Annotated in this window: 43 protein-coding genes and 1 tRNA gene (2 of these 44 cut by a window edge); 26 read left to right on the top strand and 18 right to left on the bottom strand. The window is 58.5% G+C overall.

Going from position 1 to position 57,671, the window contains the following annotated elements; genetic code table 11:
- On the bottom strand, positions 1-676 hold the 5' portion of the coding sequence (gene dprA / locus ACSSVV_RS10050; RefSeq protein WP_023011935.1) for a DNA-processing protein DprA. The gene continues 542 nt to the left of window position 1, outside the view; the window shows 676 of its 1,218 coding nt (coding positions 1-676); its start codon is at positions 674-676; its stop codon lies off the left edge, out of view.
- Between the two features lie 33 nt (positions 677-709).
- On the bottom strand, positions 710-1,726 hold the full coding sequence (locus ACSSVV_RS10045) for a LysM peptidoglycan-binding domain-containing protein (RefSeq protein ID WP_014420023.1): 1,017 nt from the start codon (positions 1,724-1,726) through the stop codon (positions 710-712).
- A 464-nt stretch (positions 1,727-2,190) separates the two neighbouring features.
- On the opposite strand from ACSSVV_RS10045, the gene def reads away from it, so the two are divergent.
- The 6 genes from def to glyS all read left to right on the top strand — a co-directional run bounded on the left by def (position 2,191) and on the right by glyS (position 9,658).
- Positions 2,191-2,697, top strand: coding sequence for a peptide deformylase (gene def, locus ACSSVV_RS10040; RefSeq protein WP_198324811.1), 507 nt, complete (start codon positions 2,191-2,193; stop codon positions 2,695-2,697).
- 80 nt (positions 2,698-2,777) lie between these two features.
- Positions 2,778-3,713, top strand: a complete 936-nt coding sequence (fmt, locus tag ACSSVV_RS10035; RefSeq protein ID WP_454106188.1) for a methionyl-tRNA formyltransferase — start codon at positions 2,778-2,780, stop codon at positions 3,711-3,713.
- 2 nt (positions 3,714-3,715) lie between these two features.
- Positions 3,716-5,017 (top strand): 16S rRNA (cytosine(967)-C(5))-methyltransferase RsmB, encoded by a 1,302-nt coding sequence (gene rsmB, locus ACSSVV_RS10030; protein ID WP_023011931.1) that lies wholly within the window; start codon positions 3,716-3,718, stop codon positions 5,015-5,017.
- Positions 5,014-6,417, top strand: coding sequence for a Trk system potassium transporter TrkA (trkA, locus tag ACSSVV_RS10025; protein WP_022992650.1), 1,404 nt, complete (start codon positions 5,014-5,016; stop codon positions 6,415-6,417). The genes rsmB and trkA overlap by 4 nt, the downstream gene beginning before the upstream one ends.
- Positions 6,418-6,551: 134 nt before the next feature.
- Entirely contained in the window at positions 6,552-7,574 is a 1,023-nt protein-coding gene (gene glyQ / locus ACSSVV_RS10020) for a glycine--tRNA ligase subunit alpha (RefSeq protein WP_454106187.1), read from the top strand.
- 2 nt (positions 7,575-7,576) lie between these two features.
- Positions 7,577-9,658, top strand: coding sequence for a glycine--tRNA ligase subunit beta (gene glyS, locus ACSSVV_RS10015; RefSeq protein WP_454106186.1), 2,082 nt, complete (start codon positions 7,577-7,579; stop codon positions 9,656-9,658).
- A gap of 57 nt (positions 9,659-9,715) precedes the next feature.
- Here glyS and ACSSVV_RS10010 read toward each other — a convergent pair whose 3' ends face one another.
- A complete protein-coding gene (locus ACSSVV_RS10010) occupies positions 9,716-11,161 on the bottom strand; it encodes a TrkH family potassium uptake protein (RefSeq protein WP_206854258.1) in 1,446 nt (481 codons plus the stop codon).
- A gap of 223 nt (positions 11,162-11,384) precedes the next feature.
- On the opposite strand from ACSSVV_RS10010, the gene ACSSVV_RS10005 reads away from it, so the two are divergent.
- The 5 genes from ACSSVV_RS10005 to ACSSVV_RS09985 all read left to right on the top strand — a co-directional run bounded on the left by ACSSVV_RS10005 (position 11,385) and on the right by ACSSVV_RS09985 (position 15,895).
- A tRNA-Pro gene (locus ACSSVV_RS10005) sits at positions 11,385-11,461 on the top strand.
- 128 nt (positions 11,462-11,589) lie between these two features.
- Entirely contained in the window at positions 11,590-11,910 is a 321-nt protein-coding gene (locus ACSSVV_RS10000) for a nucleotide pyrophosphohydrolase (RefSeq protein WP_141066713.1), read from the top strand.
- A gap of 11 nt (positions 11,911-11,921) precedes the next feature.
- Positions 11,922-14,117: a DNA/RNA helicase domain-containing protein gene (locus tag ACSSVV_RS09995; protein ID WP_454106185.1), complete on the top strand. Its 2,196-nt coding sequence runs from the start codon at positions 11,922-11,924 to the stop codon at positions 14,115-14,117.
- Between the two features lie 150 nt (positions 14,118-14,267).
- Positions 14,268-15,407, top strand: coding sequence for a helix-turn-helix domain-containing protein (locus ACSSVV_RS09990; RefSeq protein ID WP_454106184.1), 1,140 nt, complete (start codon positions 14,268-14,270; stop codon positions 15,405-15,407).
- Complete coding sequence (locus ACSSVV_RS09985; RefSeq protein ID WP_454106183.1) at positions 15,404-15,895, top strand: DUF4411 family protein; 492 nt, start codon at positions 15,404-15,406, stop codon at positions 15,893-15,895. The genes ACSSVV_RS09990 and ACSSVV_RS09985 overlap by 4 nt, the downstream gene beginning before the upstream one ends.
- 42 nt (positions 15,896-15,937) lie before the next feature.
- On the opposite strand, the gene ACSSVV_RS09980 is transcribed toward ACSSVV_RS09985, so the two are convergent.
- Positions 15,938-16,456 carry a lipocalin family protein gene (locus ACSSVV_RS09980; RefSeq protein WP_454106182.1) on the bottom strand — a complete coding sequence of 173 codons (519 nt, stop codon included), beginning with the start codon at positions 16,454-16,456 and terminating at the stop codon, positions 15,938-15,940.
- A 129-nt stretch (positions 16,457-16,585) separates the two neighbouring features.
- Here ACSSVV_RS09980 and ACSSVV_RS09975 point away from each other — a divergent pair, with 129 nt between their 5' ends.
- Positions 16,586-16,957: a VOC family protein gene (locus tag ACSSVV_RS09975; protein ID WP_011783601.1), complete on the top strand. Its 372-nt coding sequence runs from the start codon at positions 16,586-16,588 to the stop codon at positions 16,955-16,957.
- Positions 16,958-17,000: 43 nt separating this feature from the next.
- Here ACSSVV_RS09975 and ACSSVV_RS09970 read toward each other — a convergent pair whose 3' ends face one another.
- From ACSSVV_RS09970 to ACSSVV_RS09945, 6 genes are all read right to left on the bottom strand, one after another.
- Positions 17,001-18,122 (bottom strand): ABC transporter permease, encoded by a 1,122-nt coding sequence (locus ACSSVV_RS09970; RefSeq protein WP_454106181.1) that lies wholly within the window; start codon positions 18,120-18,122, stop codon positions 17,001-17,003.
- Position 18,123: 1 nt separating this feature from the next.
- A complete protein-coding gene (gene rbbA, locus ACSSVV_RS09965; protein ID WP_454106180.1) occupies positions 18,124-20,853 on the bottom strand; it encodes a ribosome-associated ATPase/putative transporter RbbA in 2,730 nt (909 codons plus the stop codon).
- Positions 20,846-21,844: an HlyD family secretion protein gene (locus ACSSVV_RS09960; RefSeq protein WP_023011927.1), complete on the bottom strand. Its 999-nt coding sequence runs from the start codon at positions 21,842-21,844 to the stop codon at positions 20,846-20,848. The genes rbbA and ACSSVV_RS09960 overlap by 8 nt, the downstream gene beginning before the upstream one ends.
- Before the next feature lie 121 nt (positions 21,845-21,965).
- Positions 21,966-22,358, bottom strand: coding sequence for a globin domain-containing protein (locus ACSSVV_RS09955; RefSeq protein ID WP_011783597.1), 393 nt, complete (start codon positions 22,356-22,358; stop codon positions 21,966-21,968).
- Positions 22,359-22,487: 129 nt separating this feature from the next.
- Positions 22,488-24,740: an ATP-dependent DNA helicase gene (locus tag ACSSVV_RS09950; RefSeq protein WP_023011926.1), complete on the bottom strand. Its 2,253-nt coding sequence runs from the start codon at positions 24,738-24,740 to the stop codon at positions 22,488-22,490.
- Complete coding sequence (locus tag ACSSVV_RS09945) at positions 24,737-26,437, bottom strand: VRR-NUC domain-containing protein (RefSeq protein WP_454106179.1); 1,701 nt, start codon at positions 26,435-26,437, stop codon at positions 24,737-24,739. Before ACSSVV_RS09945 ends, ACSSVV_RS09950 begins: the two co-directional genes overlap by 4 nt.
- 156 nt (positions 26,438-26,593) lie before the next feature.
- Here ACSSVV_RS09945 and ACSSVV_RS09940 point away from each other — a divergent pair, with 156 nt between their 5' ends.
- The 5 genes from ACSSVV_RS09940 (at position 26,594) to recD (ending at position 37,034) form a co-directional block, all read left to right on the top strand.
- Positions 26,594-27,061, top strand: a complete 468-nt coding sequence (locus ACSSVV_RS09940; RefSeq protein ID WP_023011924.1) for a hypothetical protein — start codon at positions 26,594-26,596, stop codon at positions 27,059-27,061.
- Positions 27,062-27,085: 24 nt separating this feature from the next.
- Complete coding sequence (locus tag ACSSVV_RS09935; protein WP_152525378.1) at positions 27,086-27,307, top strand: hypothetical protein; 222 nt, start codon at positions 27,086-27,088, stop codon at positions 27,305-27,307.
- 162 nt (positions 27,308-27,469) lie between these two features.
- Positions 27,470-31,063 carry an exodeoxyribonuclease V subunit gamma gene (gene recC, locus ACSSVV_RS09930; RefSeq protein ID WP_023011922.1) on the top strand — a complete coding sequence of 1,198 codons (3,594 nt, stop codon included), beginning with the start codon at positions 27,470-27,472 and terminating at the stop codon, positions 31,061-31,063.
- On the top strand, positions 31,060-34,785 hold the full coding sequence (gene recB, locus ACSSVV_RS09925) for an exodeoxyribonuclease V subunit beta (protein WP_454106178.1): 3,726 nt from the start codon (positions 31,060-31,062) through the stop codon (positions 34,783-34,785). The genes recC and recB overlap by 4 nt, the downstream gene beginning before the upstream one ends.
- Positions 34,782-37,034, top strand: a complete 2,253-nt coding sequence (gene recD / locus ACSSVV_RS09920; protein WP_454106177.1) for an exodeoxyribonuclease V subunit alpha — start codon at positions 34,782-34,784, stop codon at positions 37,032-37,034. Before recB ends, recD begins: the two co-directional genes overlap by 4 nt.
- A 9-nt stretch (positions 37,035-37,043) precedes the next feature.
- Here recD and ACSSVV_RS09915 read toward each other — a convergent pair whose 3' ends face one another.
- The gene (locus ACSSVV_RS09915; protein ID WP_454106176.1) at positions 37,044-38,837 is read right to left on the bottom strand and encodes an ABCB family ABC transporter ATP-binding protein/permease; all 1,794 of its coding nucleotides are present in this window, start codon (positions 38,835-38,837) and stop codon (positions 37,044-37,046) included.
- A gap of 226 nt (positions 38,838-39,063) precedes the next feature.
- Between ACSSVV_RS09915 and ACSSVV_RS09910 the strand changes: the two genes are divergently transcribed.
- The 3 genes from ACSSVV_RS09910 to ACSSVV_RS09900 all read left to right on the top strand — a co-directional run bounded on the left by ACSSVV_RS09910 (position 39,064) and on the right by ACSSVV_RS09900 (position 43,077).
- Positions 39,064-40,836, top strand: coding sequence for an ABC transporter transmembrane domain-containing protein (locus ACSSVV_RS09910; protein ID WP_454106175.1), 1,773 nt, complete (start codon positions 39,064-39,066; stop codon positions 40,834-40,836).
- An 88-nt stretch (positions 40,837-40,924) separates the two neighbouring features.
- Positions 40,925-42,202, top strand: coding sequence for an aspartate aminotransferase family protein (locus ACSSVV_RS09905; protein WP_113879387.1), 1,278 nt, complete (start codon positions 40,925-40,927; stop codon positions 42,200-42,202).
- A 107-nt stretch (positions 42,203-42,309) separates the two neighbouring features.
- Positions 42,310-43,077, top strand: coding sequence for a VC0807 family protein (locus tag ACSSVV_RS09900; protein ID WP_011783587.1), 768 nt, complete (start codon positions 42,310-42,312; stop codon positions 43,075-43,077).
- 100 nt (positions 43,078-43,177) lie between these two features.
- Here the strand turns inward: ACSSVV_RS09900 and gyrB are convergent, their stop codons facing one another.
- The 5 genes from gyrB to dnaA form a co-directional block, all read right to left on the bottom strand.
- Entirely contained in the window at positions 43,178-45,592 is a 2,415-nt protein-coding gene (gene gyrB, locus ACSSVV_RS09895) for a DNA topoisomerase (ATP-hydrolyzing) subunit B (RefSeq protein ID WP_014420000.1), read from the bottom strand.
- Between the two features lie 71 nt (positions 45,593-45,663).
- Positions 45,664-46,785 carry a DNA replication/repair protein RecF gene (recF, locus tag ACSSVV_RS09890; protein ID WP_454106174.1) on the bottom strand — a complete coding sequence of 374 codons (1,122 nt, stop codon included), beginning with the start codon at positions 46,783-46,785 and terminating at the stop codon, positions 45,664-45,666.
- A gap of 103 nt (positions 46,786-46,888) precedes the next feature.
- Positions 46,889-48,160 (bottom strand): ABC1 kinase family protein, encoded by a 1,272-nt coding sequence (locus tag ACSSVV_RS09885; protein WP_454106173.1) that lies wholly within the window; start codon positions 48,158-48,160, stop codon positions 46,889-46,891.
- 18 nt (positions 48,161-48,178) lie between these two features.
- Positions 48,179-49,282 carry a DNA polymerase III subunit beta gene (gene dnaN / locus ACSSVV_RS09880; protein WP_454106172.1) on the bottom strand — a complete coding sequence of 368 codons (1,104 nt, stop codon included), beginning with the start codon at positions 49,280-49,282 and terminating at the stop codon, positions 48,179-48,181.
- A gap of 60 nt (positions 49,283-49,342) precedes the next feature.
- Positions 49,343-50,806, bottom strand: coding sequence for a chromosomal replication initiator protein DnaA (dnaA, locus tag ACSSVV_RS09875; protein WP_011783582.1), 1,464 nt, complete (start codon positions 50,804-50,806; stop codon positions 49,343-49,345).
- 643 nt (positions 50,807-51,449) lie between these two features.
- Between dnaA and rpmH the strand changes: the two genes are divergently transcribed.
- The 6 genes from rpmH (at position 51,450) to ACSSVV_RS09845 (ending at position 56,803) form a co-directional block, all read left to right on the top strand.
- Positions 51,450-51,584, top strand: coding sequence for a 50S ribosomal protein L34 (gene rpmH / locus ACSSVV_RS09870; protein ID WP_008940054.1), 135 nt, complete (start codon positions 51,450-51,452; stop codon positions 51,582-51,584).
- Positions 51,585-51,599: 15 nt separating this feature from the next.
- Positions 51,600-51,998 (top strand): ribonuclease P protein component, encoded by a 399-nt coding sequence (rnpA, locus tag ACSSVV_RS09865; RefSeq protein ID WP_113879383.1) that lies wholly within the window; start codon positions 51,600-51,602, stop codon positions 51,996-51,998.
- Positions 51,998-52,291, top strand: coding sequence for a membrane protein insertion efficiency factor YidD (gene yidD / locus ACSSVV_RS09860; RefSeq protein WP_011787297.1), 294 nt, complete (start codon positions 51,998-52,000; stop codon positions 52,289-52,291). Before rnpA ends, yidD begins: the two co-directional genes overlap by 1 nt.
- A 4-nt stretch (positions 52,292-52,295) precedes the next feature.
- On the top strand, positions 52,296-53,999 hold the full coding sequence (gene yidC / locus ACSSVV_RS09855) for a membrane protein insertase YidC (protein WP_113879382.1): 1,704 nt from the start codon (positions 52,296-52,298) through the stop codon (positions 53,997-53,999).
- 72 nt (positions 54,000-54,071) lie between these two features.
- Positions 54,072-55,442 (top strand): tRNA uridine-5-carboxymethylaminomethyl(34) synthesis GTPase MnmE, encoded by a 1,371-nt coding sequence (gene mnmE, locus ACSSVV_RS09850; RefSeq protein ID WP_454106171.1) that lies wholly within the window; start codon positions 54,072-54,074, stop codon positions 55,440-55,442.
- 170 nt (positions 55,443-55,612) lie between these two features.
- Positions 55,613-56,803 (top strand): site-specific integrase, encoded by a 1,191-nt coding sequence (locus ACSSVV_RS09845; RefSeq protein WP_104417152.1) that lies wholly within the window; start codon positions 55,613-55,615, stop codon positions 56,801-56,803.
- Positions 56,804-56,848: 45 nt separating this feature from the next.
- On the opposite strand, the gene ACSSVV_RS09840 is transcribed toward ACSSVV_RS09845, so the two are convergent.
- Both ACSSVV_RS09840 and ACSSVV_RS09835 read right to left on the bottom strand, forming a co-directional pair.
- Positions 56,849-57,193, bottom strand: coding sequence for a helix-turn-helix transcriptional regulator (locus ACSSVV_RS09840; protein WP_104417153.1), 345 nt, complete (start codon positions 57,191-57,193; stop codon positions 56,849-56,851).
- 60 nt (positions 57,194-57,253) lie between these two features.
- Positions 57,254-57,671, bottom strand: partial view of a DUF927 domain-containing protein gene (locus ACSSVV_RS09835; protein ID WP_454106170.1) — the 3' end only. 1,259 nt of this gene lie beyond the right edge of the window; the window shows 418 of its 1,677 coding nt (coding positions 1,260-1,677); its start codon lies beyond the right edge, outside the window; it ends in the stop codon at positions 57,254-57,256.

Here is a 57,671-nt window from a genome sequence, read left to right as displayed (position 1 = left end):
TCAAGCCGTTCTCAATGATGCGATGGGCCAGGTTACGATGTTGGGCCGGATACAACCGGTCGAGACCACAACCCACCACCGCCAGTGTCGGATAGCCAGCATCCAGGGCGCCGGCGTGGGCTGCGCCATCTATTCCCAGGGCCAGACCACTGGTGATCAGCAGCCCCCGCCGGCTGAGTTCGGCAGAAAACTGGCGGGCATGGTCCAGCCCCGCCCGGGTGGCGTTGCGACTGCCGACCACGCCCAGTTGGTCCCGTTGCAATAACTCAACGTTACCCAGGGTATAGAGCACCAGAGGGGCATTGTGGATATGGCGCAGGCATTCCGGGTAGGGCGACTGGCCCTGTCCGAGCACGCCAATACCCCGTTCCCGACATTGGCGATAGATATCCAGTGCCCGGGCAATGACGCCCTGGCTGAGATCCCCCGCCTGCCAGGCGACAATGGCCTCCACGGCATCGCCGCCAAGCCCCATGGCGCGAAGCGTGGCAGCATTCAGGGGCAGGATGTCGGTGAGCGTATCAACAGAACCCAGAATCCGCTCCCTGAGGGGGATTCCGAACCGGGGCAGCAGTGACAGCAGCAGCCACTGGCCTGCCGGTGTTTGCAGAAATTCCTGATCTGACATTTTCTCTTCCTTGAAAACAACAATGGCCGGGCATTCCGGCCCGGCCATGTCTTATTCCATCAACTCATCAAACGCGCGGCCTCAGGGATTGGTGACCTTGTCACCTACCGAGAGGGGCCGCGTTGCCTGCAGCACCAGACCGTAGCTCATTTTCTCATAGGCCTGGAACACCATCAGCAGGCCAGCCCGCTCAGACGGCAATTCAATGGTTTCGCCAGTGACCGGATCACGAACCATGTTGCCCGCCTTCAGCACTGCCAGCACATTACCGGCCGCCAGGCCTTCGCGCTCACCACGGTTAATGGCGACCACATCGTACTGACCGATCTGGCTGACACCGCCATCGACAGAAATCATCTTGCCTTCGATCTCACTATCCGGCGAGCTGGGCACGAAGCTGGTGGTCAGCCGGCGATCTTCATTCACCAGTAGCCGGTCGCCAATACGCACTTCCTCACTGGATTTGGTAATGCCTACGGTCAGCACATCACCGTTTTCGGCATTAACGTTGCCGCGGGCAATGCTCCGGGCTTCCAGGCCAAGGAACTCGCCAGTGTCCGGATCCACAAATTCCTTACTGCGACGGAAAATACCCACGCGATCGGCCGGCTTCTCGCCGCGAGCGTAAATACGGTCACCGGCGCCGGTGATGATGCGGCCGTCCTCACCCTCAAGCACATAGGGCGCACCGTTGATTTCCTCCGGGCTGACAATACGGGTTTCGGTCAGGAAACTGGCGATGGCATCCAGGGGGATGGCCGGTATTGGTGTGTCGATGGCCTCGGAACGAACCTGGGGCGAGAGCTTCACCACATCGCTGGTCGCGACCTTGGTAATCCGGGGCTTGCCATCGATGTACACCAGTGCCAGGCGGTCACCGGGATAGATCAGGTGGGGGTTGGCAACCTGCGGGTTCACGTGCCAGATTTCCGGCCAGTACCACGGGTTGTTCAGGAATCGCGCTGAAATGTCCCAGAGGGTGTCCCCTTTGACGACAGTGTAACGCTCAGGATGATCAGACCTCAGCTCCGGCTGTGCCTGGGCCCAGGAGGTAAACAGCAGCGCAGAGGCTGCCAGAGCGTACAACAGTTTCCTCATTGTTTATGTCCTTGATCGCGTGCCTTGAATCTTTGCGTTCGGTAATGTCGCCGCAGAATCCCCGCAGCATATTACGTTGTTATTCCCGTTACTATAGAAGAAGTCCCGGAATTTGTGATGTTATCTTTTGTTCTTCGAGTGATTTCTGCAGCCATCGAAGCGCATTCGTGAAAGATTTTAACTATTAACTGATCAGTTTGTACTCAATCGGCGAATTATTGGATAATAGGCACCGTCAGGCGGACGTTATTACCTTGAACCTGGGAACTCTGCCAGCATTAACGGTTCATACTGTCGGAATCTCTGGATTCATCATAGGCAGACCAAGAAAATTTGCGCAGTACGCTGTCGCATTTCGGCAATCGGTTTCACAGCGTTACAAATGGTAAAATTCTGCGCTGGGCAGCCCGTCAAACAGGCTGACATTAGAGATTGCCCGATACACACAGGCCAGAAGCAAGAGCATTATGATTCGAGAAATTCTTGAGTATCCGGACCCACGACTTCGCACCATCGCCAAGCCGGTGGAGGAAGTGACCGATGACATCCGTACGCTGATCGACGACATGTTCGAGACCATGTACGATGCCCGCGGCATTGGCCTGGCCGCGACCCAGGTGGATGTGCACAAGCAGATCATCGTAATGGATCTGTCCGAAGATAAAACCGAGCCGCGGGTGTTCATCAACCCGAAAGTGGAAGTGCTGGATGGCGAGCTCGAAGCCATGCAGGAAGGCTGCCTGTCGGTACCGGGGTTCTATGAAGATGTGAAGCGCATCGAGCACTGCCGGATTACCGCCAAGGATCGCGACGGCAAGGAGTTTGTCCTGGAGGCTGAAGGCCTGCTGGCAGTTTGCATCCAGCATGAAATGGACCACCTGAATGGCAAGCTGTTTGTCGATTACCTGAGCCAGCTCAAACGTAATCGCATTCGCAAGAAGCTGGAAAAGCTGCACAAGCAGAGCGCCTGAGGCGCTGCCAGCATAGACCGAATTCAGGACCGGGTTACGACCCGGTTTTTTCGTATCAACGACACAGAGAAGCAACCAACGTGCGCATTGTGTTTGCCGGCACGCCGGATTTCGCCGCCACCGCCCTGAAAACCCTGCTGAATGCCGGTTACGACATCGTCGGCGTTTACACTCAGCCCGATCGCCCCGCCGGCCGCGGCCGCAAACTGATGCCCAGCCCGGTCAAGCAGGTCGCACTGGATACTGGTATTCCCGTGTATCAGCCGGTCAGTCTGAAGCCAGAAGAGGCCCAACAGGAACTGGCGTCACTGCAACCGGATGTGATGATCGTGGCAGCCTATGGCCTGATTCTGCCCAAGGCAGTGCTGAACATACCAACCCATGGCTGCCTGAACATTCACGCCTCCCTGCTGCCGCGATGGCGTGGCGCCGCCCCTATCCAGCGGGCGATTGCCGCCGGCGATGCCGAAACCGGCATCACCATCATGCAGATGGACGAGGGCCTGGATACCGGCGACATGTTGCTGAAACTGGACACCCCCATCAGTGCCGACGATACCGGCGGCAGCCTGCATGACCGGCTGGCCGAGATGGGCGGCAAGGCTATTGTGCAGGCCATGGAGCGGCTGGCCAAGGGCGCTTTGACCGGCGAAGTCCAGAATGAGGCAGAGGCCAACTACGCCCATAAGCTGTCGAAGGAAGAAGGCCACATCGACTGGAGCCGAAGCGCGCAGGAGATCGAACGACGGATTCGCGCGTTCAACCCCTGGCCCGGTACCTTTACCGATCTCGGCGAGCAACGTATCCGTATTCATCAGGCCAGCGCCCTGAAGCAGGGCAGCGACAAGGGTCCCGGCACCGTGATTGCCCGGGGGCGGGACGGTGTAGACGTTGCCTGCGGCACCGGCACGCTCAGAATCACCTCCGTGCAGTTACCAGGCAGCAAGGCCCAGAGCATCAATGACCTGATCAATGGTGGCAAGCAGGTGCTGCTGCCCGGCCAGGAGCTGAACTGACCATGGCTTACCAGCCCCTGCCATTCCGCGCCATTGCCGCCAACGTATTGCTGGCGGTGGAACAGGGCCAGTCGTTATCCCAATGCCTGCCACCCGCCCTGAACCAGTTACCCCCGGAACAACGGCCACAACTGCAAGCTATCTGTTACGGTACCTGCCGCTGGTTTCACCGGCTTGAGAGCGAGCTGAACCAACGCCTGAAAAAGCCCCTGCGCAAGCCGGACCGGATCATTCACCATCTGATGCTGGTGGCCCTGTTCCAGTTACGTTACAGCGAACAGGCCACCTACGCGGTACTGAACGAAACCGTGGAGGCTTGCCGGGCACTGGACAAGCCCCACCTGACCGGTCTGGTCAACGGAGTACTGCGGGCCGCCGAACGGGAAGGGGCGCCAGCGCCGAAAGACGATAGTGGCCGCTTCAGTCATCCGGTGTGGATGGTGGAGAAGCTTCGCCACAACTGGCCGGACGATTGGCAGGCCATCCTTGAAGCCAACAACCAGCAGGCGCCCATGACCCTGCGGGTCAATGCCCTGCGCTTCAAACGCGACGAGTACCTGAACCTGCTGTCGGAAGCCGGCATCGAGGCCCACGCCACGCGCTTTGCCCCCAGCGGCATCCAGCTCCAACGGCCGGTGCCGGTGGACCGACTGCCCTGGTTCGAGGACGGCGCGGTCAGTGTTCAGGATGAAGCCGCCCAATTGTGTACGACTCTAATGGATCTGCAGCCCGGCCAGCGGGTACTGGATGCCTGCGCCGCGCCCGGAGGCAAGACCTGCGCCATTCTCGAAGCCTGTGGCGCACTGGACGAAGTGGTGGCCATCGACGAATCCGCCGAGCGCCTGCCCCGGGTTCAGGAAAACCTGGACCGGCTCGACCTGCACGCCACCCTGACCCAGGCCGATGCCGCCGATATCGACAGCTGGTGGGACGGCACGCCCTTCGACCGCATCCTGCTGGACGTGCCCTGCAGTGCTACCGGCGTGATTCGCCGGCACCCGGACATCAAACTGCTGCGCCGGGAATCCGATATTGTGCCACTGGCCAGTATTCAGCTTGGCCTGCTGGAGGCCATGTGGTCTATCCTGAAGCCCGGTGGGCGACTGGTGTATGCCACCTGTTCGGTGTTTCCACAGGAGAACCACCGTATAATCCAGCGGTTCCTGAAGCAGCAGAATCAGGCAACGCTGAAATGTATCGAATCAGACTGGGGCCGAGACATGAACACCGGGCGTCAGCTGTTCCCAGAACCGGACAGCCATGACGGCTTTTTCTACGCCGTGCTGGAGAAACCTGAACCATGAAAATCCTGATTCTCGGCGCCGGCCAGGTCGGCGGCACCCTGGCGGAAAACCTGGCAAACGAAGCCAACGACATCACCGTGGTGGACAACGACAGTGTTCGACTCCGGGAACTGCAGGACCGACTGGACATCCGCACCATGCATGGCCGGGCCTCCTACCCTACGGTACTGAGGCAGGCCGGGGCCGAAGATGCCGACATGATCATCGCGGTAACCAACAGCGATGAAACCAACATGGTGGCGTGCCAGGTCTCCAAGCTGCTGTACAAGACCCCCACTACCATCTGCCGGGTGCGTGCCGGCGCCTATCTGGCCAAGCCAGAACTGTTCTACAACCGGGATACGGTCAAGGACCTGGACAGCCTGAGGGGCTTCCCCCTGGACGTTCTGATCAGTCCGGAACATCTGGTGACCCAGCACATTACCCGGCTGATTGAATACCCCGGTGCCCTGCAGGTACTGGAGTTCTCCAAGGGCCTGACCCGACTGGTCGCCATTCGCGCCACCGAGGGCGGCCCGCTGGTGGGGCACGAACTGTCCTACCTGCGCACCCACATGCCCAAGATTGATACCCGGGTGGCGGCGATTTTCCGCAAGGACCGGGCCATCATGCCCCAGGGCGATACCGTGATCGAAGACGGCGACGAGGTGTTCTTTATCGCCGCCGCCGACCATATCCGCTCGGTGATGAGCGAACTGCAGCCGCTGGAAAAACCCTACAAACGCATCTTCATTTGCGGCGGTGGCAACATCGGCTATCGGCTGGCCAACACCCTGGAAGACCGCTACCAGGTGAAACTGCTGGAACGGGACCATGAACGCTGCGTGATGCTGTCCGAGCGCCTGCGCAAGACCGTGGTACTGGAAGGTAACGCAGCCAACAAGGACATCCTGCTGGAAGAGAACATCGAGAATACCGATGTGTTCTGCGCCGTCACCAACGACGACGAAGCCAACATCATGGCCTCGTTGCTGGCCAAGCGACTGGGTGCCCGCAAGGTCCTGACCCTGATCAACAACCCCGATTACGTGGACCTGATCCAGGGCGGCGATATCGACGTGGCCATCTCACCCCAGCAGACCACCATCGGCAGCCTGCTTACCCACGTGCGCCGGGGTGATGTGGTGAACGTGCACGCCCTGCGCCGGGGCGCGGCCGAAGCCATTGAGGCCATCGCCCACGGCGACCACCGTTCCTCCAAGGTGGTTGGCAAACGCCTGGACGAAATCAATCTGCCAAGCGGCACCACCATCGGTGCCATTGTCCGGCACAACGAAGTGCTCATCGCCCACGACCACCTTCGGGTGCAACCAGACGACCACGTGATCCTGTTCCTGGTGGACAAGTCGCGCATACGGGACGTCGAGAAACTGTTCCAGGTGGGCCTCACGTTCTTCTGATTGATCTCAGGCAAAACAACACCCTGGCTGGCACTTAGAAATGCAGCGCCGGCCAGCGTATAATGCGCGTTTTCAAATTTTCGGAGTGCCCCGGAACCGGGGCCCACACACAGACTGACCAGCAGGCAAACGTCGTGACAGACAAGGCAACCAACAACTCCGCGCCGGATATCAAGACCTTCCAGGGTCTGATCCTGGCATTGCAGAATTTCTGGGCGCAGCACGGCTGCGTGGTTCTCCAGCCCCTGGACATGGAAGTGGGCGCCGGTACTTTCCACCCGGCCACGTTCCTGCGATCCATCGGCCCGGAAACCTGGAACTCCGCCTACGTTCAGCCCAGCCGCCGCCCCACCGACGGCCGCTACGGCGAAAACCCCAACCGCCTGCAGCATTACTACCAGTTCCAGGTAGTGCTTAAACCGTCACCGGACAACATCCAGGAGCTGTACCTGGATTCCCTGCGTGCCCTGGGCCTGGACCCGTTGGTGCACGACATCCGCTTTGTCGAAGACAACTGGGAATCGCCGACCCTGGGCGCCTGGGGCCTGGGCTGGGAAATCTGGCTGAACGGCATGGAAGTGACCCAGTTCACTTACTTCCAGCAGGTAGGCGGCCTGGAATGCTATCCTGTCACCGGCGAGCTGACCTACGGCCTTGAGCGTATCGCCATGTACCTGCAGGGTGTGGACAGCGTGTATGACCTGGTCTGGACCAACGGCCCGGATGGCGTGGTTACCTACGGCGATGTGTTCCATCAGCAAGAGGTGGAGATGTCCACCTACAACTTCGAACATGCCGACACCCAGTTCCTGTTCCACAGCTTCGATGTCTATGAGCGGGAAAGCGCCCGCCTGATCGACGCCGGCCTGCCACTGCCGGCCTATGAGCAGGTGCTCAAGGCCTCCCACACATTCAACCTGCTGGACGCCCGCCACGCCATCTCCGTGACCGAGCGCCAGCGTTTCATCCTGCGTGTACGTACCCTGGCTCGCTCCGTGGCCCAGGCCTACTTCGAGAGCCGTCGCAAGCTGGGCTTCCCGCTGGCCCCGGAACACCTCCGCAAGGAAGTGCTGGCCGCCGCTGAAGCCGCCGACGCCAAGGCCAGTAAAAAGGGCAAGAAAGCCAACAAGGCACCGCAGGAACAGGGGAACGCATAATCATGGCAACTCAGGATTTTCTGGTCGAACTGGGCACCGAGGAACTGCCTCCGAAAGCTCTCAAGCCACTGTCTGACGCCTTCACCCGGGGCATTGTCAAAGGCCTGGAAGAAGCCGGCGTGGCCTTTGGCGCGGTGGAAAGCTTTGCAGCACCCCGTCGTCTGGCGGTACGGATCCGGGACCTGGCCGATGCCCAGCCGGACAAATCGGTCGAAAAGCGCGGCCCGGCCGTGAAAGCAGCGTTTGATGATTCCGGTAACCCGACCCGGGCGTTGACCGGCTTCGCCACCTCCCTCGGGATTACCCCGGATCAGCTCGACACCATGGAGACCGACAAGGGTGCCTGGCTGGTGTACCGTACCGTTGAGAAGGGCAAGCCCACCGTAGAACTGATGCCGGATCTGGTCGAGAAATCCCTGGCCGCCCTGCCCATTCCCAAGCGTATGCGCTGGGGTGCCTGGAAGACCGAATTCGTGCGCCCGGTACACTGGCTGATTCTGTTGTACGGCAACAAGGTGATTGAAGCACCGGTGATGAACCTCAAGCCCGGCAACAAGACCCGTGGCCACCGGTTCCACTGCCCGAAAGAGCTGATTGTGCCCACCCCGGCCGACTACGAAGTGGTGCTCAAGCAGGAAGGCTACGTGCTGGCAGACTTCGCCGAGCGTCGTGAGCAGATCCGCGCCGGCGTGGCCGCGCTGGCGGAGAAAGAAGCCGGCGGCAAGGCCGTGATCGACGAAGACCTGCTGGACGAAGTAACTGCCTTGAACGAATGGCCGGTACCCTTGATGGGGCGCTTCGAGGAGCGCTTCCTGAATGTACCCGCCGAAGCCCTGATCTCCTCCATGAAGGAACATCAGAAGTACTTCCACGTGGTGGATGCCGGCGGGAAGATGCTGCCGCTGTTTATCACCGTGGCCAACCTGGAGAGTAAAGACCCGGCCCAGGTGATTTCCGGTAACGAGAAAGTGATTCGCCCGCGCCTGTCCGACGCCGCCTTCTTCTACGACACCGACCGCAAGACCAGACTGGAAGACCGCATCGAGGCACTCAAGCCCATCGTGTTCCAGGACAAGCTGGGCAGCATCTACGACAAATCTGTACGGGTAGCAGCCCTGGCCAAAAAGATTGCCGAAGCCATCAACAGCGACCCGGCCCTGGCCGAGCGTGCTGCCATGCTGGCCAAGACCGATCTGGTCACCGAAATGGTGCTGGAGTTCACCGACCTTCAGGGCATTATGGGTCAGTACTACGCCGCCAACGACGGCGAACATGCCGATGTCGCCAAGGCCCTGAACGAGCAGTACATGCCGCGCTTTGCCGGCGACGACCTGCCCACCACCCTGACCGGTTGTGCGGTGGCCATTGCTGACCGCATCGATTCCCTAGTCGGCCTGTTCGGCATCAACCAGCCGCCGTCCGGTACCCGGGACCCGTTCGCTCTGCGCCGTGCTTCTCTCGGTGTGCTGCGCATCATCATCGAACGTGAACTGCCACTCGACCTGCAGACGGTCTGCGAGTGGGCGGAAGAAAACTTCTCCGTGCTGACCGAGAAGAACACCGCCAGCACCGTGGTGGACTACATGCTGGAGCGTTTCCGTGCCCACTATGATGAGCAGGGCATCGGCGCCGAAGTGTACCTGGCGGTGCACGCCCGCCGCCCGACCCGCCCGCTGGACTTCGACCGCCGGGTAAAAGCCGTGGAAGCCTTCCGCCAGCTGCCAGAGGCCCAGGCCCTGGCCGGCGCCAACAAGCGGGTTTCCAACATCCTCACCAAACAGGGTGGTGACCGCATCGGCGAGACCGTAGACACCGCGCTGTTGCAGGATGCTGCCGAGAAAACTCTGGCGGCGAAGGTGGAAGAGCAGGCACAGCAAGTTATGCCGATGTTCGAGCAGGGTGACTACGCCAGTGCGCTGACATCGCTGGCCAGCCTGCGTGAGCCGGTAGACACCTTCTTTGATGAAGTGATGGTGATGGCCGACGACGAAGCCGTGCGCAACAATCGTCTGGCACTGTTGAACCGCCTGCGCAACCTGTTCCTGCGGGTTGCCGACATCTCCCTACTGCCCACAGCAGGCTGAGGCACACAGGCCGCTGGTTCACAATAAACCAGCGGCCTGCATATCCTGCTTTTCCACTCAGCTGCGCCAGAAGTCCGGCGACAACATCACAAACACACTCAACAGCTCCAACCGGCCCAGAATCATGGCGCCCATCAGAACCCATTTGGCCGCATCCGGCAACGTCTGGAAATTGCCTGCCGGGCCGATGGTATCGCCCAGTCCTGGCCCGACATTCGTCAAAGCCGTAGCGGCTCCGGAAAGACTGGTCACCAGATCCAGCCCCAGCGCCCCCAGAATCGCCGTCACCAGCGCCAGCGTCGCCAGAAAAATGAAAGAGAAGGCGACACTGGAGGCCACGATATCGTCACCAATCACCCGCCCGTTGTAGTTGCGGGCAAACACCGCGTGAGGGTGCAGCAAACGACGTACCTGCTCCCTGAGCAATAGCATGGACAGCTGGAACCGAAAGATTTTCATGCCGCCGGACGTGGACCCGGAACACCCGCCGACAAATGTAATGAACAGGAATACCACCACCGCAAACGGGCCCCACAAAGAGTAATCCGTGGAGGCGAAGCCGGTTGTGGTTACCACAGACGTGACATTGAACAGCGCTGAAACAAAGGTCTCAAACGGATCTACCGGCTCCCTCAGAACCCGGTAAATGGTCAGCAACGCAGCGACAATCACCAGGAACCGGAGAAAGAAACGAACCTGCTGATCCCGCAACAGTGGCTGTCGCTGTCCGTGAATAAACCGTACAAACAGAAAGAACGGCATGGCGCCCATGGCCATGAAAACCGTCGACGCCAGTAGAATGGACGGCGAATCAAACTGCCCCATGGAGCTGTCCGAGGTGGAATAGCCCCCGGTCGATACTGTAGTCAACGCGTGATTCAGCGCCTGAAAGAAACTCATCCCCAGCAGCCAGTAGGTGAGCACGCAACCGAGCGTCAAGCCCAGATAGATGAGTACCAGGCTGCGGGCCAGGTGGCTGGTGCGGGGCACCGCTTTCTCGTTCCATTCGGACGATTCGGTCGCAAACAGCCGCATACCGCCAATCCGGAGAAACGGCAGGATGGCAACCGCCATACCGATGATCCCGATACCGCCCATCCATTGCATGATCGAACGCCAGAGCAGAATGTCGTCCGGCAGATGATCCAGGCCGGTAAGAACGGTGGAACCCGTAGTGGTCACGCCGGAAATGCTCTCAAAGAAAGCATCGGTCATGCTCAGCTTCATGTCACTCAGCAGCAGCGGCAAACTGGAGAATAACGGAATCACAACCCACGCCGACACCGTCAGCATGAACATCTGCTGCTGGCGTAGCGCGTGTTTCTGCCGCCCCGCCAAAGCCAGAGCCGCGGCACCAATGCTGAAACAGACCACCGAGGATTTCACGAACGCCAGCCAATCCGGCGTATCACCGAATACCAGCAGGTTAACCGGAAGGGTCATGAGGAAACTGAGCAGGATGAGCAGAAAACCGAGGATCTGAACAATGGGGATAATGTTCACAGGGCAGGGGGCTCCGATGTCCGGACACAGGCCAGTCGCAACGCCTTACAAGGCAAGGCGGCATCCACGCCGCTGTTATACGCCCATTCAACCGGGTTTACCACTGCCAGGGCGAGGCTTCTGCTTGCCACCGATCCGGACAATCCACGACAGAATTTTTGAATTCCAGCCCGGGGAAGGGGTAGCAAAACCGCCGCCAATGCGTATAATACCGGCCGTTGATCGGCGTGTGGCGCAGCTTGGTAGCGCACTTCGTTCGGGACGAAGGGGTCGCAGGTTCGAATCCTGCCACGCCGACCACTTTCCCTTCTTGATTTATCTTTCCCTATTTCAGTTTTCCAATAATATTTCATTCTGGGTTGTTACACCCCAGCCCAATGAATTTCTGTATCCTTAGTCAATCTGCTCATGATTAAAGGGGTGTTTTGATGAATGAGGCGATCGCCCGGCTGCGTCAATTCCGGGATGACAGAGACTGGAAGCAGTTCCACAACCCGAAAGATCTATCGCTGGCCCTGAGTATCGAGGCTTCGGAACTGCTGGAGTTATTTCTATGGAAATCTCCCGAACAGGCCGATGTCAGCAAAGTAAAAGAAGAACTCGCCGATGTGATTGCCTATGCGTTACTGCTGGCAGACAGCTATGAGCTGGATGTGGAGCAGATTGTGCTCGACAAGATTGCCCTGAACGAAAAGAAATACCCGGTCAGCAAAGCCAGGGGAACCGCGAAGAAGTACACCGAGCTATGAGCCAATCGCCGATGGCTGAGATTCAGCGCTACCCCTTCAGCAAGGACGCCCTGAACGATTTGCGCGACAATGCCTTTGCTGCGGGTAACTGGCCCTTGGTCTACGTACTCAGTGACGAAAAGCACCGGCGTGCCTACATCGGCGAAACCACCGACACGCTCACCCGCATGAGCACCCACCTCAAACACGACGAAAAGCAGCTGCTGACCGCGGTTCACCTGATCACCAGCGAGTATTTCAACAAATCCGCAACGCTGGATGTGGAATCCCTGCTGATCAAGTACATGGCCGCCGATGGCAAGTACACCCTGCTCAACGGCAACCTGGGGCTGGCCGACCACAACTATTACCAGCGCAGCGCCTTGTATGAAGAAGTCTTCCGGGAAGTCTGGAACCGGTTAATTGCCAAGGGCGTTGTGTCCCGCACCCTGGACCACCTTGATAACTCCGATGTCTTCAAATACTCGCCCTACAAATCCCTGTCCTTCGATCAGCGTCAGGGACTTCTCACCATACTGCATGAACTGACCAACCCCGGTGTCCAGAATATTGTGGTGGAAGGGGGAGCCGGAACCGGCAAGTCGGTCCTGGCCATTTTTCTGTTCAAACTACTAACCTCCGAAGATCACCAGATCAGCCTGCGGGAATTTTCCGACGAGGAGGCTGAGATCCACGCTCTGCTAAAATCCCTCAGAGAAACACTGCCCAAACCCAAAATGGCGCTGGTGGTGCCCATGACCTCCTTCCGAACCACCCTGAAGAATGCGTTCAAGCACGTTGCCGGGCTTAGCTCCGACATGGTGATCAGCCCGTCCGAGCTGACCAAACAGCGCTACGATATTGTTCTGGTGGACGAATCCCACCGTCTGCGTAAGCGCAAGAATCTGGGTGCCTATTTCGGCAGTTTCGACAAAGCCTGTCAGGCTCTGGATATGGACAAGCATACCTGCAGCGAAGTGGACTGGGTGTGCCAGCAAGCCAACAAGGCGATTTTCTTCTACGACGAAGGCCAGTCCATCAAACCCTCCGACGCCGATGTCGAAGTGTTCCAGCTCCTTAAAGCTGCCAAGGGCTCGGTGACCCACCGGTTACTCTCCCAGTTCCGGGTCAAGGCCGGGCAACCCTATGTGGAGTTTGTGGATAAGTTACTGAAAGGCGGTGTTGATGACGGCGTGGTGTTCACCGCCAAAAACTACGAATTTGAAGTATTTGATTCGCTCAGTGACATGGTCAGTACAATTCACGAGAAAGAGCAGCAGGTCGGACTGTCCAGACTGATCGCCGGCTACTCCTGGCCCTGGGCCTCGAAGAAGGATAGTGAGGCCTACGACATCGTGATCGATGACGTTCAGCTCCGCTGGAACAGCACCAATACCGACTGGATCAACAAGGCAGGATCGCACCGGGAAGTCGGCTGCATTCACACCACCCAGGGTTACGACCTGAACTACGCCGGCATTATCTTCGGCGAGGAGATCCGGTACGACCCGGAAAGCCAAGTCATTGTCATAGAGAAAGGCAACTACCACGACCGCACCGGTGGCCAGGGCATCAAAGACCCAGAAGAACTGAAGCAGTACATCATCAACATCTACCGTACCATCATGCTCCGAGGTATTCGCGGCACTTTTGTCTACGCATGTGATGATGCGCTAAGGGATTACCTGAAACAGCACATTCCCGTTCATAGTTCTGGCCAACCAGAGCCTGAAAACACCAACGTGGTGGAGCTTGAACCTTACGTAAACGCTGTGCCGCTGTTCGATCTGCAAGCGGCTGCGGGAGAGTTCGGAGAACTTAGTGAGGTTAGCGAGCTTGACCCCAATAGGCACTTAGACTGGGTTGCTGTGCCCGAAGGAGTCCGGGTGCGCAAAGACATGTTTGCCTGCCGGGTGTTCGGCGAATCCATGAACCGGGTTATTCCGAATGGTGCCGTGTGCCTGTTCCGAACCGACCGTGGTGGTTCCAGAAACGGGAAGACCGTACTGGTTGAATGTATCGACAGTGTTGATGCCGAGTCAGGTTCACGCTACACCGTGAAAGTCTATGAAAGCTATAAGGTTGATGACGAACAAGGCTGGCATCATACCCGTATTCAACTGAGCCCCAACTCTTACGATGACAATTTTCAGCCCCTTGAGCTGACAGATGAAGAAGCACTTAAATATCGGGTGGCTGGGGAATTTGTTGGCGTCATTGATGATTAGCATTCAACTCGATGGTGTTTGACAACCCAACTCCGCCATATCAGACTTCAAATCACATCCGCCCCTTGGCAGTAAGCCTCCCTCAACTATCCCGAGGGTGTGCCGAGCCCTTGGGGCTTTTTCTTTTTTTGAGTATTCCGGAACGCCACAATGACCACGGCAAACATCAACACAGACATGTTGACCTGGGCGCGGGAGCGCTCTGGTATCTCTGTGCCTGATTTTGCCCGGCGCTGCGGTATTTCTGAGGAGCGACTTCGGGAATGGGAGTCCGGCGAACGAAAACTGACGTTCAACCAGGCAATGCGATTCGCTGAAAAAGCGCATGTGCCGTTTGGCTATCTGTTCTTGGCAAAGCCACCTGAGGAAGTCTTACCCATTCCGGACCTGCGCACCCTCGAAGGCCAAGGTGTACAGCGCCCGAGCGCAGAATTGCTAGACCTGGTCAAACTGATGATGCAACGCCAGGAATGGTACCGGGAGTACCTTCAACAGCATTTTGCCGAGGCCAACCCCTATGTCGGCCGCGCTTCCTATTCTGACTCCGTGGAGTCCATTGTCGAAGACATCCGCGCGTGCCTGGGTGTTGAGCCCCACCCAACCAGAGGTAAATGGGATGATTACTATCGGGATTTAGTCCAGCGTATTGAATCCTTGGGGATTCTCGTTATGCGTCAGGGTAATCTTGGGCACCATAGCCGGCCGCTCAACGTTGAGGAATTCCGTGGGTTCGCGATTGTTGATGAGTATGCTCCGATCATCTTTGTGAATCACAGCGACGCGCTGGGTGCGCGCCTTTTCACACTGATTCATGAACTTTGCCATATCTGGATTGGCCAATCCGGGATCTCTGACGGCGACACTAATACCCATCGTCAGGAAGAGGTTCTGTGTAACGCTGTGGCGGCAGAATTTCTGGTTCCTGCCCAGGAGTTCAGGGCACTCTGGCAACACGATTCTGAAAGCTGGGAAGACAACCTGCCGCCGCTTGAGGCTCATTTCCACGTAAGCACTTGGGCGCTAGCCAGGCGTGCTTTAACGCTCAATTTTATTTCCCAGCAAGAGTATGGCCGCTACATTTTTGAACAGAAAAAGCGCTACGAACAGCGGAAAGGAAGCGGTGGCCCGACTTACTACCAAACCAAAAAGGCACAGATTAGTCGCCAATTCTCCCAGGCAGTTGTCGGTGAAGCCTTGAGTGGCCAACTGTTGCTGCGGGAAGCAGGTGAACTTCTGGGTGGAATCAAACCGGGGAAAATTGAGACGTTCGCTAGGGAGTTAGGCGTTTGAGATATTTGCTGGATGCAAATACCTACATACAAGCCAAGAATCAATACTACGGCATGGATATCTGCCCCGCGTACTGGGACTGGCTGGACTTACAGTTCGAGCAAGGCCTGATCGGCAGTGTGGATATGATCGGCCGGGAGCTACGGGACGGCAACGATGACCTGGCAGACTGGGTGCGAGAAAGATCTGGGCATTTCGTCAGCAATGACGACGAAGCAACCCAAAGTGCCTTTGCCGCCATTGTGCAATCCGTCATGGAAGGTGATTACAACGCCGGTAATCGTGATAGTTTTCTGGCAAAAGCCGATCCCTGGATTATTGCAAAAGCACAATGCCTCGGGGCAACTGTCGTCACTCATGAATCGGTAGTTGCACCAAACGCCCGGAAGGTAAAAGTTCCAAATATATGTCAGCAGTTTGACGTTACCTGCATCAATACGTTTCAGTTCCTTCGAGAGTTAAATGCCCGATTTGTGCTGGGGACATAAGCAACTAAAACGGTTTCAGGCTTTGCCAGGCAGCCACCACGGTTAGCGCGACTGCTCCACCACAATCAACTCCCCAAGCTCAAACCCCTCCGCCTCGGCCCGGGCCTTGAACGCCTCCAGCACCTCCTCACTCACCTCCGGCGTGCGCGACATCAGCCACAGGTAATCCCGGTCATACCCGGTGATATACGCGGTGGTGTATTGGTCATCCAGCTCGAACACCACGTAAGAGCCATAGAAAGGCCCGAAGAAGGACACTTTCAGGTGGCCCACATCACTGTCACCGACAAACTTTGCCCGGCCTTCGGCTTCTTTCCATTCACCGGCTTCGGCGTTGTAGCCCCGGTTGATCACTTTGATACTGCCGTCATTGTTTAGACTGTATTCGGCGGTAACCTGGCTCAGGCCCTCTTCGAACGAGTGATCTAACCGGGCGATCTCGTACCAGGTGCCCAGGTAGCGCTGCTGATCAAAACCGCTCACCGGCTCAATGCCTTTGGGCACACCGGTGCAGCCGGTCATCAGAAACAACAACGCGGTTACAGCCAATACCATCTTCATGACAAACTCCTCCAGAATAGTCGTGATCCAACCATAGCAAAGCCGCAGGCAAAGATCGTGATGCAGGTGTTAAGCTCCAAAACACCCTGGCGCTCGTATACCCAGCGCTAACCAACCAAGGAGTCGAATATGATCGGATACGTTACACTCGGAGTCAGCGATATGGGCCGGGCCAAGCAGTTCTACACGGATCTGCTGGCAGACCTGGGCGCCAAGGTGCTGATGGACATGGAGCGAATTGCGTTTATTGGCAAGAGCATGGGCGCCCCCATGCTGGCCGTCTGCACCCCGTTCAACGGTGAACCTAACCATCCCGGCAACGGCAACATGGTGGCCATTCCGGCGGGCTCCAAAGAAGCCGTGGATAAGTTGTACCACAAGGCCATTGAACTGGGCGCCACCTGCGATGGCGAACCGGGGCAGCGCATTCCGGACATGTTCTACGGCGCCTATGTGCGCGATCCGGACGGCAACAAGCTGGCGTTCTTCGAGTTCGGCTAAGCGTCAACCGCCACCACCCAGGGTCGGTGGTGGCCTTACCGGCTTACACCGAGAGGTGGCGGCGGAATAACAGCAACGCCGCCGTGAAAAACAGCCCGCCAATGGCCATCAGGGCCAGCATCTGTGGCCACACCACCTCCAGCCCCGCACCCCGGTACAGAATGGCCTGGGCCATGCTGACAAAGTGGGTGGTGGGCGCCGCCAACATCAGGTCCTGCACCAGCTGGGGCATGCTTTCCCGGGGCGTGATACCGCCCGACAGCAGCTGCAAGGGCAGGATGGTGAGAATCAGCAGCAGGCCAAACTGGGGCATGGTTCGGGCCACGGTGCCGATCAGAATGCCAATCGCGGTGGTGGAAAACAGGTGAATCAGGGCGCCGAGCAGAAACAGCAACACCGACCCTGCCACCGGCACCTGTAGCCAGCGCTGGATCACCAGCGTTACCGACAGCGCCGCTGCCAGTAACACCACCAGACCATTGGCCCACACCTTGGACGCCATGATTTCAAAAGGCCGCAACGGCATCACCATCAGATGCTCCACAGTGCCGTGCTCCCGCTCCCGGATCAGTGCTGCCCCGGTAAGAATGATGCTGATCAGGGTCACCTGGGTGATCAGCTCCATGACACCGCCAAACCAGGTTCCGTCCAGATTGGGGTTGTAACTCACCCGGGTGACCAGCTCGATCGGTAGCCCGGTGCTGGCAGAGCTACCCGGTTGCAGAAACTCCGCCACTTCCGCCATCGCAAAGCGCTGAATGTAATTGGTGCCAATAAAGGCCTGGCTCATGCGGGTGGCGTCGATGTTCAGCTGCAACGCCACCGGGTTGCCCTGCCGAACATCCCGCTCAAAGCCCTCGGGAATCACCAGGGCAAAGGTATGGCTGCCCTTGTCCAGCAGGTCGTCGATGTCGCCGTAGGCCACCAGATCCGGCTTCAGGAACCATGGCTGCTGGAGCGAATTGATGATGCGGCCAGACAACACCGTCTGATCTTCGTCCACCACGGCGATCGGTGCGTTGTGAAGCTCCATGGAGCCGGCGGAACCTGCGGTGTATATCATCACCGTAAACGCCACCAGCACAAACACCATCAATGCCTTGTCCTGCCACAGACTGCGCAGTTCCTTGATGCCGAGGTGCCAGATGTTGCGTAAGGAATTCATGTCAGCGCCCCTGTTTTCTGAGCAACGCCACCGCCATTACGGTCAGCACCGGAACGAACGCCGCCAGGGCCAGGAACGCGCCCTGCATATCCGCCAGCGACAGGCCTTTGGTAAACACGCCACGGCTGATCTGCAGGAACCAGGTCGCCGGCCAGACGGGACCGATCAATGCGCCGGCACCGCTCAGGGACGACACCGGTTCGGTCAGGCCGGAGAACTGCACGGTCGGCAGGATGGTGAGAATCGCAGTGGCCGCCAGGGCTGCAATCTGGGTCGAGGCAAAGGTCGACATTACCTGACCCAGGGCCGTGGTGGCGGTCACAAAGAGCAGGGCGCCGAAGGTGAGCGTCAGCAGGCTGCCTTTGATCTCGACATCAAACACGTACACCGCCAGCAAGACCAGGCTCACGTAGCTGATCATGCTGAACGCGATGTAGGGCAACTGTTTGCCCAGCAAGAATTCCACACGGGTAACCGGAGTGACGTACAGGTTGGTGATGGAGCCCAGTTCCTTTTCCCGAACAATGCCCAGGGCCATCAGAATGGCGGGGATGAAGATCAGCAGAATGGGGATAACCGCTGGCACCATCGCATCCAGGCTCCGGAAGTCCTGGTTGTAGCGATACCGGTCCTCCAGCGTGACCAGTGTCAGCGTGGGTACCACGCCCAGAGTGCGCTGGGCCAGCTCCGTCAGGTAACTGATGTGCATGCCTTCAACGTAACCCAGGATGGTCTCGCCCCGGAAGGGCATGGCACCATCCACCCAGACCGCCATTTCGGTCGGCCGGCCCCGTTTCAGATCTTTGCCGAAGCCTGGCGGAATCTCAATAGCCAGGCTTAGCTCGCCGGAGCGCATGCGTCGCTCCAGCTCTTCCATATTCTGCAACTCCGGTTGCTGCAGGAAATACCGGGAGCCGGACACCGCCGCTATGTAATCCCGGCTCTGGGGTGTCTGGTCCCGATCCAGCACGGCGAACGACAGGTCTTCTACATCCAGGGTAATGCCGTAACCCAGGATCAGCATTAACAACGCGGAACCGATAAAGGCGAAGGCCATTCGAATGGGGTCTCGCAACAGTTCCCTCGCTTCCCGGGTGGCATAAGCCAGCAAGCGCCGGGGACTGAACACGGTCGGCCTGTCACCATGACTGGTGGGCTCCAGAGCCAGTTGGTCGGCGCCGGTCTCCGGCTCTTTATCCACCGCTTCCAGGGTTTTCATGAACGCGCCTTCCAGGCTGTCGGTGCCGGAGGCTTCAATCAACCGGGCCGGCGTATCGCAGGCCAGTACTTCGCCCGCGTGCATAAGTGAGATCCGGTCGCAGCGCTCACCCTCGTTCATGAAATGAGTGGAGATAAAAATGGTCACGCCATCTTCCCGGGACAGGCGCATCAACAATTGCCAGAACCGGTTGCGGGCCCCCGGGTCGACGCCTGAGGTAGGTTCATCCAAGATCAGCAATTCGGGCTCGTGGACCACGGCCACGGCCAGGGACAGCCGCTGGCGAACCCCAAGTGGCAGGGCGCCTGCTCGCTGGTCCAGTACATCTTCAAGACCGAACTCCCGAACCAGAACCGAAATACGCTCCGGGATTCTGGTGTCCGGCAGGTGAAACAGCCGGGCATGCAGATCCAGATTCTGGCGCACGGTGAGTTCGCCATAGAGCGAAAAGGCCTGGGACATGTAGCCCACCTTCTGCCGGGTAGCCAGGTCTTTGGCATCCAGTGGTTCACCGAACAGCCGGACTTCGCCTTCCGTTGGGGTCAGCAATCCGGTGAGCATTTTCATGGTGGTGGTCTTGCCACAACCGTTGGATCCCAGAAAACCGAAGATCTCGCCTTTCGGGATGGAAAAGCTGACGTTACGAACCGCCGTAAAGCTGCCAAACCGCAGGGTCAGATGCTCAGCCTCAATGGCCGGCGTTTGATTTTCCCCGGTTGGCCCTCGCTGCGCAGCATTAGCCGTATCGCCGCTTTCCTGCACCTGCCGGTTTTCGGGTAACAGCGCGATGAAGGCATCGTCCAGCGTCTCGGTATTGGTCTGCTCACGGAGTTCTGCCGGTGAGCCTGTGGCCAGTACCTTGCCCTCGTCCATGGCCACCAGCCAGTCGTAACGTTCGGCTTCTTCCATGTAGGCCGTGGCCACCAACACGCTCATACCGCTGCGTTGCCGGCGAATGGTATCGATCAGATCCCAGAAACGCTTGCGGGAGAGGGGGTCCACGCCGGTGGTGGGTTCATCCAGAATCAGAAGATCGGGGCTGTGGATAAGGGCACAGCACAGCCCCAGCTTCTGTTTCATACCGCCGGACAGCTTGCCGGCGGGACGGTCCCGGAAAGACAACAACCCAGTAGCTTCAAGCAACCGGTCAATCTGATCCTTCCTGGAGGGGCCTCGCAAACCAAACAGATCGGCGAAGAAGGCGATGTTCTCGTCCACCGTCAGCGTATGGTAGAGATTACCGCCCAGTCCCTGGGGCATATAGGCAATGCGGGGGGCGACCCGGTTACGAAACCTCTGGCTGCGCATATCGCCGCCAAGCACCTGCAACTCGCCGGTCTGCAACTCACGGGCACCGGCAAGCAGGCCCAACAGTGTGGATTTGCCCACCCCGTCCGGGCCGATCAGCCCAACCATGCAGCCAGACGGAAACGTCAGGGATAGTTCAGACAGCGCATCGGTTTCCCCGTAGCGATGGCTGACTCCTTCCAGCCGGGCCACGGTCTCAGTCATTGGGCAAAGCCACTTTCAGGCTCTCGGGCCAGGGCTGGCCCTCATCCAGTCTTACGTAGGCTTCGCCCGGTACGCCGGTTTTCACCCGGTCCCGATAGGCTTTGAGCAACTCCGGATCAATCCGGATACGAACCCGGAACATCAGCTTCTCCCGCTCGCTGCGGGTTTCCACAGACTTCGGCGTGAACTGGGCTTCGGCGGCGACGAAGCTGACTTCCGCTGGCACCACATAGTCCGGCAGGGCATCAAGAACGATCCGGGCTTCAGAGCCAACCCGGACTTTGCCCGCCTGGGCTGTGGGCAGGAAGATGGTCATGTACACATCGGTGACATCCAGTACCGTGGCTACTTTGCCACCGGCGGCCAGCACCTCGCCCGGCTCCGCCAGCCGATACAGAACCCGGCCACCCACCGGCGTGGTCAACTGACTGTCATCAATATTGGTCTGGATACGGCGGGCACTGGCTTTGGCAGCTTCGATACTGGCATCGGCAGACGCCACTTGTACTCTGGCGGCCTGCAATGCCGCCTCGGCGGTTTCCGCCGCGGTACGGGCGCGGTCCAACTGCTCCTGAGAGGCATGGCCCCGATCGGCCAGCGATTCAATACGGGCCAGTTCGGCTTGGGCATACCGACGCTCGCTTTCCCGTTGGGCCACCACGGCCTCGGCCAGTCGCCGGCTCTGCTCGGCCTGGTGCAAACTGGCTTGCGCCGCTGCCAGGCTGGCCTCAAGTTCGTCGGTATCCATCACAGCCAGCAACATGCCGGCTTCAACCATGTCGCCCTCGCGGACTTCGAAAGATTCCAGGCGTCCGGATATTCGGGTGGCAATATCGACTTCGGTGGCTTCAATACGACCGTTACCAGAGCCAATATGCTCCGGCACCTGATCGCCTTTCGGCATCAGGTACCAGGCTGCAACGGCAATCAGGGCCACGATCAGCACAACGAGAAAAAGTTTGGGAGCGGTGTTGGTGCTTTTCTGGGCCATGTGTCGTCCTTGAGGGGAAGAATAGGTATGACAGGGTAAGTATAGAGCAGAAGTGTGACGTTCAGGCTGACGGGAATCAAGATAGCTTCCAATCTATCCCGCCCGTCAGCTTGCCACGAACTCAGTAAGCGCCGCGGATCAGGTCGATACCGGGCTTGAGCACGCTACGCCACGCCTCTCGGAGTTCGGGCGTGTATTCCGGATCGTGAGCGCGGACCGTTTTCAGCAATGCCTCCTGCCAGAGGTCGTACCACTCAGGCTGAATATTGTAATTGTGGCGATTATGGCTTTCTCCCAGATCCCGCAATTTGCGGTCGGACATACCCCGGGCAACCAGGATGATCTGCATCACACCGTTACGCAGCAGATGGCGCTGAGCAGACATATCCGTGTTCAGAAACCGGTTGCGGATGGCATCGGAGCTGGACATGAAGAAGTCGTAGAAATCCACAAAGAATTCATCCTTGCGGCAGCAGCGACCATAGCTCTGGAAAACAAGATCGGTCGGGTTCATTTGCAATCAGTGTCCTTGATCATCGGGGGGATTGTCATTAAGGGCTACGGATTCTAAGCAAGCGAACAGTTTTTTCCATAGTGATATGTAACAACTGACGTCGATCGCGACAATTTGACGCTCTCTGAATCAGGTGTTGGTGAACCACCAGGTCGGCAACAGGCCCCGCACCGGTCGTTTCAGAAAACGGTCATCAATCAGCCAGATTACCCCCCGGTCTTCCGGAGTGCGGATCACCCGGCCAGCGGCCTGGGCCACTTTCTGCAGGCCGGGGATCAGGTAGGTGTAGTTATAGCCTTCGCCAAATCGTTGTTGCAGACGGTCTTTGAGGATTTCATGCCAGGCATCAAACGGTGGCAGGCCAAGGGTGGCCACAAAGGCGCCAATCAGCTGGTCACCAGGCAGGTCGATGCCTTCGCTGAACACGCCGCCGAGCACCGCAAAAGCGATGCTGCCTTCAGGCTTCCGAAAGTCCGCCAGGAACTGCCGACGCTGCTCCGCGCTCATCCCCGGTTGTTGTGAACGCTGGGGAATATCAGGTGCCTGGTTTGCCAACGCATCGCTCACCTCTTTGGCGTATTTAAAGCTGCTGAAGAACGCCAGGTAGTGGCCCGGCCGTTCCCGGTACTGTTTGGCGATCAGTTCGGCGATGGGCTGCAGGCTGGCTTCACGATGCACCTGCCGGGTGCTGATGCCGGGCGTGAACTCAACCTTCAGTTGTCCGGCGCTGAACGGGCTGGGCAGGGACGTGAAGCGGGCGTCTTCCGGCAAACCAAGCAAGTCCCGGTAATACACGCCGGGGCTGAGGGTTGCGGAGAACAGCAGCACCGAGTGAGCGGCTTTGAAGCGCTCAATGAGGAAATCCGCCGGGATCAGGTTCTGGATGGTCAGGCGGGCCCGGCCACGGCCGCTGCGCTGGAATTCGCACAGGGAATGATCGCCAAAGCTGTCCGCCAGTTTCATGAAGGCCACACTTTCGAACATCACTTCCTGCAGGGCCAGGTCCGGGGGGTTGTCAGCCAGGTAGTCGGTGATCACCGAGACCATGGCCTGCAGGGCACCCAGCAATTGCGACGGCAGAATCGGGAGGAACACCGGCTGGGCCTGTTCGCCGTGATCCCGGATCAGCGCCTGCCAGGCCCGAGCGGTGCGATTCAGGGCGGCTTTCACCGGTTTCGGGGCGGTCTTTTTCAGCTTCAGCAAGCGCTGCTGTTCCAGTTGCACCGAGTACATGCCCCGGGCCCGGTCTACCAGGTTGTGGGCTTCGTCCACCAGCACGCTGGCCTGCCAGTGGTTTTGGCGAATCAGGCCGTTCAGCAGGGCCGACTGATCGAACAGCCGGTTCACATCACCAATCACCAGGTCGCTCCAGCGGGCCATTTCCTGGGCCAGGAAGTAGGGGCAAATATCATGACCGGCGGCGATGTTCGCCAATGTCTCTTGAGTTAACGGCTCCTTGCTCTGTACCGCCTCGGCCCGGGCATCGGGCAGGCGGTCAAAAAAGCCCTTGGCCAGCGGGCAGGAATCGCCGTGGCAGGCTTTGTCCGGGTGTTCACAGGCGTCGTCCTTCGATACCAGTTCCAGAACTCGCAAAGGCCAGGGCTGCAACTCATCCCGGGCATGCTGCAACTTATCCACAGCATCCAGCGCCAGCTGCCGGGCGGTATTGCGGCAGGTGAGGTAGAACAGCCGGTCCTGCCTGGCGGCAGGCATTGCCATCAGGGCCGGAAACAGGGTACCCAGGGTCTTGCCCAGGCCGGTAGGTGCTTCCAGCAGCAGGGTGCCGGCTCTGACCGAGTTCTTGTACACGGTTTCCGCCAGCTGCCGTTGCCGGGGGCGAAAGTCCGGGAAGGGAAAGCGCAGGTTGGCCAGCAGGGCGTCTCGTTGTTCCCGATGGTGTTCTTCCTGCTCCGCCCAGGCTTTGTAAAGACCACACAGGGTTTCCAGTTCCTGCCAGAGCTCGTCGGCTTTGGCGGTTTCGGTGAGCAACGTTTCCTTGTCCCGGCCGATGTCGTAGTAGACCAGCGCCAGTTCCACGCTCTTGCGGTTTTCCTGCCGGCACAGCAAAGCGCCATAGGCCCGTAACTGGGCCCGGTGCAAAGCCCGCTGGTGAGGGCGGATGCGGGACACATCGCCCCGGTGAGTCTTGATTTCTTCCAGCCGGTTCTTGTGCGGATGGTAACCATCAACCCGGCCGGACAGCTCCATTCCAAGAACGAGACCGGTCACTGAAAACTCGCTTTTGTAGCCGTAGCCACGCTTTGACTGGATGACCTGATGGCCGGCTATGCCCTCCTCTGCAGTGGGTGCAGGGGTGTAGCGGAAATCCAGGTCGCCGTGGCGGGCCGCGAACTCACACAAAGTGCGGACAGCAACTTTCACACAATGGCCTCATCATCCTGCCAGCGCACATAGCACACGCTGGCCGGGATGCCTTGCCGGGCGAAGAACTGCAACCAGCGCACCTGATGGTCCTGCAGGCGGTCGCCAGGGCCTTTCACCTCAATCATTTCATAGCGTTGTTCCGGGTGGTCTGCTTCTGGCACCAGACGGATCAGGTCCGGGAAGCCGCTGCGGTGTTCCTTGATGTTGTTGAGCAGGCGTCGGAACAGGGCCTCCAGGTGGCCCGAGGGAATGCAGTGCAGGGCCAGCTCCAAAAGAGCTTCATCCAAAACCGGCCAGAACACGAAGGGATTGGCGATGCCTTGCTTGTTCTTATAGGTGTCGAGGATTTCCCTGCGATAGGCGCCGGTGTCCAGCAAACGGAACCTTTGCTCGAACGCCTGCTGGCGACGGGCCACAAAATCTTCCCGGGTCAGGTCTGCCGGGCCAATGTGGAAAGGGTGGAAGAAAGCGCCGGGCAGGGGCTGGAAGATCACCGGCCAGCACAGAAGCCCGAACAGGGCGTTGATCAGGGTGTTTTCCACATAGAACACCGGGGCGTCATCCGTGGCCAGATGTTGCAGCGCTGCCCACTCCACCGTACCCGTGTCCGGCTTCGGCAATGTGAGGGTGAATTCCTGCAGTGGGGGGTTATCCACAGGCTCGGGCTGGTCGGCCCCTACCTTCGGCGCCAGCCGCTTCAGCAACCGGGCCAGGCCCTGGGCTTCGGCGTCGCTCAGTGCACTGGTTCGCCACTGACAGGCTATGGCCCAGGCTTCCTGAAAACGCTTCATCCGTTCCAGTAAGCGAAGCTGTTTCAGCCGCGCTTCCCGGTGACCGCTGTTTTCCAGGACCTCAAGTGCCAGTTCCGGTTCGCCCTGGCGCTCCGCCTGCCGGCCCAGTTCCAGCAATAAACGGTCCCGTCGGCTGGCAAGCCAGGGATTATCCACAGGGCCCGGGACATCGGGCCAGACGTCCACCGCCGGTTCGCCATTGTCGAGCCGTTCCCGGCATTGGTGCATCTGCAGGTAGCAATCCACCTCGGCCCGCTGCTGGAAGGCCCGGGATGCCGGAGTAAATGGCACAGACTCGAACTGCTGAACGCCCAGTTCCACCAGCACAAAGTCGGTCCAGCTCTGGCGCAGATTGCCGAAGAACATCAGGCGGATGCGATCGAACAAGGCCATGTCCTGCAACCGGACCACAGTCGAAGCCTCACCGCCACCAGGCAGCCAAGCCCCCAGGGCTCTTGGTGCATTGAACGGTTCCGCCAGCAGCTCCCGCATCTGGGCCTTGCCCAGGGTTTTCGGGTGACCCTGCTGTTGCAGCCAATCGGCGAACACCGGCCGTAATTCGGCCAGGGTAAACAGCCGGAACAGGTCGTCCAGGCTTAGCTCCGGCGCAGGATCCAGCCAGCCCGCGTGCACCAGTATCCTGAGTGCTTCCGATTCCGGCACCGGCAGTTCGGGATAACGCAGCTTGTCGGCCCGGAAAAGCTCTCCGGTGCGCATTACCATGCGGGTCAGCAGCGCCCGGGGCCCGGTGGCGAGGTCCGTATAGGCCGCCAACCGGCTTCGCTCCTGTTCCGTTAACAGGTCCGCGTGGTGGTTCGCTACCCAGGCCACCAGAATATCCATGTTCTCCAGATAATAAAGTGGATCATCCAGGCTGGCGGGAACTGGTCGGTGCTTGCTCATAGGAATGCAGACGTTGGATTGGCAAAGAGGCACAAACTTTACGCCGGAAGGCGGGCAGGCTCAAACCCGTTCCATGCACAAAAATTAATCATCACGAGCCTTGCCAATCCACTTAATGATAACTATTATCATTTGCATCACGACAAGGAGGACGCCATGAAATTTCTCTGCCCACGCCACCGCCGGATGTTTGCCAGTCTTTCCCTGAACGAGAAAAATGATCTATGGCTGCTCTGGATGGAATATGCCTTTACCTTCAGTGAAAACCAGGATTCCGACAAGCTGGTGGCCGCCACCGGCAGTGCTTTCGATCTGGCGTGCCTGGCCCGTAAACATCACCCGGACTGCATGCAGGTAGAGCTGACCCTGGCGGCGATACTGGTATGCCGGGCGCTCCGCGACCGTGGCGACATCAGCGCCGCCGAGCATGTGCTTTTCCGGGCTCTGGACAGCCTGCAATCCAGCGAGCCCTGCCCGGGTATAACCGGTCGATGCAGCACCGATGAGTGTCTGGAGGTATTGCTGGATCATCGTCGTCATTCGGCATTCTTTGCCGAGTACCTGAACTGGCCCTCGTTCCCGTTCACAACGCCGACAACACGTCCGGCGATGGCCATGCACTGACAGGTTTACGGAGGAGCTATGGGTATGCCCTTCACACGCCCGAACCCGGTTCAGGCGCACAAGATTGAAGATCTGAGCTGGCTGGAGAGCCGGCATCATGATCGGGTTTGCATCAGCATTGATACCAAAAGTCTGGCCAGGCTGATGCAAAACAGGCAGTTGCACGCCGAGGATTTCTCTTGTCTGGATGCGTCCTCCCAGAGCCAGGTTCGTCATCTGCTTCTGGCTTGTCTGCGGCATTCCTGACCCGGCCGTCATCCGGATTCGCAACCTCTGTCTTTTGAACAATCACGACTGCCCGCATCGCTCCGTCAGGTTACGATGGAGTACGCCTGACGGTCCGTATTCTCGGCCAACTGCGGTAAGCTGTGGCCCAAGGATTGAATTGTTCATCAGACAAGGAAAACCATGGCCGACTCTACCGCCATTGAACCCGGCTTTCACGCCATCCATGCCAACCATCTGGAAGACCTGCGCCGCGCCGTGGTCTATATCTGCCGGCAGAACCCCATGCCGCCGCTACAGAGCGAGACCTTTCTGGTGCAGAGTAACGGCATTGCCCAGTGGCTGAAGCTGGCGCTGGCAGAGAAGCGCACCGAGGATGGCGTGGAAGGCGGCCTGGGCATTGCCGCCGGCATGGATTTCCTGTTTCCTGCCCGGTTCATCTGGCAGGCCTATCGGGCGGTGTTGCCCGACGGCGAAGTACCGGAGCAGTCCCCCTTCGACAAGCGCCGCCTGGTCTGGCGGCTGTACCGATTGTTGCCGGAGCTGGTGGGGCAGGATGAGGCCTTCACACCACTGGCGCGATTCCTGGACGGCCGCGATACCGATCTGCGCAATTTCCAGCTGGCGGAGAAAGTGGCGGATCTGTTCGACCAGTACCAGGTGTTCCGGGCCGACTGGCTCGCGGCCTGGGAACAGAGCAAGGATGTGGTGATCACGGCCCGGGGCGAGGAGAAAGCTCTGGATACGGAAGCCTGCTGGCAGCCCCTGCTCTGGCGCAAGCTGGTCGAGGACGTGGGCAGCGAGGCCCACACCAGCCGTTCGCAAATCCACACCCGCTTTATGGCCCAGGGCCAGCGCATCAGCGAACCGGCCAATGCCAGTCGCTTGCCCAAGCGCATCGTGGTGTTCGGAGTATCGTCGCTGCCCCGGCAGGCGCTGGAAGCCCTGTATGTACTGAGCCGGTTCAGCCAGGTGGTGCTGTGCGTCCACAACCCCTGCCAGTTCTACTGGGCCGACATCATCAGCGACCGGGAACTGTTAAAAGCCGAACGCAAGCGGGGCGCGCCACACCCGGTGTTGTCGCAAATTGACGACCCGGACCAGTTGCACCAGCACGCCAACCCGTTGCTGGCGGCCTGGGGCAAACAGGGCCGGGACTACATTCGCCTGCTGGATGAGTTCGACAACCCGGACGACTACCACGCCAGTTTCCAGACGCCCGGCCAGAAGATCGACATCTTCACCGACCATGGCGATGTGGATAACCCCTGCCTGCTGCACCAGTTGCAGAACGATATCCACAACCTGACGCCACTGCAGGAAATCCGCCAGCAGCAGCGCACGGTGGATCTGACCCGCGACCATTCCGTAGTGTTCCACGACGCCCACGGCCCCCAGCGGGAAGTGGAGATTCTGCACGACCAGCTGCTGGCTGCGTTCAATGCCGATCCGACACTGCGGCCCCGGGATGTAATTGTGATGGTGCCTGACATCAACGTGTACGCGCCTCATATTCAGGCGGTGTTCGGTCGCTACTCGCCGGGCCGCAAGCGCCACATTCCGTTCACCATTTCCGACCAGGGACAGCGCCACCACGAACCCGTGCTGATTGCCCTGGAAACCCTGATGTCATTGCCCCGAAGCCGCTTCGGTGTGAGCGAAATCATCAGCTTGCTGGAAGTAGCCGGCATCCGCGACCGCTTTGACATCAGCGAAGACGACATCCCTCTGGCCCGGCGCTGGGTGGAAGGCGCCAATATTCGCTGGGGCCTGCATGGCAAGCACCGGGAAAGCCTGGACCTGCCGGCAGAGCTGGAACGCAACACCTGGCAAGCCGGGCTGCGCGCCATGTTGCTGGGTTATGGCATGGGCGATGACCAGCCCTGGGGCGGGGTAGAGCCCTATGGTGAAATCGGCGGCCTGCAAGCCAGCCTGGCCGGTCGCCTGGGCGAGTTCGTGCACCAGCTGGAAACCCTGTGGCAGGCACTGCAGGCCACCCGCACGCCCGGTGAATGGGAAGCCCTGTTCTCCGCCATGCTGGAGCAGTTTTTCCACAAGGTGGAAGGCCAGGACCTGCTGTTGCTCAACCGCTTCCGCCGTCAGTTGGAGCAGTGGCTGGACGATGCCCTGGCCGCCGGACTGGAACAGCAACCGCTGCCCCTGAATATCGTCAAGGATGTGCTGCTGCAGGGCCTGGATGAGGGCGGCCTGAACCAGCGTTTCCTGGCCGGCAAGGTCAACTTCGCCACCCTGATGCCGATGCGGGCCATTCCGTTCCGCAAGGTCTGCCTGCTGGGCATGAACGACGGCGATTACCCTCGCTCCCGGCCGCCGGTGGATTTCGACCTCATGGCCCAGGATTATCGGCCGGGGGACCGCTCCCGCCGGGAAGACGACCGCTACCTGTTTCTGGAAGCCTTGTTGTCCGCCCGGGAACAGCTGTACATCAGCTGGGTGGGGCGCAGTATCAGGGACGACTCCGAACGGCCACCCTCGGTGCTCATCGGCCAGTTACAGGACCACCTGAACAGTCTGTGGACCGTGGCGGGGCAACCGGATGGTTCTGTTACCAGGGCTCTGACCACCCAGCATCCGCTGCAGCCTTTCAGCCGGGACTATTTCCCCAGAACCAACGGCGTGGGCGAGGGTGAAGAGACCCAACCCAAACCCCTGGCCGACGTGCTGCAGGCCCGGGGACTGTTCACCTATGAACGGGAATGGCGTAGCGCTCATGCAGTGGATAACCCGGAGCAGAGCCGGGAAGCGCTGCCGTACCAGACGCCCGAAGAGCCCATCAGCCTGAACGAGCTGGCGAATTTCCTGAAAAAGCCCATCGACACCTTCTACCAGCGCCGGCTGCAGGTGCGCTTTGAAGCGGTGGAAGAAGACGACACCGATAACGAAAACTTCGACCTGAACGGCCTGGACCGCTGGCGCCTGGACAACGAGCTGATCCATGAGGGTGTCGTCAAAGCGGCCAGTGAAGAGGAGTTGCACGAACGCCTGGAAGCCACTCTGGACCGTATGGCCCGGCGGGGCGATTTGGGTATGGGGGTGACCGAACATCGCCTGCGCACCGAGCTGGCCGGCCGCCTGCCAGACCTGTTTCAACGCTACCGCGGCGCGCTGGCCGAGTGGCCGGAAGCAGTGGCCGAGCCCTTACCGTTCGAGTTTCGGTACTCGGATAGCACAGGCGCAGTGGAGGTGGTCGATTTAATCGACAATCTGCGCTGCAACCCTTCAGGACAACTGTGCCGACTGGTGATCGCCAACTCCGGTCTGCTGACCGGCTCCGGTTACTCGAAAAAAGTCCGCTACGCCAATCTGCTGCGGGACTGGTTGGTTCACCTGGCCGGGCAACTCAGTGGCCAGCCCTATGAAACCGTGATCCTGGGCAAGGAAGAAGGCCGTAAATTCCACTTCCCGGTCATGGCTCCGGAGCAGGCACAAAAGCACTTCGAAGCCATTCTGGGCCGCTGGATGGAAGCCACCACCCGGACCCTGCCCATTCACTGCGAAGCCGGCTTTGCCTGGATCACCAGTTTCTATGGCGGCAAGAAATCTGTCGGCGACCACGAACGGGCCATTAGCGAAGCAGAACAGGCCTATTCCACCGCCCTGGACCGGGACACCGGCTACCTGCTGGGTGCCTTCGAAAGTCCCGAGGCACTGATGGCGAGCGGCGAGTTTGAAGCCCTGCTGCACCAGCTTTATGTGCCTCTGTGGGAGGCCGAACAGGGCAAGTCGGCGGCGGAGCAAATCGGGAGTATGGAATGACGGAACAGAGAACCAACCGAAACCCGAACCTGGACCCGCTGGCCCTGCCCCTGAATGGCAGCGCGCTGATCGAGGCCAGCGCCGGCACCGGCAAAACCTTCACCATCGCCATCCTGTATGTGCGCCTGGTGCTGGGCCATGGCCAGGCAGAAGACAGCCCGCTGCAGAACCTGTTGCCACCAAACCTGCTGGTGGTCACCTTTACCGACGCCGCCACCAAGGAGCTGCGGGACCGCATCCGCACCCGGCTGACCCAGGCCGCCGAGGTGTTTTCCGACGCCGCTGACCACCTCGAACCCACCCCGGAAACCGCACTTATCCACAAGCTGCGGGATGACAGTTATCCGGACCCGGCCAGGTGGCCTGACTGCCGCAAGAAACTGCTGCTGGCCGCCGAATGGATGGACGAAGCGGCGGTATCCACCATTCACGGTTTCTGCAACCGCATGCTCAGCGAACACGCCTTCGACAGCGGCAGCCTGTTCAAGCTCACCCTGGAAACCGACCAGAGCGAACTGCTGGACGAGGTGGCAAGGGATTACTGGCGTACCTTCGTTTACCCGTTACCACCGGCCCTTATGGACGAAGCCCTGAGCCACTGGAAAACCCCCACCGATCTGCGCAAGGCGGTACGTAATCTGATCGACGACCCGGATGCTCTGGGTACACCGCCCCAGAGCGTGCACGAAGCCATTGACCAGGTGGTCAGCGAACGGCTCGCGCGGGCCGGTGAACTGAAAGCCCACCCCTGGGCCCAGTGGCAACAGGAAGTCACTGACCTGCTGAACGATCTGAACAAAGGCAAGCGTCTGCACGGGGGTAGCAAGAACGCCATGCTCAAGGTGTGGGAGTTTCTGGTCGCCTGGGCCGAATCCGACGAGCTATTGCCGGAGAAGCTGGACAGCGCTGCCGGTTACAAGAACCAGACCCCCGAGGGTCTGGACAACATCCTGAAAGGCGACGACCCGGCACCCCAGCACCCGGCGTTTGACGCCATCGACGCCTTGCTGGCCTTCGGCCAGAACCCGCCCAGTGCCAAGTCCGACATCCTGCGCCACGCCAGCCACTGGATTGCCGGGCGACTGGAAGCGGAAAAGCAGCAGCGCTCGGAAATGGGTTTTGATGACCTGCTCACCCGCCTGGATGACGCGCTGCACGGCCCCCGCGGGGACCAACTGGCCGCCACCATCCGCCGCCAGTTTCCGGTAGCGCTGATTGACGAGTTTCAGGATACCGACCCGGTGCAGTACCGCATCTTCAACCGGATCTATAACGTAGAAGGCAACCAACCGGACACCTGCCTGCTGATGATCGGCGATCCGAAACAGGCCATCTACGGTTTCCGGGGCGCCGATATCCACACCTACCTGCAGGCCCGCCTGGGTGTGCAGGCACGCACTTACACCCTGGGCAAAAACTTCCGCTCCGCCGAAACCATGGTGAGCGCCGTCAACCGGGTGTTTGAGCATAGCGACCAGTTCAGCGCCAGAGGCGCCTTCCTGTTCGGCAAGGGCGACAGCACGCCGCTGCCGTTCCAGGGCGTCGATGCCAACGGCACCAGGCGGCTGTGGTCGGTGCAGAGTGAAGTCCAGCCCAGCCTGGTGTTCTGGACCCACGAATCCGGTGAAACCGACAAAGAGGGCAACCCAAAAGGCCTCGCCAAGGGCACCGCCACGGCTGAAATGGCCGAAACCTGCGCCAGTGAAATCGCCCGATTGTTGACCCTGGGGCAGGGAAGGCAGGCCGGCTTTGCCTTGCCAGACAGCCCGGACGACCTCGAACCCGTTGAACCCAGCGACATTGCCGTACTGGTGAATAACCGCAACGAAGCGGCTGCGGTGCGGGACGCCCTCGGCCGCCGGCGTATCAAAAGTGTGTACCTGTCGGACCGGGATTCAGTATTGACCTCCCGGGAGGCGAACGAGGTACTGTGCTGGCTGCGCGCCTTTGCCGAACCCCGGCAGTTGGCTTTCATCCGCGCCGCGCTGGCCACACCGACCCTGGGCCAGAGCTGGCAGGCACTGGATCGGCTGCTCACCGACGAGCTGATACTGGAACGGGAAATCGAGCGCTTCCAGCGCTACCAGCAACAGTGGCAGAGCCAGGGCGTATTGCCCATGCTGCGTAGTTTTCTGATGGACTTCGAGGTTCCCGGCCGCCTGCTGCAACGCCCTGACGGTGAGCGAAGACTGACTGACATCCTGCACATAGCCGAACTGCTGCAGCAGGACAGCCTGCAACTGGACGGCGAACATGCCCTGGTGCACCACTTCACCCAGATCCTGCGGGCGGCAGACGAAGAAGACGAACACCGCACCCTGCGCCTGGAAAGCGACGCCGGTCTGGTAAAGGTAATCACCGTGCACAAATCCAAGGGCCTGGAATACCCACTGGTATTCCTGCCTTTCGGCACCGCCTTCCGGGCAGAGAACCCGAAGCAGGCGTATGTTCGCTACCACGACGACACCGGCAAGCTGGTGACCGTGTTCGATCCGGCTCCGGAAGACATTGAAAGGGCCGACCAGGAACGCCTGGGCGAGGACATCCGTAAACTCTATGTGGCCCTGACGCGGGCCCGGTTTGCCACCTGGGTGGGCGCGGCGGCTGTGGATAACTGGTATCAGAGCGGCCTGGGCTATGCGATTGCCGGAACACCGGAGCAGCCCATTAGCCAGGCTCTGGCCTCACTGGCCCAGGGCCGCCCGGAAATCCGGATTACCCCGCTGCCGGAAGCCGGAAACACAATATTCACCGAAACCGCCCCGGAAGCCCTGGGCCCGGCGCTGATCTCCAACCGGGAAGCGAAGGAAGACTGGTGGATAGCCAGTTACTCCACCATCGAATACACCGGCATGGCCGGCACCGGCATTACCTTCACCGGCGAGGTGGAAGACGCCCAGACCCAGAACCTGCTGGAAGAGAGTGCCCAGGACGACACTGATGAAGCGCCCCCCGTGCCCGCGGTGCGCAACCATCACCATTTCCCCAAGGGCGCCGGCCCCGGCACCTTCCTGCACGAATTGCTGGAATGGTGCACGGCGCAGGGCTTCCAGCGGGTTGTGGATAACCCCGAGCTGCTGCACGAGCAGCTGGCCCGCCGCTGCTCCACCCGGGGCTGGAGCGACTGGGTGGACCCCCTGCAACACTGGCTGCTGGAACTGATCCGCAAACCACTGCGACTGGATCGCAATGGCCAGGATACCGCCAGCCTGGCGCAGTTGGGCAGTCTGCGCCCGGAGCTGGAGTTCTGGTTTGAAAGCCGTAACGTCAGCATCCATACACTGGACAAACTGGTCACCCGTTACACCCTGAACGGCGCGGACCGGCCCCGGGCCGAGGCCAACCGCTTCAACGGCATGCTCAAGGGCTTTATCGACCTGGTGTTTGAACACAAGGGGCAGTATTACGTGCTGGACTACAAATCCAATGCTCTGGGCGAGGACGACGCCGCCTACACCGACCAGGCCATGGGCCAGGCGATTCTGGACAAACGCTACGACCTGCAATACATCCTCTACCTGCTGGCCCTGCACCGGCTGCTGAAGGCCCGTTTACCGGGATACGACTACGACCAGCACATTGGCGGCGCGGTGTACCTGTTCCTGCGCGGGGTGAACTCCGCCAGCGGCGGCGCCTTTACCGACAAGCCCCCCAGGATGCTGATCGAACAACTGGACGCCCTGTTCGATGGCGAACCGGTGTCCGGGGAGGTGGCTGCATGAGCCGTACCCGCCATACCGAAAACCAGTTTGCCCTGGACCTGGGTGACGACACGCCAGTGAACCGGGCGGCCACAGAATCACCGGAGGCTGTGGATAACTCCCAGCTGCTGGCCCATCCTGACGACACCGAGGCGCTGTTAGGGCAATGGCAACAGGCCGGCTGGATTCGCCCGCTGGATACCGGCTTTGCCCGGCTGATCAGGGAACTCAGCGAAGAGCAGGGCGAAGGCCCGCAACCACTGGTGCTGCTGTTGGCGGCACTGACCTCGCACCAGGTGGGCCGGGGGCACGTATGCATCGATCTGGCCACGCTACTCGACGATGCCGGCCAGACCCTGGCGCTGCCGCCGGAAGAACCGGCCAATACCGGCCTGTCTGAGAGCGAGGTGGCCAACCTGCAAGGGCGTTATCCACAGGAACTGCTGTCACGGGTACAGCTAACCGATTGCCTCGCAGCCCTGCAGGGTTCTCTGGCCGTGAGCGATGGCTCCGTGCCGGCACCGCTGGTACTGAACGGCACCCGACTGTACCTGCGCCGGTTCTGGCGTTACGAACAACGCATTGCCGAGGGCATTCAGCAACGACTGGCCTTGCCATCGCCGCTGGCCGACCCGCAATCGGCGGCCTCCCAAACCTTATCCACAGCGCTCAGCAAACTGTTCCAGTCCACAGAGCCGGTGGATTACCAGAAACTGGCCTGCGCTCTGGCCGCCCGTAACCGCTTCGCCGTGATCACCGGTGGTCCGGGTACCGGCAAGACCACCACCGTGGTGAATCTTCTGGCAGCCCTGCAGGCCGTGGCCGGGGAAAGCCCGGAGCGGGCAGGGCGTAAGTACCGTATCCGCCTGGCCGCACCCACCGGCAAGGCCGCCGCCCGGCTGAACGAATCCATTGGCGGTGCGGTCAGCAAGCTGCCACTGGCCGACCTACCCGGCTCCGTGAAACTGGAGGACATTCCCACCAAGGTCACCACCCTGCACCGGCTACTCGGGAGCCGGCCAGACACCCGCCAGTTCCGACATCACCGAGACAATCCGTTGCTGGTGGATATCCTGGTCATCGATGAGGCATCCATGGTGGATGTCGACCTGATGGCCTCGGTATTCGATGCCCTGCCCGCCAGCGCTCAGCTGATCCTGCTTGGTGACAAGGACCAGTTGGCCTCAGTGGACGCCGGTGCGGTGCTGGGGGAACTTTGCCAACGGGCCCTGGACGCCCACTACACGCCGGATACTGCCCGTTGGCTGGCCGCCATCACCGGCGCGCAGGTACCGGATAGCCTTGTGGATAACTCCGGCCAGCCACTCGACCAGGCGGTGGCGATGTTGCGCAAGAGCTACCGCTTCGGACAGGACAGTGGTATCCGTCAACTGGCAGAATCCGTAAACTCCAGCGAGCTCACCAGCCAGGTACTGGGTCAGATCCGAGACGCCGGGTTTGATGATGTAATCTGGCTGAACGGCCAAACACCAAAACCCGATCCGGATCAGACACTTGAGCTGATCTGCCACCACGCCATCACCGGCTCACCGGAGGCTTTCCGCAACGCCGGCCTGGGCCGGGTGGTGAATGGCCAGGCGCTGCCAACACCGGTAGGCTATCGCCATTATCTGGAAGTTATCCACAGCTGTGATTTGACCGCCGGCAGTCCCCGGGAAGCCTGGGATGCCCACGCCGCTGAGGTGTTGGAAGCCTTCAACGATTTCCAGGTGCTGTGTGCGTTACGCAAAGGCCCCTGGGGCGTGGAGGGCTTGAACCAGCGTATCGCCCAGAAGCTGCTGGCTGAAAAACTGATCGACAAAACCGACGGCTGGTACGCCGGCCGGCCGGTGCTGGTCACCGGCAACGACTACAACCTCGGCCTGATGAACGGGGATATCGGCCTCACCTTCAGTGTACCCTGGGATAAGACCGAAACCGGCGAGCCAAAAACGACCCTTCGGGTGGCCTTCCCGAGCGGTGACAGCACCGGCGGCATTCGCTGGATTTCCCCCAGCCGTTTGCAACAGCTGGAAACGGTATACGCCATGACGGTGCATAAGTCCCAGGGTTCCGAATTCAACCACACCTGTCTGGTGCTGCCGGATCGCCTCAGCCCGGTACTGACCAAGGAACTGGTGTACACGGGCATCACCCGGGCCAGGAACTGGTTCAGCCTGATTACCGGCGATGCGCAGGTGTTCAAAGACAGCGTAAGCCAACAGGTGGTGCGGGCTTCAGGACTGGCGCTTCGGCTCGGGGAGCAATAGCCCCGGGCATTAGTTATCCTCACTCCGATGTTGCTGTTCCCAAAGACGGGCGTAATGACCATCGCGGGCCAGCAACTCGTGATGACTGCCACTTTCGACAATCCGGCCCCCGTCCATCACCAGAATGCTATTGGCATCACGAACTGTGGATAACCTGTGGGCAATCACCAGGGTAGTACGCTGGTGGCTGACCTCTTTCAGGGCACCGAGGATGGCCTGTTCGGACAAGGAGTCCAGGGAGGAGGTTGCCTCGTCCAGAATCAGTATTGGCGGGTTCTTCAGGATAACCCGGGCAATGGCCACCCGCTGTTTTTCGCCGCCAGACAACTTGAGGCCGCGCTCGCCGACTTTCGTTTCGTAGCCTTCTGGAAGGCTGTGGATAAAATCTTCCAGGTGGGCCATGCGCGCGGCCCGGTAGACTTCTTCCTCGGTCGCTTCGGGGCGGCCATACGCCAGGTTACGGTAAAGCGTATCGTTGAACAGTACGGTGTCCTGCGGTACCACCCCGATGGCAGAACGCAGACTGTCTTGGGTGACCGATCGAATATCCTGGCCATCAATCCGGATAGCGCCGTTATCGACCTCGTAGAAGCGGAACAGCAGCCGGGCGAGGGTAGACTTGCCGGCACCGCTGGCGCCCACCACCGCCACGGTATGGCCGGCAGGGATAGTGAAGCTAACGTCTTGCAGGATCAACCGGTCCGGGCGGTAGGCAAAGTGGATATGTTCGAAGCGTACCTCTCCGTTATCCACAACCAGGGGCCTGGCATCCGACGCGTCCTGGATTGCCGGTTGGTCACCCAGCAGTTTGAACAGACGCTCCACATTCACCAGGGCCTGGCGAATTTCCCGGTAGACAAAGCCCAGGGCATTCAGAGGAATGAACAGCTGGATCAGGTAGGCGTTGATCATGGTGAAATCACCCAGAGTGATTTCGCCGCTGGCCACTTCGCGTACCGCCATGGCCATAATGACGATCAGCGCCACGCCGATGATCAATGCCTGGCCAGCGTTCAGGGTGGCCAGCGACAGACGGTTCTTCAACCGAGCCTTTTCCCACTCATCCAGGTCCTGATCGTAAAGCTCGGCTTCGTAGCGTTCGTTGTTGAAGTATTTGACGGTTTCGTAGTTGAGCAGGCTGTCGATGGCCCGGGAGTTGGACTGGTTATCCCGGGCGTTGGCCTCCCGAACAAATTTCGTCCGCCATTCGGTGATCTTGATGGAGAACACCACATACACAACCACCGCCACCAGAATGGCGACGACATACCCGACATTGAACACCACCAGCAGGATGCCCGCCACCAGCAGGATTTCCAGGATGGTAGGCACGATGTTGAACAGGGTGAAGCGCAGCAGAAAGCTGATGCCGTTGGTGCCGCGTTCAATATCCCGGGCCAGGCCACCGGTTTTACGGTCCAGATGAAATCCCAGTTCCCTCTGGTGCAGGTGTTCAAACACCCGCAGAGAGACCCGCCGCATAGCCCGCTCCGCGACCCGCGCAAACACGACATCCCGCAGTTCGCTGAACAGGGTGGCACCAAAACGCAGGCTACCGTAGGCCACTACCAAGACAACCGGAATCCACAGCAGCATGTCGGCACCTCGGTTCTGGTCCAGGTAGTCGACAATGTATTTCAGTGCCACCGGGGTGGCGACGGTGGCCAGCTTTGCCAAAACCAGCATCGCCATAGCCAACGCGACCCGCCCCCTGAATTCCAGAAGATACGGCCACAGCCCGGAAATAATCGACCAGTCTGGCTTATGATCGGCGGGGTAGTCGTTGTCGGCGTAGGCTCTCAATGCAATATCCTTGAACTTTTGGAGATGTCGAGCGCCCGAGATGGGGAGCCTTTCCGGGACACGCTGTAAATACATCCCTGTACGCTCGACAAAAGCCATCCCTGGCTTTTGACGGTCCCGGAAAGGCTCCCCATCCCGTGCACTCTTGCTAACAGCTATGATACGTCTTCATCTGAGGACAAATCGTAAAAGAAACGGCTTAATTAAACTTTGATCGATCAGGAGAGTGACCATCAGCCCCAACCATCGTAAAGCTCTAAGACTTGTCATAGAGTTTATCAGCCCCTACCGACGAGCCGTGATCGGTGCGCTGATTGCCCTGGTTATTACCGCCGGCATCACCCTTGGTCTGGGCCAGGGCCTGCGCATTCTGGTCGATCAGGGCCTGGCCACGCAGTCTCCGGACAACCTCGCCAAAGCCATCGGCCTGTTTTTCGTGCTGGTACTCGGCCTGGCCTTTGGTTCGTTTGCCCGATTCTACCTGGTGTCCTGGATTGGCGAACGGGTGGTGGCAGATATTCGCAAACGGGTATTCAATCACCTGATCGATCTCACGCCCAGCTTCTTTGAACAGAACCGGGCCCTGGAGATTCAGTCCCGGTTTACGGCTGACACCACCGTACTGCAATCGGTGATTGGCTCCACCGTCTCCATCGCCCTGCGCAACACGCTGATGCTTATCGGCGGGCTGATTCTTCTGTTTGTCACCAACGCCAAGCTGGCCAGCATCATCCTGCTGGGGTTTCCGCTGGTGATTGCGCCGATCCTGTTTTACGGCCGCCGGGTGCGGGCGCTGTCCCGACTGAGTCAGGATCGGGTGGCGGATGTTGGCAGTTATGTCGGGGAGAATCTCAGCCAGATCAAAACCGTACAGGCCTTCAATCATCAGCCTCACGATCGCCGCTACTTCGCCGAGGTCTCTGAAAAGGCCTTCGATATTGCCCGGCAACGGATTCGCCAGCGCGCCTGGCTGACCACACTGGCGATTTCCCTGGTAATGGGCGCCGTCGGTATTGTCATCTGGATTGGCGGGCTGGATGTGATTCATGGCCGAATCTCACCGGGGGAGCTGGCAGCCTTTGTGTTCTACAGCCTGCTGGTGGGGGTCGCGGCTGGAGCCATCAGTGAGGTGATTGGCGAATTGCAGCGCGCCGCCGGTTCCGCAGCTCGCCTGTTCGAGCTGCTGCAGACCGAGCCGGAGCGGCGTCCCGAGACGGGAACGGCCAGGCTCCCGGGCACAGTGACCGGTGCAATTACTCTGGATAACCTGAGCTTCAGCTATAGCGGGCGCACGGAACGGCCAGCGCTTGCCGGGGTCTCTCTGGAGATCCAGCCGGGTGAAACCCTTGCCCTGGTCGGTCCGTCCGGTGCCGGTAAATCCACGTTGTTTGATCTGCTACTGGGTTTCTATCCGCTACAGGCCGGTTCTATCCGGTTGGATGGCATAGACACCGCCATGGTTCCACTGGCTGACCTGCGGCGGTGTTTCGCTCTGGTGCCGCAGAATCCCGCCCTGTTTCATGGCACTGTCGCCGATAATCTTCGCTACGCCCGGCCCGAGGCCAATCAGGCTGAGATCGAGCAAGCCGCCCGTATTGCCCACGCCCACGAATTCATTCAGGCCCTGCCACAGGGTTACGACACGCCCCTGGGTGATGCCGGCCAGGGCCTTTCCGGTGGCCAGAAACAACGACTGGCGATTGCCCGTGCGCTGTTGGCCGACGCTCCGATTCTGCTGCTTGATGAAGCCACCAGCGCCCTGGATGCGGAAAGCGAGCACCTGATTCAGCGGGCCATGCCGGCGCTCACGGAGGGCCGGACTACCCTGGTGATTGCTCACCGGCTGGCAACGGTGCGGGATGCCGACAGGATCGCGGTATTTGACGAAGGCCGACTGCTGGCAGTGGGCAGTCACGACCAGTTGATCCGCGATAACCCGCTGTACCGGCGCCTGGCCAGCCTGCAATTCCGGGACACGGGGAGCCAGACAGAACACTGAGTGCCCCGTTGGTCGGTTTGTGTGTTGGGTGCGTACTCCCTACACTGGTACTAGAAATTCCTAATCCTGACACAGGGAGACACGCAAAGTGAGCAACAAAGAATTGCAGGCACTCAAAGAGCGATACGTCGCCGCGGGCGCAGCAAGCCCCAATGATCAATTTGCAGATCACGCCCTGAACGCAGAGGTCTGGGACGCAGATGGCAAACGCATGATCGATTTCGCCGGCGGTATCGGCGTATTGAACATCGGCCATCGACATCCCAGGGTGGTTGAGGCCGTCAAGGCGCAGCTCGACAAACTGATGCACACCTGCCAGACGGTGATGCCCTACGAGGGCTACGTGAAGCTGGCCCAGAAACTGAGCGAAGTGGTGCCGGTAAAAGGCCACGGCAAGGTCATGCTGGCCAACTCCGGCGCCGAGGCATTGGAAAACGCGGTCAAGATTGCCCGCGCAGCCACCGGCAAAAACAACGTTATCTGTTTTGACGGCGGTTACCACGGCCGCACCTTCTTCACCATGGCCATGAACGGCAAGGCCGCCCCTTACCAGACCTCCTTCGGGCCCATGCCCGGCCTGGTCTACCGAGCGCCTTATCCGGTGCCTTACCATGGCATTTCCGAAGAAGAGTCCCTGCGCGGCCTGGCGATGACCATGAAAGCCGACTCCCCGGCCCATGAAACCGCCGCCATCGTATTGGAGCCGGTTCTGGGTGAGGGCGGTTTCTACCCGGCACCGCCAAGTTTCCTGAAAGCCATCCGCAAGATCTGCGATGAAAACGACATCATGATGATCGTGGATGAAGTGCAAAGTGGCTTTGGCCGCACCGGCAAGCTGTTCGCCATCGAACACAGTGGTATTGAGCCGGACATTATGACCATGGCCAAATCCATGGCCGATGGCATGCCCATCTCGGCCATCGTCGGCACGGACAAGGTGATGGACTCCTCCGGCCCGAACTCCCTGGGCGGTACCTACACCGGCAGCCCCACCGCGTGCGCCGCCGCCCTGGCGGTGTTCGATGTCATCAAGGAAGAAGATATCCTTGGCAGGAGCCAGCGCCTGGGCGAGAAACTTAGATCCCGGTTCGACCAATGGCAGGAGCAGTTCACCCATGTGGACAACGCTCGCAATCTGGGCCCCATGGCGGCCTTCGAGCTGGTGGAAAGCAAGGAAAGTCACAAGCCCATGCCAGAACTGGCCGGGGCCATTACCAAAAAGGCAAAGGAGAAAGGACTGATCCTGCTGAGTTGCGGTATGCACGGCAACACACTGCGATTCCTGATGCCGGTGACCATCGAAGACGAAGTGCTGGAAGAAGGGCTGAATATTGTTGAGGAATGCCTGAAGGAAGTGGGCGCCTGAACCAGGCGGTTACGTCTGACTTCCTATTCGTCGTATACTGCCGGAAGCTCTTTCCGGCAGTTTCCCCCCTCGGGTTCTGCCGTTGATTCACCGATCAGGCGGTAACCATGACGTCCCAGAGTAATTCTCCCACTCCCGACCACCAACCCAGACCCTGGATCGACCTGCTGGTCAGTATCATCATTCCCTCGGTGATTCTGATGAAGTTCAGTGGTGACGAACACCTCGGCAGCGTCAATGCGCTGATCATCGGCCTGGCGTTTCCCCTGGGCTGGGGCCTGTTCGAGCTGGTGCGCTACCACAAGAAAAACTTCATCGCCTTGCTGGGCCTGATCAGTGTCGGCCTCACCGGCGGCATTGGTTTGCTGGAACTGGATGCCGGCTGGCTCGCCATCAAGGAAGCGGCCGTGCCCGCCGTCATTGGTCTGGCGGTACTGGTGTCTACGCGCACCAGGTACCCCCTGGTTCGTACTCTGCTTTATAACCCGAATGTGCTGGACGTGGACAAGATTCAGGCCTCACTGGAAGAAAAGAACTGCGTGGAGGAGTTTGAAGGGCGCCTACTTAAGGCCAGCTATTTCTTTGCCGGCACCTTCCTGTTCTCGTCCATCATGAATTATGTGCTGGCGAAATGGATTGTGGTGAGCCCTTCGGGCACCCAGGCCTTCAATGAGGAACTGGGCCGCATGACCCTGGTGAGCTATCCGATGATTGCCATCCCCTCCATGGTGATGATGATGCTGATTTTCTATTATCTCTGGCGCACCATCCGGCGCCTGACGGGGTATACCCTGGAAGAGGTGATGGCGCCACACCTGATTGAAAAGGAAAAAGAAAAGGAACGGAAGAGGGCAGAGTCCGGCTCCTCGAAATAGGTTATTACAACACCGGTTTCCGGGTTCCCCGGACACCCATAAAAAAACGGTGGCATCCATAAGGAGCCACCGTTTTTTATTGCCAACAAGGTTTGTCTGATCAGATATCCAGGTTGGTTACTTCCAGCGCGTTGCTCTGGATGAAGTCCCGCCGTGGCTCCACATCATCCCCCATCAGTGTGGTGAAGATCTGGTCGGCGGCAATCGCATCCTCAATGGTAACCTTCATCATCCGGCGGGTTTCCGGATCCATGGTGGTTTCCCAGAGCTGATCCGGGTTCATTTCACCCAGACCCTTGTATCGCTGGATGTTCAGGCCACGCTGGGCTTCCTTCATCAGCCACTCCAGGGCGCCCTCAAAGGACAGCACAGACTGCTTGCGCTCGCCACGCTGGATGTAGGCGCCATCCTCGATCAGCCCCTCCAGGGTCTCGCCCAGGCGCGCAATGGCACCGTACGAAGAAGACTCAAAGAAGTCATGACTGAACACATGCTCATGGGGAATGCCATGCACAAAGATGGTGACCTTGGGCAGGTACAGGCCCCGTTCCTCATCGCGAGTCACGGAGAAGGTGTACTTGGTACCGGTTCGGGTATCCAGATCAAGACCTTCACCCAGACGCGCCACCCAGCGGGCCACTTCGGTCTCGTCCCTCAGGTGTTCCGGCTTGAGCGTGCTGTTGTAGACCATCTGTTGCAGTACCTTGGCCGGATAGGCCCGGGACAGGCGATCGATCATCGCCATCACTGCCTGATAATCCTTCACCATGGTTTCCAGGGCGGAATCCTTGATGGCCGGTGCTTCCGGGTTTACATACAGCTGGGCGCCTTCCAGAGCCGTCTGGGTCAGATAGGCTTCTTTCGCCTTCTCGTCCTTCAGGTATTGCTCCTGTTTGCCACGTTTGACCTTGTACAGCGGCGGCATGGCGATGAATACATGGCCGCGCTCGATGATTTCCCGCATCTGGCGGAACAGGAAGGTCAGCAGCAGAGTACGGATGTGAGAACCGTCCACATCGGCATCGGTCATGATGATGATGGAGTGATAACGGAGTTTGTCCGGGTTGAATTCTTCCCGGCCGATGCCACAACCCAGCGCGGTGATCAGGGTGCCGACCTCGGCAGAGGACAGCATCTTGTCAAAGCGGGCTTTCTCGACGTTCAGGATCTTACCTTTCAGGGGCAGGATGGCCTGGGTCTTACGATCACGGCCCTGCTTGGCACTACCACCCGCAGAATCACCCTCCACAATGAACAGTTCGGAGAGGGCAGGGTCTTTTTCCTGGCAGTCTGCCAGCTTGCCGGGTAGGCCAGCGATATCCAGGGCACCCTTGCGGCGGGTCATATCCCGTGCCTTACGGGCTGCTTCCCTGGCACGGGCCGCTTCGATCATCTTGTTAACGATCTGCTTGGCTTCGTTGGGTTGCTCCTGCAGGTACTCCGCAAAGCTCTGATACAGTTCCTGCTCCACCGCCGTCTTCACTTCCGAGGACACCAGCTTGTCCTTGGTCTGGGAAGAGAACTTGGGATCGGGCACTTTCACACTGATGATAGCGGTCAGACCTTCCCGGGCATCATCACCGGAGGTCGCAACCTTGGCTTTCTTGCCCAGGCCTTCATGATCAATGTAGTTGTTCAGAGAGCGGGTCAGTGCTGCCCGGAAACCGGCCAGATGAGTACCACCATCACGCTGGGGAATATTGTTGGTGAAGCAGTAGATGTTTTCCTGGAAGGCATCGTTCCACTGCATAGCCACCTCCACCGCAATGCCGTCTTCCCGTTCACGGTTGAAATGGAAGACACGGTTGATGGCCGTCTTGTTGGTATTCAGGTGCTCTACAAAGGCCCGAAGACCACCTTCATACTCAAAGATCTCTTCCTTGCCTGAACGCTCATCCGTCAGGCGGATACGCACACCACTGTTCAGGAAAGCGAGTTCCCGCAGGCGCTTGGCCAGGATGTCGTAATGGAACTGGATATGAGTGAAGGTTTCCGGAGAGGGAATAAAGTGAACCTTGGTACCGGAGGCATCGGTTTCACCGACTTCGCCCAGGGGCGCATTAGGTACACCGTGGGTGTAGCTCTGCTCATAGACCTTGCCATCCCGGCGGATGGTGAGGGTCAGCGAGGAAGACAGGGCGTTGACCACAGACACACCCACACCGTGCAGACCGCCGGAGACCTTGTAGGAGTTGTCGTCGAACTTACCGCCGGCATGCAACACAGTCATGATGACTTCGGCGGCCGAAACACCTTCCTCTTCATGTAGATCGACCGGGATACCGCGACCATTGTCTTTTACGGTAATGGATTCGTCCGGGTGGATGATGATGCCGATTTCAGAACAGTAACCAGCCAGAGCCTCATCGATGGAGTTATCCACCAACTCAAAGACCATGTGATGCAGGCCGGTGCCATCGTCGGTATCACCGATGTACATACCGGGCCGTTTACGCACCGCGTCGAGTCCTTTGAGGACTTTGATACTGGAGGAATTGTAGTTCGATTCACTCATTAAAAGAGACTCCTGGAGGTGAGCCCAGCCCTGGCGACAGACACGATCATTCGCGAACCCGCCCGGCTCAGCTATTCTTCCGTCAATTGTCCATGTTCCACGTGGAACATTCTGTATTCAGGTGTATCCCCATCGTGCCACAACGTGTCCGGTTCCGGATGCTCAATGGAGGTGATAAACACCTGACAACGCAGTTCCTGTAAGTTGCGAGCCAGCATAACGCGATGACGAACATCCAACTCGGCGTTGATATCGTCCAACAGAAACGTCACCTGTTTGCCAAGATCACTCAACACCTTGCCCTGAGCAATCTTCATCAGGATCACCAGTGTCTTTTGCTGCCCCCGCGAGAACGTTTCCGCCACCGGACGACCACCAAACTTCAGACGGATATCCGCCCGGTTCGGGCCGTACAAGGTGTGGCCCATCCGACGTTCTTGTTCACGATGGTTGACCAATACTTCGGTCAACGCTGTGCTTCGATCCCAGCCCGGATAAAAGTCCATCTTCAGACCTTCCACCCAGGGCGCATCCAGCTCCGCCAACACCGATTCAAAAGCGATCTTGAAGCGTTGGAAAACAGTTTGCCGGATGTCACTCAACGACTCCGCCAAGGCGCCGTACTGGGAATCCCAGACCCGCATCAACGATTCGTCCAGTCTACCATTTCTCAGCATTTGATTCCGCTGTGACGTGACTCTCTGAACCTGTTGCCACAGGGAAGAAAAGGAAGGTTCCACGTGGAACACTAACCAATCCAGAAACTGCCGACGCTTACCCGGGCCACCAGCAACAATGTCGAATACCCCGGGATCAATGACCGAGACCGGCAGATGCATCGCCAGAAACGAAAGACTGCGAACCGCCTCACCATCTACCCGCAACTGGGTTTCTTTCAGGCTGACGTCCCGGGAAATGCCGATCCTGTGCACAACGTTATCCGCAGATTCGCACGTCATTAGACCCGAATCCAACGCCCCGAAGACAGTCAGCTTCGGCTGCCCGTGGGCCACCACTGCCTGATGCCGGCTGACCCGAAACGACCGGCCAAGGCCAAGATAGCCAATTGCCTCCAGCACACTGGTTTTACCGCTGCCATTGGCGCCATAAAGAAGATTGAAGGACGGTGAAAATTCTACAGGCGCAGATAACAGGTTTCGGAAGTGCTGTGTCTGGAGTTTGACTAGCGCCATAGGTTAACGGAGTGCTCAGGCTGAGAATTCGGACGACCAAAACGAGAAAGGGCGATACCGTTTCCGATATCGCCCTAGTGTACTAGAAACCCCGGTAGACCGGTTAATGAAGCATGGTTAGCCGTTCGTCCATGAACACATCCATCTCTGGCGCCAGGATGTGAACATAGCGGTCGAAATACAAGAACTGCTTGAGCAGCAAGGCGAATTCACGGGGGAAATGCAAACCATGACTTTCGCCAACCTTTACCATGTCCATCAGGATATTATTCACGTCGTCCTCGGCCTGTTCCGCTTGATAGGGCACTTCATCCGGAACCATACGATCCATCTGACGATACAGACGCTGAAGATCAGCAGACAGATCGTCCACCCGCACGGTATGCCGGGTAACGCCAATCCGGATCATGGCGTCAGCCATACCGTCAAAATTGCCCACCATAATCGCCGAAATGAAATCGCTCACGGCCTGCCAGGTATCCGGCCTGATCCGACCGACAATGCCGAAATCGATAAAACCAACGCGACCGTCCTCAAGCACCATCAGGTTACCGGCATGAACGTCTGCGTGAAAAAACTCGCACTGGGTCAGGCTGGCGAACCAGGTATTCATGGCGGTAATCAATGTCCGCTCCGGATCCCGGGAAAAGCCTCGAATACTTTCCAGATCCGTCAATGGAACCCCATGGAACCGCTCCATGGTCAGAATCCGGCGAGTACTGCAATGCTCGTACACCCGCGGCACCGTCGCGTCTTCATTGTGGGTGTTCTGCAGAAATTCCCGGAACACTTTCAGGTTGTTGGCCTCTTTGATGAAATCGCACTCTTCCATCATGGTTTTCTGAATTTCATCCACAATGCCGGACATGGAGGTCCAGGAAAGTTTCGGGGCCAGCGTCTCCAGCATTCGGGCAGACAGGTAAAGAAAGTTGAGGTCCGTCAGCAGAATGTTTTCCACACCCGGCTTCTGAACCTTGATCACCACTTCTTCACCCGTTACCAGGCGAGCAGCATGAACCTGGGCAATGGATGCCGAAGCCAGAGCAACCGGATCAATTTCCGAATACACCTGATCAATAGGGCGACCAAGCTCGTCCCGGATGATCTTCTTGATTACGCTGAAGGGAAGGCTCGGGGTCTTGTCGAGGCAGAACTGGAACTCCTCCACATATTCCTTCGGGAAAAAGGTCGGCGAGCTGGCAATAAATTGTCCCAACTTGATGTAGGTTGCGCCCAGGCTTTCGAAGGTCTGCCTTAAAAGTCTCGGGGCAGGGGGCCGATCGCCCCGAACCCAGTTTACCCCGGTGCGGCCAAGCACAGACAGGGTCTGACCGATCCTGAACGCGCCTTTGATTCCATTCGTTACAGCACCCATAGAGCCCTCCAAACCTGATTACAGTCGCATCGGCATGACAACATACAGGCAACGGTTGTCGTTCTGAGCCTCAATCAGCGCACTGCTGTTGGGATTCGACAACGTAATCTTCACCTGGTCATCACCCAGTGCATTCATGACATCCACCAGATAGCCTACATTAAACCCGATCTGCAGGGATTCGCCCTGATACTCCACCGGCAACGCATCTTCGGCCTGTTCCTGATCAGGGTTATTGGCGAACACCTGCAACTGGTTGGGAGAAAGGTTCAGGCGCACACCACGGATATTCTCGTGCGACAGAATGCCCGCCCGCTGCAGGGTACTTTTCAGCGTTGAACGATCAGCCAGTACGGTCTTGTCACCGCCCCGCGGGATCACCCGGTTGTAATCCGGGAACTTGCCTTCAATCAACTTGGAGGTAAAGGTATAGCTGCCCACCGTCGCCCGCAGATGATTGTCACCGATGACCAGCGTAACCGGCGATTCTTCATCATCCAGAAGCCGGGCCAGCTCCAGCACACCTTTACGAGGCACAATAACCTGCCGCAACTCTGGACACCCGGTATCCAGATCGAACTGGGCCATGGCCAGACGATGACCATCGGTAGCAACAACCCGGGCATGATTAACATCCACTTCCAGCAACAACCCGTTCAGGTAATAACGCACATCCTGCTGGGCCATGGCGAACGCAGTGGCATCCAGCATGCGACCGAGCTCTTTCTGTGGCAATGCCAGGCGGAAGCTTTCCGGCTCATCTTCGACATTGGGAAAGTGCTCCGCCGGCAGCGTCGACAGGGTGAAGTGGGAATTTCCGGCGCGCAGATGCAGACGATCGCCTTCCAATGCCAGATCGATAGGCGCCTCATCCCCCAGGGCCCGGCAGATATCCGCCAACTTCCGCGCCGGAACCGTGATACGACCAGGCTGATCCACATGGACTGGTGCTACCCGAGCCACCAGCTCCACTTCCATATTGGTACCGGTCAGTGTCAGCGTATTGTCTTCCGCTTCCAACAGGACGTTGGACAACACCGGCATGGTCTGTTTCTTTTCCACAACGCCCGCGATGCTTTGCAGCGGGGTGATCAGTGATTCACGGCTGATGGTCAGTTTCATGGCACTCGGCTTCAGTTATCGGAAGTGAATGTATGTGTTGTTCGTACGGGCCACCTTCAATCAGGTGGTCAGCAATCTCATAAAATTCTGATAATCCTCACGGATACCGGGATCGGTTTCCTGCAATTCAACAATCTTTTTACAGGCATGCAGAACGGTGGTGTGGTCACGCCCACCGAACGCGTCGCCAATCTCCGGCAGGCTATGGTTGGTCAGTTCCTTGGCCAGGGACATAGCCACCTGGCGCGGCCGGGTGACTGTGCGAGTGCGGCGTTTGGACAGCAGATCCGCCACCTTGATCTTGTAGTACTCAGCCACCGTTCGCTGGATATTATCGATGCTCACCTGCTTTTCATGCAGGGCCAGGAGATCCTTGAGGCTCTCACGGATAAACGGCGGGGTAATCTCCGAGCCAGTGAAGTGAGCATTCGCTATCACCAGACGCAGCGCCCCTTCAAGCTCACGAACGTTTGATCGGATTTTCTGTGCAATAAAGAACGCGGCCTCGCTGCTGAGTTTCACATTGGCCTGTTCCGCCTTCTTCATCAGGATCGCCACCCGTGTTTCCAGTTCCGGAGGCTCGACCATCACCGTCAGGCCCCAGCCAAAGCGGGATTTCAGCCGCTCCTCCATATCAGAGATTTCTTTCGGGAAACGGTCACAGGTCACGATCACCTGCTGGCCACCTTCAAGCAGCGCATTAAAGGTGTGGAAAAACTCCTCCTGAGAGCGTTCCTTGCGGGCAAAAAACTGGATATCGTCAATCAGCAGCGCATCCACCGACCGGTAATAGCGTTTGAACTCATTGATGGCATTCAGCTGCAGTGCCTTGACCATGTCGGCCACAAACCGTTCCGAACGCAGATAGGCTACCTTCGCGCGCGGGTTGCGACGCACAATCTCATTGCCAATGGCATGCATCAGGTGAGTTTTACCCAGGCCCACGCCGCCATAAAGAAACAGCGGGTTGTAGGCACCACCGGGGTTTTCCGCCACCTGCATGGAGGCAGCCCGGGCCAGCTGGTTCGATTTACCCTCGACAAAGGTATCGAAGGTAAAGGTTTCGTTAAGAAAACTCTGGTGTTTGATATCACCTTCTACCTGCACCGGACGGCGCTCGGCCTGGGCCTTGGGTGCCGGCGCAGACATCGCTCTTGGTGCTGAATCCGCAACAGTAGCCGCAACACTTCTTTCTTCTTCCGTAACGGTCTGCTCGGTTTCTTCCGAGACCCGGACCGGCGGCGCCACTTCGGAGCGAACCACCGGATCTGTGGGCTTGGGCGCAGAGCCCACTTTCATCATGACTCGTGGCGCCTGACCACCATTCAGATCCTTCAATACTTCTTCTATACGGCGAAGGTATTTTTCGTTGACCCAGTCCATCACAAACCGGTTCGGGGCAAACAGCATGAGCTGCCCTTCCCGGTGATCAGACTGAAGGGGCCTCAACCAGGTATTGAACTGCTGTGCGGGAAACTCATCCCGGAGTACTTCAAGACATTGATGCCACATACTGTTCGGCACGACCGCCTGCTCCCGAAAACCTGACTGATAAGGCACCGTTAAACCAACGCCAACCGGTGCCTGAAGTGACCGGAGATTCTAACCTGCACGAGCCTTCAGTAAAAGGCCGGAAACCTTTGTCATAAACACCCTGTGGAAACTTTTCTTCATAGTTTTCAGATTGTTTCAGACATATCTACAGCCTTGTGTACAGAAAATGCCTGAAAAAAAGTTATTCACAGAAGCTTGTGCAAACCCGGGGTTCAGTCCTGTGGGAAAGATCTTGACGGATACTTGCATAACTCGGTTCACCATCACCCATCCCACTTGTGCACAATCCGTGATGACGAAATCCACAGGGCTCACCGGTATCTGTCACAAGCTTTGTCATGGCGTTAATTCCATGATTACTAAAATGAATTTTCCCTTATCCACAGAAATCAAGGTGCCTAACAACAGTAATAAATATCTTTGAAAGAATTTTAAAAAGACCTTACAGATTCTATTACTCGCCATGTCGGTTAGTACCCATGCCAGAATCTTGCCTGACCAAACCATAACCATTGAACTTGCACCGGTATTTGACTAGAATGCCGCTCCTGTTTTGGCTGTCTATTTTCCAGCCACTGATCAATGTCCATCGACGATTTGTGAGAACATCACCATGAAAAGAACATTCCAACCGAGCGTCCTGAAGCGCAAGCGCGTTCACGGTTTCCGTGCCCGTATGGCGACAGCCAATGGTCGCAAGGTACTGTCTCGTCGCCGTGCCAAGGGCCGTGCACGCCTGTCTGCGTAATCTGAAGCCTGCCTCATGAAGGCCTTGACGTTTCCGAAGTCTCACAGACTGTTGAAACCTTCGGATTACAGCAGGGTCTTCAATGACGTAACGCTGAAAGTTCCGCACAGGAATTTTCTGATCCTGGCCTCTGCCAATTCATTGGGACACGCCAGGGTCGGATTGATCTTCTCCAAGAAGAATCTTCGGCTCGCCGTTCAGAGAAACCGGATCAAGCGTCAGGTAAGGGAAACCTTCCGGCTCCAACCAGATCTGCCAGGCCTTGATATCATTGTGCTCGGCCGCCAGGGGCTGGATCGGCTGGATAACAATACGGTCCGTTCCTCACTGAATGATCTTTGGCATCGGGTAAAGAAAAAATACCGGCAGTCCACGCCTGATCAATCCGTCGGCAATCCCAGAGGTACGGAGTAATGCGTCAACTCCTGCTCTTGCCCATCCGGTTCTACCAGTATGCCATCAGTCCGATGATGGCCAGCCATTGCCGTCATTACCCTACCTGTTCACAATACGCCGTCGAGGCCATCCAACATCACGGACCTCTTAAAGGCGGTTACCTGGCAACAGCCCGGCTACTCAGGTGTCATCCCTGGGCAGAAGGCGGTTATGATCCGGTACCGGGAACGGAACTGAATACGGCGCCTCGCTCCGGCCAGGCCTGCAATCCGACAGAAAGCACTCATTCCACTACTCAGACCAGACACTAAGTTTATGGATATTCAACGCATTGTTTTGTTTGCCGGCCTCGCCATTGTCAGTTACCTGATGGTACTTGCCTGGAACGAGGATTATCACCAGCCTCAAACAGAACAGGTTGCCGAGGCGCAATCTCCCTCAGACAGCAGTGCTACCAATAGCACCGATGACATGATCCTGCCTGAGGATAACAACGCAGGCGGTGAAGAGTTTGCAACGCCGGAGACCGGCTCACTGGCGTCAACCTCCGCCAACAGCGATCAGGATCTGGCAGATCGTTTTATTACCGTGACCACGGATGTTTACGAGCTGAAGATCGACCGCGTAGGCGGTAATGTGGTTGACAGTTCCCTGTTGCAATACGACGAGTCTCTGGACAGCGAACAGCCACTGAAACTGCTGACCAATACCAGTACCCGCACCTATCTCCTGGAAAGCGGCCTGATCGGTCGCGATGGCCCGGATGGCAGCCAGGCCGGTGAAGCTCCGGTATTTCAGGCAGAAACCGGCAGTTACCAGCTGGCGGAAGGGGAAGATGAACTTACCATCAACCTGGTGTACACCACTGACAGCGGTGTAGCCATCACCAAACGCTATCATCTGGCCCGCAACAGCTATCAGATTGATGTCAGCTACCTGATCGACAACCGTTCAGAAAGCCCATGGCAAGGTAACTTCACCGGCAAGATCGTGCGTGATCAGGCGCCGGATCCGACCTCGCAGGCCAGCATGGGAATCCGGGCTTATCTGGGCATGGTGATCAGTACCCCGGAAGATCCGTATGAGAAGTACGATTTCGAGGATCTGTCAGAGAAGCGCGTCAATCAGTCCGTCACCAATGGCTGGCTGGCCTTCCTGCAGCATTACTTCCTGACCGCATGGGTACCCGAGCGGGACCAGAAAGCCCAGTTCCAGACCACCCGACGGGGTGATCTCCATGTCATGGGCTTTGTTTATCCTGCGACGACGGTAGCACCGGGTGAGACCGCAGAAGTGGGCGCCACTGCTTATGTCGGTCCCAAGATCATTGATCGGCTGGAAGCTCTGGCTCCGAACCTGGATCGCACCGTTGATTTCGGCTGGCTGTTCTTTATTTCCCTGCCGCTGTTCTACATCCTTGAATGGTTCTATGGCCTGGTCGGTAACTGGGGTGTCGCTATCATCCTGCTGACGGTGTTGGTAAAAGCGGTGTTCTTCCACCTCTCCGCCACCAGCTATCGCTCCATGGCGAAAATGCGCGCGGTCGCTCCGCAACTGACCCGGCTGAAAGAGCTCTATGGCGACGATCGCCAGCGCATGTCCCAGGAAATGATGGCGCTGTACAAGCGCGAGAAAATCAATCCGCTCGGGGGCTGTCTGCCAATACTGGTGCAGATGCCGGTGTTCATCTCGCTTTACTGGGTACTGTTTGAAAGTGTCCAGTTGCGTCATGCGCCGTTCATGCTGTGGATTCAGGATCTGTCCCAGATGGACCCGTACTTCATCCTGCCGATCCTGATGGGCGCCAGCATGTTCATCCAGATGAGCCTGAACCCGACGCCCCCGGATCCCATGCAGGCCAAGATCATGAAGCTGATGCCGCTGATCTTCACCGTGTTCTTCCTGTGGTTCCCGGCCGGTCTGGTTCTGTACTGGCTGGTGAACAACATTCTTTCGATCTCCCAGCAGTGGTACATTACCCGCAAGATCGAAGCGGAAACGGCAGGCAAGAAGTACTGATTCAACAGTGCTTCTGACCTGACAAAGGCTCCCTTGTGGAGCCTTTGTCATTTCTATTTCAGGAAAATCAAGATGCAGCCAGCGACTGACACCATTGCCGCCATCGCCACTGCCCCGGGCCAGGCCGGGGTGGGGATTGTCCGGGTGTCCGGACCCAGGGCCATGGCCATTGCCCGCACCATGCTGGGCTTTGAGCCAAAACCCCGATACGCCCACTACGGCCCGTTCCGGGATCGTCAGGGAGAGCTGATTGATGAGGGCATCGGTCTGTACTTTCCCAACCCGCACTCCTTTACCGGCGAGGATGTGTTCGAGCTTCAGGGCCATGGCGGCACGGTGATTCTGGATATCCTGTTACGGGAAGTCTGCAGCCTGGGTGCCCGGCTGGCCCGGCCCGGTGAATTTTCCGAACGAGCGTTTCTCAATGACAAACTGGACCTGGCCCAGGCTGAGGCCATTGCTGATCTGATTGAAAGCAGTTCGGAACAGGCGGCCCGCTGTGCCGTGCGTTCCATGCAGGGGGTGTTCTCCAAACGTGTGGATAACCTGGTGGAGGCCATCACCCATCTGCGCATCTACGTGGAAGCGGCCATCGATTTTCCGGAGGAAGAGATCGATTTCCTGGCCGATGGCAAGGTTGCTTCTGACTTGCAGGGTCTGCTGGAGCAGGTGCAGCAGATTCTCGGTGAAGCCCAGCAAGGCACCATTCTGCGGGACGGCATGAAAGTGGTTATTGCTGGCCGGCCCAATGCCGGCAAATCCAGCCTGCTGAACGCCCTCGCGGGTCGGGAGGCTGCGATTGTCACCGCCATCGAGGGCACCACCCGGGATGTGTTGCGGGAACATATCCACATTGATGGTATGCCGCTGCACATTATTGATACCGCCGGCCTGCGGGACAGCCCGGACGAAGTGGAACAGATTGGTATTGCCCGGGCCTGGGAAGAAATCCGACAGGCCGATCGTATTTTGCTGATGGTGGATGCCACCACCACCGACAAAACCGAGCCCCATGAAATCTGGCCGGATTTTATTGATCAACTGCCCAGAAGCGCGCCGGTGACGGTGATTCGTAACAAGGTGGATCTGTCTGGTGAACCGGTCGGCGTCAGCGCAGAGCCGCATCAGACCGCTCCGGTGATTCGTCTGGCAGCAAAAGCCGCGGAGGGCCTGGAGGTCCTGCGGGAGCACCTGAAAGAATGCATCGGCTTTGCCAGCACTACCGAAGGTGGCTTCCTGGCCCGGCGCCGGCACCTGGATGCCCTGGAACGTGCCCGGGATTCCCTGCTGCAAGGCCAGACCCAGCTGGAAGGTTACGGCGCCGGTGAATTGCTGGCCGAAGATCTGAGGGCCGCTCAGGACGCCCTGGGGGAAATCACCGGGCATCTGACCCCGGATGAGCTTCTGGGTAAGATATTCAGCAGCTTCTGCATCGGGAAGTGAAACTGCCAAAAAGATCGAAAAGCATCCAATCAAATACAAATAAGACATTGTTTTATAAAGAAATTTATTCTATTTCTTTGCAAGCAGTTTGATCCGTTTTGCCCCCTCTTGCTCCGTGTGTGCTCCGAGTATAAGTTTTCGGAGCACTCGGAGCACAAAAGGAGCAAAACATGAAAATCACTATCCAAAAACGCGAACCAGACAAGAACGGCCACCGTGCCTTGCGACTGGTCTACTATCACGGTTCCAAGACGGGTCAGAACGGTTCTCGGGCGCAGAAGCGCTCATATGAGCCCCTGAACCTGTTCCTCTACGACAAACCCCGCCTTCCGGCGGAGCGTGAGCACAACAAGACCGTGAATCAGAAGGCTGAGGCCATCCGGGCAAAGCGGCTGTTGGAAATCGAGTCGTCACGACATGGCTTGGATGATCGGACCAAGCTTTCTGCCAGCTTCTTCGATTACTTCGATCAACTGACTGACGAGAAAGCTTCCGGAAGCAAATCCAACCATTCGATCTGGATCTCCACCCGTCATCACCTGCACCGCTTCCATGGCTTGTCTGAACTGACCTTTGAACAAGTCGATAAGCGATTCCTGGAGGGGTTCCGGCACTACCTTCAGCATGAAGCCACCACCAAATCCGGTACCAAACTGGCCAAGAACACGACCAGCAGTTACTTCAACAAGGTTCGGGCTGCGCTCAACCAGGCCTATCGGGATGGCATTGTCCGTGACAACCCGGTTCAACAGGTCAAGTCCATCAAGCCGGAAAACACGAAGCGGACTTACCTGACCCTCGAAGAGGTCCGGGCTCTAACCAAAGCCGAATGCCGGTATGAAGTGCTGCGGCGGGCTTTCCTTTTCTCCTGCACCACAGGCCTTCGCTGGTCAGACATCCACAAGCTGGTCTGGGGTGAGATAGAGGAATTCGCCGATGGCCACTACCGCATCATTTTTCGGCAGAAGAAGCTTGTGAACGCCGGGAACTCACTGCAATACCTGGATCTTCCAGACTCGGCTGTGAGATTGCTAAACCTGGAGAATCGCGGCAAGCCGGGTGATCGCGTATTCAAAGGTCTGAAGTATGACTCCTACACCAACGTTGCATTGGCGCAATGGGTCATGCGAGCGGGTATCACCAAGAGTGTGACTTTCCATGCCGGACGGCACACCTTTGCGGTCAATCAACTGGCCAGGGGTGTGGATATCTACTCGTTGTCCCGGCTTCTGGGCCACAGCGAGCTCAGAACAACGGAAATCTATGCGGACATACTCGAAACTCGCCGTACAGAGGCCATGAGGAGTTTTCCTGACATATTTGAGGAGACACTGGACGAGGTTGGGGAATGTGCAGCCTAAGTGACGAGAGGGGCTTTCAAAGCCCCTCTTTACACCTGCCCCACATCAAACACTCCGCCGTCCTGGTCTTCGATGGCTCACCAGATGCTGAGCAGCCGCCTTTTCGATCTCGTCCGCCGTCGCAATCCGATTCGACTGGAGCCACTTCAGAATATCTGCACGGCGAAAGAAAATCCGGTGACCATTTGGTTTGAAATGAGGGATCTTCTTTTGGGAGGTTAGCTGGTACAGGGTGCTTTTCTTTAGCCCAGTGTATTCCGCACACTCCTCAAGGCTCATGATCTCCTTGTCGGCCTCCGGCGCCTTGCTATCATTGATATGGTCTAAAATGATTTTTTTAAGGATCATCATGTCCTGCAATACTCGCTGTAACATTTCTTTTTCTGTCATCGCTCTACCCCTACACCGCCATAACCAAAGTGGGAAAACTGGGAAATTGGGAACACCACGTCAGTCCTCATGTTCAACCCTCTCCAGCTCTTCAAGTTGCCGCCTAACTTGGTCAGGCCTGAGCGCGAAAAACCGCTGTAAATCTCCATTGACCCTGGTTTTGTAGGTCCCCCGAGAACGCTCATTACTTACCAGGCAGTCACGCTGTAACAGCACTTCCACTTCCCTCATGTAATGGGTCGGCAGCCCGAGCCGCTTCAGGAAGTGCGATTTATAGATCAACCACAACTCGCGCCCATCGTGTGAGCGTCGAAAACCAGCACCCCCCTGGCCACTCGCTTGTTCAATATCACTGAGACTACGCTCCCAGACTTTCATTGCCCGCTCCAGCGCTTTGAGAAGCCGGAATTCCTCAGAGTTTCTGGAGTGGCCTCTATTATCCAACCAAGCCTTCAGAGTTCTGTGGACTGCCGATAGA

The organism is Marinobacter sp. MBR-105 (assembly GCF_053628895.1).
The sequence above is the reverse complement of the archived record's forward strand: the minus strand, read 5'-3'. Positions and strand labels throughout refer to the sequence as shown.

Coding starts and splice junctions, on each gene's coding strand:
- ACSSVV_RS10045 (WP_014420023.1), bottom strand. CDS start 1,726: ATGAGGAAACTGTTGTACGCTCTGGCAGCCTCTGCGCTGCTGTTTACC.
- rsmB (WP_023011931.1), top strand. CDS start 3,716: ATGGCTTACCAGCCCCTGCCATTCCGCGCCATTGCCGCCAACGTATTG.
- trkA (WP_022992650.1), top strand. CDS start 5,014: ATGAAAATCCTGATTCTCGGCGCCGGCCAGGTCGGCGGCACCCTGGCG.
- glyS (WP_454106186.1), top strand. CDS start 7,577: ATGGCAACTCAGGATTTTCTGGTCGAACTGGGCACCGAGGAACTGCCT.
- ACSSVV_RS10000 (WP_141066713.1), top strand. CDS start 11,590: ATGAATGAGGCGATCGCCCGGCTGCGTCAATTCCGGGATGACAGAGAC.
- ACSSVV_RS09995 (WP_454106185.1), top strand. CDS start 11,922: ATGGCTGAGATTCAGCGCTACCCCTTCAGCAAGGACGCCCTGAACGAT.
- ACSSVV_RS09990 (WP_454106184.1), top strand. CDS start 14,268: ATGACCACGGCAAACATCAACACAGACATGTTGACCTGGGCGCGGGAG.
- ACSSVV_RS09980 (WP_454106182.1), bottom strand. CDS start 16,456: ATGAAGATGGTATTGGCTGTAACCGCGTTGTTGTTTCTGATGACCGGC.
- ACSSVV_RS09975 (WP_011783601.1), top strand. CDS start 16,586: ATGATCGGATACGTTACACTCGGAGTCAGCGATATGGGCCGGGCCAAG.
- ACSSVV_RS09970 (WP_454106181.1), bottom strand. CDS start 18,122: ATGAATTCCTTACGCAACATCTGGCACCTCGGCATCAAGGAACTGCGC.
- rbbA (WP_454106180.1), bottom strand. CDS start 20,853: ATGACTGAGACCGTGGCCCGGCTGGAAGGAGTCAGCCATCGCTACGGG.
- ACSSVV_RS09960 (WP_023011927.1), bottom strand. CDS start 21,844: ATGGCCCAGAAAAGCACCAACACCGCTCCCAAACTTTTTCTCGTTGTG.
- ACSSVV_RS09955 (WP_011783597.1), bottom strand. CDS start 22,358: ATGAACCCGACCGATCTTGTTTTCCAGAGCTATGGTCGCTGCTGCCGC.
- ACSSVV_RS09945 (WP_454106179.1), bottom strand. CDS start 26,437: ATGAGCAAGCACCGACCAGTTCCCGCCAGCCTGGATGATCCACTTTAT.
- ACSSVV_RS09940 (WP_023011924.1), top strand. CDS start 26,594: ATGAAATTTCTCTGCCCACGCCACCGCCGGATGTTTGCCAGTCTTTCC.
- ACSSVV_RS09935 (WP_152525378.1), top strand. CDS start 27,086: ATGCCCTTCACACGCCCGAACCCGGTTCAGGCGCACAAGATTGAAGAT.
- recC (WP_023011922.1), top strand. CDS start 27,470: ATGGCCGACTCTACCGCCATTGAACCCGGCTTTCACGCCATCCATGCC.
- recB (WP_454106178.1), top strand. CDS start 31,060: ATGACGGAACAGAGAACCAACCGAAACCCGAACCTGGACCCGCTGGCC.
- recD (WP_454106177.1), top strand. CDS start 34,782: ATGAGCCGTACCCGCCATACCGAAAACCAGTTTGCCCTGGACCTGGGT.
- ACSSVV_RS09900 (WP_011783587.1), top strand. CDS start 42,310: ATGACGTCCCAGAGTAATTCTCCCACTCCCGACCACCAACCCAGACCC.
- gyrB (WP_014420000.1), bottom strand. CDS start 45,592: ATGAGTGAATCGAACTACAATTCCTCCAGTATCAAAGTCCTCAAAGGA.
- recF (WP_454106174.1), bottom strand. CDS start 46,785: ATGGCGCTAGTCAAACTCCAGACACAGCACTTCCGAAACCTGTTATCT.
- ACSSVV_RS09885 (WP_454106173.1), bottom strand. CDS start 48,160: ATGGGTGCTGTAACGAATGGAATCAAAGGCGCGTTCAGGATCGGTCAG.
- dnaN (WP_454106172.1), bottom strand. CDS start 49,282: ATGAAACTGACCATCAGCCGTGAATCACTGATCACCCCGCTGCAAAGC.
- rpmH (WP_008940054.1), top strand. CDS start 51,450: ATGAAAAGAACATTCCAACCGAGCGTCCTGAAGCGCAAGCGCGTTCAC.
- rnpA (WP_113879383.1), top strand. CDS start 51,600: ATGAAGGCCTTGACGTTTCCGAAGTCTCACAGACTGTTGAAACCTTCG.
- yidD (WP_011787297.1), top strand. CDS start 51,998: ATGCGTCAACTCCTGCTCTTGCCCATCCGGTTCTACCAGTATGCCATC.
- yidC (WP_113879382.1), top strand. CDS start 52,296: ATGGATATTCAACGCATTGTTTTGTTTGCCGGCCTCGCCATTGTCAGT.
- mnmE (WP_454106171.1), top strand. CDS start 54,072: ATGCAGCCAGCGACTGACACCATTGCCGCCATCGCCACTGCCCCGGGC.
- ACSSVV_RS09845 (WP_104417152.1), top strand. CDS start 55,613: ATGAAAATCACTATCCAAAAACGCGAACCAGACAAGAACGGCCACCGT.
- ACSSVV_RS09840 (WP_104417153.1), bottom strand. CDS start 57,193: ATGACAGAAAAAGAAATGTTACAGCGAGTATTGCAGGACATGATGATC.